Origin of the sequence: Streptomyces sp. SA15 (assembly GCF_002291145.1) — a bacterium.
Lineage (GTDB): Bacteria > Actinomycetota > Actinomycetes > Streptomycetales > Streptomycetaceae > Streptomyces.
In genome coordinates this window covers 1-56,891 of record NZ_NTGE01000096.1, presented here as the reverse complement: position 1 = coordinate 56,891, position 56,891 = coordinate 1, and the positions used below count along the sequence as shown (strand labels likewise).

49 protein-coding genes and 5 pseudogenes (1 of these 54 running past the window's edge) are annotated in these 56,891 nt (G+C 70.9%); 22 read left to right on the top strand and 32 right to left on the bottom strand.

What is annotated here, in order from left to right; translation table 11 throughout:
• From CLM62_RS19415 to CLM62_RS19385, 7 genes are all read right to left on the bottom strand, one after another.
• Window positions 1-886: the 5' portion of a glycoside hydrolase family 2 TIM barrel-domain containing protein gene (locus CLM62_RS19415; RefSeq protein WP_095751158.1), read on the bottom strand. 3,017 nt of this gene lie to the left of the window's left edge; only the first 886 of its 3,903 coding nucleotides appear in the window; the start codon lies at window positions 884-886; the stop codon falls past the left edge of the window.
• Between the two features lie 222 nt (window positions 887-1,108).
• On the bottom strand, window positions 1,109-1,618 hold the full coding sequence (locus tag CLM62_RS19410) for an O-acetyl-ADP-ribose deacetylase (protein WP_095751157.1): 510 nt from the start codon (window positions 1,616-1,618) through the stop codon (window positions 1,109-1,111).
• On the bottom strand, window positions 1,615-3,024 hold the full coding sequence (locus CLM62_RS19405; protein WP_095751156.1) for an NAD(P)/FAD-dependent oxidoreductase: 1,410 nt from the start codon (window positions 3,022-3,024) through the stop codon (window positions 1,615-1,617). Before CLM62_RS19405 ends, CLM62_RS19410 begins: the two co-directional genes overlap by 4 nt.
• Window positions 3,025-3,154: 130 nt before the next feature.
• The gene (locus CLM62_RS19400) at window positions 3,155-3,997 is read right to left on the bottom strand and encodes an inositol monophosphatase family protein (protein ID WP_095751155.1); all 843 of its coding nucleotides are present in this window, start codon (window positions 3,995-3,997) and stop codon (window positions 3,155-3,157) included.
• A 176-nt stretch (window positions 3,998-4,173) separates the two neighbouring features.
• Window positions 4,174-5,985 carry a gamma-glutamyltransferase family protein gene (locus tag CLM62_RS19395; protein WP_095751154.1) on the bottom strand — a complete coding sequence of 604 codons (1,812 nt, stop codon included), beginning with the start codon at window positions 5,983-5,985 and terminating at the stop codon, window positions 4,174-4,176.
• 49 nt (window positions 5,986-6,034) lie between these two features.
• Window positions 6,035-6,262: a tyrosine-type recombinase/integrase gene (locus CLM62_RS19390; protein ID WP_095751153.1), complete on the bottom strand. Its 228-nt coding sequence runs from the start codon at window positions 6,260-6,262 to the stop codon at window positions 6,035-6,037.
• Between the two features lie 66 nt (window positions 6,263-6,328).
• Complete coding sequence (locus tag CLM62_RS19385) at window positions 6,329-6,520, bottom strand: hypothetical protein (RefSeq protein ID WP_143659117.1); 192 nt, start codon at window positions 6,518-6,520, stop codon at window positions 6,329-6,331.
• Window positions 6,521-7,354: 834 nt separating this feature from the next.
• Between CLM62_RS19385 and CLM62_RS51600 the strand changes: the two genes are divergently transcribed.
• Together CLM62_RS51600 and CLM62_RS51595 are read left to right on the top strand one after the other, a co-directional pair.
• Window positions 7,355-7,642 (top strand): alcohol dehydrogenase catalytic domain-containing protein, encoded by a 288-nt coding sequence (locus CLM62_RS51600; protein ID WP_257003925.1) that lies wholly within the window; start codon window positions 7,355-7,357, stop codon window positions 7,640-7,642.
• 102 nt (window positions 7,643-7,744) lie between these two features.
• Window positions 7,745-7,984, top strand: a pseudogene (locus tag CLM62_RS51595) (zinc-binding dehydrogenase); the annotation flags it as partial.
• A 222-nt stretch (window positions 7,985-8,206) separates the two neighbouring features.
• Here CLM62_RS51595 and CLM62_RS19375 read toward each other — a convergent pair.
• The 4 genes from CLM62_RS19375 to CLM62_RS19360 all read right to left on the bottom strand — a co-directional run bounded on the left by CLM62_RS19375 (window position 8,207) and on the right by CLM62_RS19360 (window position 13,105).
• Window positions 8,207-9,226, bottom strand: coding sequence for a hemolysin family protein (locus CLM62_RS19375; protein ID WP_095751151.1), 1,020 nt, complete (start codon window positions 9,224-9,226; stop codon window positions 8,207-8,209).
• On the bottom strand, window positions 9,223-10,554 hold the full coding sequence (locus CLM62_RS19370; protein ID WP_095751150.1) for a hemolysin family protein: 1,332 nt from the start codon (window positions 10,552-10,554) through the stop codon (window positions 9,223-9,225). Before CLM62_RS19370 ends, CLM62_RS19375 begins: the two co-directional genes overlap by 4 nt.
• 194 nt (window positions 10,555-10,748) lie before the next feature.
• Window positions 10,749-11,771 (bottom strand): hemolysin family protein, encoded by a 1,023-nt coding sequence (locus tag CLM62_RS19365; RefSeq protein ID WP_095751149.1) that lies wholly within the window; start codon window positions 11,769-11,771, stop codon window positions 10,749-10,751.
• Window positions 11,768-13,105: a hemolysin family protein gene (locus CLM62_RS19360; protein ID WP_095751148.1), complete on the bottom strand. Its 1,338-nt coding sequence runs from the start codon at window positions 13,103-13,105 to the stop codon at window positions 11,768-11,770. Before CLM62_RS19360 ends, CLM62_RS19365 begins: the two co-directional genes overlap by 4 nt.
• A 341-nt stretch (window positions 13,106-13,446) precedes the next feature.
• Between CLM62_RS19360 and CLM62_RS19355 the strand changes: the two genes are divergently transcribed.
• On the top strand, window positions 13,447-14,409 hold the full coding sequence (locus tag CLM62_RS19355; RefSeq protein WP_179382149.1) for a sporulation protein: 963 nt from the start codon (window positions 13,447-13,449) through the stop codon (window positions 14,407-14,409).
• Between the two features lie 114 nt (window positions 14,410-14,523).
• Complete coding sequence (locus CLM62_RS19350) at window positions 14,524-14,979, top strand: tellurite resistance TerB family protein (RefSeq protein WP_095751146.1); 456 nt, start codon at window positions 14,524-14,526, stop codon at window positions 14,977-14,979.
• Between the two features lie 339 nt (window positions 14,980-15,318).
• Here CLM62_RS19350 and CLM62_RS19345 read toward each other — a convergent pair whose 3' ends face one another.
• Window positions 15,319-16,251: a M56 family metallopeptidase gene (locus CLM62_RS19345; RefSeq protein WP_095751145.1), complete on the bottom strand. Its 933-nt coding sequence runs from the start codon at window positions 16,249-16,251 to the stop codon at window positions 15,319-15,321.
• Between the two features lie 6 nt (window positions 16,252-16,257).
• Window positions 16,258-16,647 carry a BlaI/MecI/CopY family transcriptional regulator gene (locus CLM62_RS19340; RefSeq protein WP_095751144.1) on the bottom strand — a complete coding sequence of 130 codons (390 nt, stop codon included), beginning with the start codon at window positions 16,645-16,647 and terminating at the stop codon, window positions 16,258-16,260.
• A 353-nt stretch (window positions 16,648-17,000) separates the two neighbouring features.
• Here CLM62_RS19340 and CLM62_RS19335 point away from each other — a divergent pair, with 353 nt between their 5' ends.
• The 3 genes from CLM62_RS19335 to CLM62_RS19325 are packed head-to-tail and all read left to right on the top strand — an operon-like array spanning window position 17,001 to window position 18,503.
• Entirely contained in the window at window positions 17,001-17,576 is a 576-nt protein-coding gene (locus CLM62_RS19335) for a TerD family protein (RefSeq protein WP_095751143.1), read from the top strand.
• 16 nt (window positions 17,577-17,592) lie between these two features.
• Window positions 17,593-18,213 carry a hypothetical protein gene (locus CLM62_RS19330; protein WP_095751142.1) on the top strand — a complete coding sequence of 207 codons (621 nt, stop codon included), beginning with the start codon at window positions 17,593-17,595 and terminating at the stop codon, window positions 18,211-18,213.
• An 11-nt stretch (window positions 18,214-18,224) separates the two neighbouring features.
• The gene (locus CLM62_RS19325; protein WP_095751141.1) at window positions 18,225-18,503 is read left to right on the top strand and encodes a twin-arginine translocase TatA/TatE family subunit; all 279 of its coding nucleotides are present in this window, start codon (window positions 18,225-18,227) and stop codon (window positions 18,501-18,503) included.
• Between the two features lie 843 nt (window positions 18,504-19,346).
• Here the strand turns inward: CLM62_RS19325 and CLM62_RS19320 are convergent.
• Window positions 19,347-19,991 (bottom strand): dihydrofolate reductase family protein, encoded by a 645-nt coding sequence (locus CLM62_RS19320; RefSeq protein ID WP_095751140.1) that lies wholly within the window; start codon window positions 19,989-19,991, stop codon window positions 19,347-19,349.
• 300 nt (window positions 19,992-20,291) lie between these two features.
• On the bottom strand, window positions 20,292-21,755 hold the full coding sequence (locus tag CLM62_RS19315) for an FAD-binding oxidoreductase (RefSeq protein WP_257003924.1): 1,464 nt from the start codon (window positions 21,753-21,755) through the stop codon (window positions 20,292-20,294).
• 175 nt (window positions 21,756-21,930) lie between these two features.
• Between CLM62_RS19315 and CLM62_RS19310 the strand changes: the two genes are divergently transcribed.
• Window positions 21,931-22,740, top strand: coding sequence for an alpha/beta fold hydrolase (locus tag CLM62_RS19310; RefSeq protein ID WP_095751139.1), 810 nt, complete (start codon window positions 21,931-21,933; stop codon window positions 22,738-22,740).
• 155 nt (window positions 22,741-22,895) lie between these two features.
• Here the strand turns inward: CLM62_RS19310 and CLM62_RS19305 are convergent.
• Window positions 22,896-23,634: pseudogene (locus CLM62_RS19305) on the bottom strand (flavodoxin family protein).
• Window positions 23,635-23,862: 228 nt separating this feature from the next.
• Here CLM62_RS19305 and CLM62_RS19300 point away from each other — a divergent pair.
• A pseudogene (locus CLM62_RS19300) lies at window positions 23,863-24,290 on the top strand (SRPBCC family protein).
• Between the two features lie 11 nt (window positions 24,291-24,301).
• Window positions 24,302-24,631 (top strand): TfoX/Sxy family protein, encoded by a 330-nt coding sequence (locus CLM62_RS19295; RefSeq protein WP_095751138.1) that lies wholly within the window; start codon window positions 24,302-24,304, stop codon window positions 24,629-24,631.
• A gap of 135 nt (window positions 24,632-24,766) precedes the next feature.
• Here CLM62_RS19295 and CLM62_RS19290 read toward each other — a convergent pair.
• Window positions 24,767-25,096 (bottom strand): annotated as a pseudogene (locus CLM62_RS19290) (hypothetical protein); the annotation flags it as partial.
• Between the two features lie 165 nt (window positions 25,097-25,261).
• Between CLM62_RS19290 and CLM62_RS50100 the strand changes: the two are divergent.
• On the top strand, window positions 25,262-25,438 hold the full coding sequence (locus CLM62_RS50100; protein ID WP_179382148.1) for a hypothetical protein: 177 nt from the start codon (window positions 25,262-25,264) through the stop codon (window positions 25,436-25,438).
• A 49-nt stretch (window positions 25,439-25,487) separates the two neighbouring features.
• On the opposite strand, the gene tal is transcribed toward CLM62_RS50100, so the two are convergent.
• The 5 genes from tal to CLM62_RS19265 form a co-directional block, all read right to left on the bottom strand.
• Entirely contained in the window at window positions 25,488-26,633 is a 1,146-nt protein-coding gene (gene tal, locus CLM62_RS19285) for a transaldolase (protein ID WP_095751137.1), read from the bottom strand.
• Window positions 26,634-26,661: 28 nt separating this feature from the next.
• Window positions 26,662-27,816: a substrate-binding domain-containing protein gene (locus CLM62_RS19280; protein ID WP_179382147.1), complete on the bottom strand. Its 1,155-nt coding sequence runs from the start codon at window positions 27,814-27,816 to the stop codon at window positions 26,662-26,664.
• Between the two features lie 198 nt (window positions 27,817-28,014).
• A complete protein-coding gene (locus CLM62_RS19275) occupies window positions 28,015-29,163 on the bottom strand; it encodes an ABC transporter permease (RefSeq protein WP_373559161.1) in 1,149 nt (382 codons plus the stop codon).
• Window positions 29,164-29,231: 68 nt separating this feature from the next.
• A complete protein-coding gene (locus CLM62_RS19270; protein ID WP_095751134.1) occupies window positions 29,232-30,800 on the bottom strand; it encodes a sugar ABC transporter ATP-binding protein in 1,569 nt (522 codons plus the stop codon).
• Window positions 30,801-31,005: 205 nt separating this feature from the next.
• A complete protein-coding gene (locus CLM62_RS19265; protein WP_257003922.1) occupies window positions 31,006-31,800 on the bottom strand; it encodes an IclR family transcriptional regulator in 795 nt (264 codons plus the stop codon).
• Window positions 31,801-31,981: 181 nt separating this feature from the next.
• Between CLM62_RS19265 and CLM62_RS19260 the strand changes: the two genes are divergently transcribed.
• The 6 genes from CLM62_RS19260 (at window position 31,982) to CLM62_RS19235 (ending at window position 39,460) form a co-directional block, all read left to right on the top strand.
• Window positions 31,982-32,947 carry a cyclase family protein gene (locus CLM62_RS19260; protein WP_095751132.1) on the top strand — a complete coding sequence of 322 codons (966 nt, stop codon included), beginning with the start codon at window positions 31,982-31,984 and terminating at the stop codon, window positions 32,945-32,947.
• The gene (locus tag CLM62_RS19255) at window positions 32,947-34,023 is read left to right on the top strand and encodes an NAD(P)-dependent oxidoreductase (protein ID WP_095751131.1); all 1,077 of its coding nucleotides are present in this window, start codon (window positions 32,947-32,949) and stop codon (window positions 34,021-34,023) included. Before CLM62_RS19260 ends, CLM62_RS19255 begins: the two co-directional genes overlap by 1 nt.
• Window positions 34,020-34,952, top strand: coding sequence for an NAD(P)-dependent oxidoreductase (locus CLM62_RS19250; protein ID WP_095751130.1), 933 nt, complete (start codon window positions 34,020-34,022; stop codon window positions 34,950-34,952). The genes CLM62_RS19255 and CLM62_RS19250 overlap by 4 nt, the downstream gene beginning before the upstream one ends.
• A 3-nt stretch (window positions 34,953-34,955) precedes the next feature.
• Window positions 34,956-35,852, top strand: coding sequence for a phosphogluconate dehydrogenase (NAD(+)-dependent, decarboxylating) (gene gnd / locus CLM62_RS19245; RefSeq protein WP_095751129.1), 897 nt, complete (start codon window positions 34,956-34,958; stop codon window positions 35,850-35,852).
• Window positions 35,853-35,975: 123 nt separating this feature from the next.
• On the top strand, window positions 35,976-38,003 hold the full coding sequence (locus CLM62_RS19240) for a multicopper oxidase family protein (protein WP_257003921.1): 2,028 nt from the start codon (window positions 35,976-35,978) through the stop codon (window positions 38,001-38,003).
• Entirely contained in the window at window positions 38,000-39,460 is a 1,461-nt protein-coding gene (locus CLM62_RS19235; RefSeq protein ID WP_218835608.1) for an MFS transporter, read from the top strand. Before CLM62_RS19240 ends, CLM62_RS19235 begins: the two co-directional genes overlap by 4 nt.
• Before the next feature lie 120 nt (window positions 39,461-39,580).
• Here CLM62_RS19235 and CLM62_RS19230 read toward each other — a convergent pair whose 3' ends face one another.
• Window positions 39,581-41,062 (bottom strand): gluconokinase, encoded by a 1,482-nt coding sequence (locus CLM62_RS19230; RefSeq protein WP_095751193.1) that lies wholly within the window; start codon window positions 41,060-41,062, stop codon window positions 39,581-39,583.
• A gap of 94 nt (window positions 41,063-41,156) precedes the next feature.
• Complete coding sequence (locus tag CLM62_RS19225) at window positions 41,157-42,500, bottom strand: MFS transporter (RefSeq protein ID WP_095751128.1); 1,344 nt, start codon at window positions 42,498-42,500, stop codon at window positions 41,157-41,159.
• Window positions 42,501-42,678: 178 nt separating this feature from the next.
• Between CLM62_RS19225 and CLM62_RS19220 the strand changes: the two genes are divergently transcribed.
• The 5 genes from CLM62_RS19220 (at window position 42,679) to CLM62_RS19200 (ending at window position 47,507) form a co-directional block, all read left to right on the top strand.
• Window positions 42,679-43,563, top strand: a complete 885-nt coding sequence (locus CLM62_RS19220; RefSeq protein WP_257003920.1) for an NAD(P)-dependent oxidoreductase — start codon at window positions 42,679-42,681, stop codon at window positions 43,561-43,563.
• A complete protein-coding gene (locus CLM62_RS19215) occupies window positions 43,560-44,333 on the top strand; it encodes an SDR family oxidoreductase (protein ID WP_095751126.1) in 774 nt (257 codons plus the stop codon). The genes CLM62_RS19220 and CLM62_RS19215 overlap by 4 nt, the downstream gene beginning before the upstream one ends.
• A gap of 69 nt (window positions 44,334-44,402) precedes the next feature.
• On the top strand, window positions 44,403-45,467 hold the full coding sequence (locus CLM62_RS19210; protein WP_257003919.1) for an L-idonate 5-dehydrogenase: 1,065 nt from the start codon (window positions 44,403-44,405) through the stop codon (window positions 45,465-45,467).
• 102 nt (window positions 45,468-45,569) lie between these two features.
• Window positions 45,570-46,619, top strand: a complete 1,050-nt coding sequence (locus CLM62_RS19205) for a D-glycerate dehydrogenase (protein WP_095751125.1) — start codon at window positions 45,570-45,572, stop codon at window positions 46,617-46,619.
• A gap of 240 nt (window positions 46,620-46,859) precedes the next feature.
• Window positions 46,860-47,507, top strand: a complete 648-nt coding sequence (locus CLM62_RS19200) for a hypothetical protein (protein ID WP_257003918.1) — start codon at window positions 46,860-46,862, stop codon at window positions 47,505-47,507.
• 66 nt (window positions 47,508-47,573) lie between these two features.
• Here CLM62_RS19200 and CLM62_RS19195 read toward each other — a convergent pair whose 3' ends face one another.
• The 8 genes and pseudogenes from CLM62_RS19195 to CLM62_RS19160 form a co-directional block, all read right to left on the bottom strand.
• A complete protein-coding gene (locus CLM62_RS19195; protein WP_179382146.1) occupies window positions 47,574-49,100 on the bottom strand; it encodes an NCS1 family nucleobase:cation symporter-1 in 1,527 nt (508 codons plus the stop codon).
• 130 nt (window positions 49,101-49,230) lie between these two features.
• Entirely contained in the window at window positions 49,231-50,250 is a 1,020-nt protein-coding gene (locus CLM62_RS19190; protein WP_095751122.1) for a TIGR03842 family LLM class F420-dependent oxidoreductase, read from the bottom strand.
• A gap of 11 nt (window positions 50,251-50,261) precedes the next feature.
• Window positions 50,262-51,665, bottom strand: coding sequence for a dihydropyrimidinase (gene hydA, locus CLM62_RS19185; RefSeq protein ID WP_095751121.1), 1,404 nt, complete (start codon window positions 51,663-51,665; stop codon window positions 50,262-50,264).
• Window positions 51,666-51,762: 97 nt separating this feature from the next.
• Window positions 51,763-52,605: a nitrilase-related carbon-nitrogen hydrolase gene (locus tag CLM62_RS19180; protein ID WP_095751120.1), complete on the bottom strand. Its 843-nt coding sequence runs from the start codon at window positions 52,603-52,605 to the stop codon at window positions 51,763-51,765.
• Between the two features lie 155 nt (window positions 52,606-52,760).
• A complete protein-coding gene (locus tag CLM62_RS19175; protein ID WP_095751119.1) occupies window positions 52,761-54,329 on the bottom strand; it encodes a PucR family transcriptional regulator in 1,569 nt (522 codons plus the stop codon).
• 28 nt (window positions 54,330-54,357) lie between these two features.
• The gene (locus CLM62_RS19170) at window positions 54,358-55,644 is read right to left on the bottom strand and encodes an aspartate aminotransferase family protein (protein WP_095751118.1); all 1,287 of its coding nucleotides are present in this window, start codon (window positions 55,642-55,644) and stop codon (window positions 54,358-54,360) included.
• Window positions 55,641-56,483 carry a nitrilase-related carbon-nitrogen hydrolase gene (locus CLM62_RS19165; protein ID WP_095751117.1) on the bottom strand — a complete coding sequence of 281 codons (843 nt, stop codon included), beginning with the start codon at window positions 56,481-56,483 and terminating at the stop codon, window positions 55,641-55,643. The genes CLM62_RS19170 and CLM62_RS19165 overlap by 4 nt, the downstream gene beginning before the upstream one ends.
• Window positions 56,484-56,678: 195 nt before the next feature.
• Window positions 56,679-56,891, bottom strand: a pseudogene (locus tag CLM62_RS19160) (hypothetical protein); the annotation flags it as partial.

The following is a 56,891-nucleotide window of genomic DNA, read 5'->3' as shown; positions in this document are numbered from 1 at the left end:
CGGTGACCGACAGCTCGGCGGCCGTGTAGTCGTCGCTCAGCGGGGTGTCCAGCTTGAAGTCGCGCAGGTGCACGGCCGGGGTGGAATACAGGTAGACCGAGCGGAAGATGCCGCTCAGCCGGATCATGTCCTGGTCCTCCAGCCAGTCGCCGTCGGAGTAGCGGTACACCTCCACCGCGATCCGGTTGGTGCCGGGCTTGAGGTACTTGGTGATGTCGTACTCGGCGGGGGTGAAGGAGTCCTCGTGGTAACCGACCAACTCCCCGTTGATCCACACGTAGTGGGCCGACTTGACGCCCTCGAAGTGCAGGAACGTCCGCCGTCCCGACCAGTCCCTCGGCACGGTGAACGTACGGCGGTACTGGCCGACGGGGTTGTAGCGGGTCGGCGCGGCGGGCGGCTGCGGCTCCTCCCCCAGGCCGTTGGGGCCCCACCAGGGGTAGGTGATGTTGACGTAGATCGGGAAGTCGTAGCCGTGCATCTGCCAGACGGACGGCACGGGGATGGTGTCCCAGGAGCTGTCGTCGAGGTCGGGGTGGTAGAAGTCGGTGTCGCGGTCGTCGGGGCGGTCGACGTAGGCGAACTTCCACTTCCCGTCGAGGCTCAGCCGGTACGGGGAGCGCGTACGGTCGCCGGCCAGGGCCTGTCTGACGTCCTGGTACGGCATGAGGGTGGTGTGCGGGGGCTCGGTGCCCAGCCGGAAGACGGCGATGTTGCCGTTCCACTCGGGCGAGCCGTCCGCCGCCGCCTCGCGCCGCCCGGCCGCGTGCGCGGCGACGGGCGACGCGGACAGGGCGAGCGCGCCGAGGACGGCGGCCGAGCCCTCCAGGAGACGGCGACGGCTGACGACGGGACGGTCGTGGGGGAACGCGTGCGGGTGCGGCATGCCGGGGCCCTTCCTCGGTACGACAGTGCGCTGAGCGGCTGAGCGTGCGTCAGGTCTTGTCGATTGCTGTTGGGGTTCCGCAAGTTGATGTCGGGTCAGAACACACCTGCTGGTGACAAAAACAACTGCCGAGTAGTCAGGGGAACCCTAGGACCCGAACACAATCGAAGCAATGATCCTGTCGGACTTTGTGCGGTCCTGTTGGCGAGACGCTCGGTGCCGTCAGCGGACCTGCGCGGCGAACGCCTCGTACGCCCGCTCGTCGAAGAGGACGAACCGGATCTCCTCGACCGCCGTCCCGGTCGCCTTCACCGTCTCCACGGCGATCCGGGCGGCGTCCTCGATCGGCCAGCCGTAGATGCCGGCCGAGACGGCCGGGAACGCGACCGTGCGGGCGCCGAGTTCGTCGGCGACCCGCAGCGACTCGCGGTAGCAGGACGCCAGCAGCGCCGACCGGTCCTCGTCCTGGCTGAAGCGCGGCCCCACCGTGTGGATCACCCAGCGCGCGTCCAGTTCGCCCGCCGTCGTCGCGACCGCCTGGCCGGTGGGGAGGCCCTTCCCGTACTGGGAGGCGCGGAGTTTGCGGCAGTCCTTGAGGATCGCGGGGCCGCCGCGGCGGTGGATGGCGCCGTCGACGCCGCCACCGCCGAGCAGGGAGGAGTTGGCCGCGTTGACGATCGCGTCGACGGTCTGCCGGGTGATGTCCCCCTGCGCGAGGGTGATCGTGGTCATGTCTGCCGCAGCCTCCTCCAGACGGCCTTCGCCGCGTTGTGTCCCGACATTCCGTGCACGCCGGGTCCCGGCGGGGTGGCCGAGGAGCAGATGAAGACGGCCGGGTGCGGGGTGTCGTACGGGGACAGGGACAGTCTGGGGCGCAGCAGGGTCTGGAGCCCGGTGAACGCGCCGGTGCCGATGTCGCCGCCGACGTAGTTGGCGTTGCGGGCGGCGAGTTCTGGCGGGCCGGCGGTCGCGCGGGCGAGGACGCGGTCGCTGAAGCCCGGGGCGAAGCGCTCCAGTTGGCGTTCCATGGCTTCGGTGAGGTCGCCGGTCCAGCCGCTGGGGACGTGGCCGTACGCCCAGAAGACCTGCTTGCCCGCCGGGGCCCGGGTGGGGTCGACGACACTGGGCTGCACGGTGATCATGAACGGCCTGTCGGGCGCCCGGCCCTCTCGGGACGCCGCGCGCAGGGCGGTGCCGATCTCGGCGCTGTCGGCGCCGATCTGCACGGTGGTGGTCCTGCGCGCCTCCTGAGCGGTCCACGGCACGGGGCCGTCCAGCGCGTAGTCGATCTTGAAGACTCCGGGGCCGTACCGGTAGCCCTCGTAGGAGCGGCCGAAGCCGGCGATGCGGGCCAGGGCGGTGGGCGAGGTGTCGAAGACGTACGCGCGGGCGGGCGGCAGGTCGTCGAGGCGCTTGACCTCGTAGTCGGTGTGGACGGTGCCGCCGAGGTCCTTCAGGTAGGCGGTGAGCGCGTCGGAGATGGACTGGGAGCCGCCGCGGGCCACGGGCCAGCCGCGGGCGTGCGCGGCGAGGGCGAAGACGAGGCCGATGGCGCCGGTGGCGAGGCCGCCGAGCGGGGCCATGACGTGCGCGACGAGGCCGGCGAACAGGGCCTTCGCCCGCTCGTCGCGGAAGCGGCGCATCAGCCAGGTCGACGGGGGCAGGCCGACCAGGCCGAAGCGGGCGAGGGTGACCGGGTCCCGGGGCAAGGCGGTGAGCGGCAGGGACATGAAGTCGCGGATCAGGGTGTCCCACTGGTGCAGGAAGGGCTCGACCAGTCTGCGGTACGTCCCCGCGTCGCGCGGTCCCAAGGAGGCGGCCGTCTCGCCGACCGACCGGGACAGCACGGCGGCGGTGCCGTCGGTGAAGGGGTGCGCCATGGGCAGCTCGGCGTGCAGCCACTCGAGGCCGTAACGCTCCAGGGGCAGGGCGCGGAACGCCGGGGAGTTGATGCCCAGGGGGTGGGCCGCGGAGCACGGGTCGTGGTGGAAGCCCGGGAGGGTGAGTTCCTCGGTGCGGGCTCCCCCGCCGACGGTGTCGCGGGCCTCGAAGACGGCCACGGAGAAGCCTCGGCGGGCCAGCTCCACGGCAGCGGTCAGCCCGTTCGGCCCCGCACCCACCACGACCGCATCGAGCATCGACGGCACCTTCGGACCCCTTCGTCAGCCGATGGCCAGTGAGGTCAGGATATGACGGAGGACTGACAGCCTCAGCCCACGGGGCAGTACCCCGGGTTACGACGCTCTGAGCAGCCCCCATCGCACTCGGTCACGCCCCTCCCAGCAGCCCCACCACCCGGCGGGCCGTGGCCGCGTCCCGGGCGGCGGTGAACGGCAGGACGTTGTGCCCCGTGATCCGGAACGGCTCGCCCGCGCGGGTCAGGTGGGTGCCGCCCGCCTCCTCGACCAGGAGCAGGCCCGCGGCGTGATCCCAGGCGGCTTCCCACGAGAACGCGGTGGCGTCCGACTCGCCCCGGGCGACGGCGAGATACTCCAGTCCTGCCGAACCGCAGGCGCGCGGTGCCACGCCCTCGGTCCACAGGCCGAGCAGGGCCCGCTTCTCTTCCTCGGTCGTGTAGTCCGGGTGGGACGTGGCCACGCGCAGGTCACGGCCGGGCTCCGGGACTCCGGCGAACAGCCGCTCGCCGTCGAGGAAGGCGCCCCCGCCGCGCACGGCCGTGGCCATCCGGTCGGGCACGGGCATGTACGTCCACGAGGCGAGCAGGGTTCCGCCCTGCGCGAGCGCGACCAGCGTGCAGAAGCCCGGGTCGCCATGCACGAACTGCCGTGTCCCGTCCACGGGATCGACGATCCAGACCGGGGCGCCGTCCTGTATCGCCTCATAGGTCGTCGGGTTGGCGTGCACCGCCTCCTCGCCGACCACGACGGAGCCGGGCAGGAGGGCGCCGAGCGCCTCGGTGAGGTACTGCTCCGCCCTGCGGTCGGCGTCCGTCACCAGGTCGTGCGGGCCGCTCTTCTCGTCGACCTCGTGCGCGGCGAGCCGGCGGAAGCGCGGCATGATCTCGGCCGCGGCCGCCTTGCGCACCGCTTCCTCCACGTCGGCCGCGTGCCGGGCGAGAAACTCGTCGATGGTTTCCGTGTCTTCGATCATGGCTCCATGAGAGCACGCGCCACTGACAATCCCTACCGGGCTGGGGTACAAGGGGTGGAATCGCCATGAATACCGGGGCCTGGGATCCGGGGTCGGTGGCTGGGGCCGGCTGTCGGCTGTCGGCGTCGACGGTCGGGTGTCGACGGTCAGCTGTCGGCTGTCGGCTGTCGGCTAGGTCAGCGGCCCACCGCGTACCCCTGCATGCCCCGTGGATTCGCGGCCGCCGACAGGATTCCCGTCTCCGGGTCCCGTGCGACCGCGCACAGCCGCCCCTCCGACCAGGGGTCACCGACGGTGACGTCGTGACCGCGTCGCCGCAGCTCCTCGACGACGCCCGCGTCCGTGCGGGCCTCCACGGTGACGCTGCCCGGTCGCATGCCGCGCGGGTAGAAGGAGCCCGGGAAGCTGTCGTTGTGCCAGTTCGGGGCGTCGATCGCGCCCTGGAGGTCGAGCCCGCCGCGCACCGGGGAGCGCAGGGCGACGGCGAGGAAGAAGTGCAGCTGCCACTGGTCCTGCTGGTCCCCGCCGGGCGTGCCGAACGCCATCACCGGCACGCCGTCACGCAGCGCGATGGAGGGCGTGAGGGTGGTGCGGGGGCGCCGGCCCGGGGTGAGGGTGTTCGGCAGGCCCTCCTCCAGCCAGGTCATCTGCAGGCGGGTACCGAGCGGGAAGCCCAGTTCGGGCACGACGGGGTTGGACTGCAGCCAGCCGCCGCTGGGGGTGGCGGCGACCATGTTGCCCCAGCGGTCGACGACGTCGAGGTGGCAGGTGTCGCCCCGGGTACGGCCGTCGGCGGCGACGCCGGGCTCGCCCGGCACGGGGGACGTCGGGTACTTGGCGACGGTGGGCTCACCGGCACCCGGCAGGGGCGACGGGGCGTGCTGGGCAACGGTGGGCAGCCGCGGCGTGCGCCCGCCGGGGTTCCCGGGCCGCAGCTCGTACGAGGCCTTGTCGTCGACGAGCCCCCGCCGGGCCGCGTTGTACTCCTCCGACAGCAGCTCGCCGAGCGGCACCTCGGCCGCGTCCCCGTACCAGGCCTCCCGGTCGGCCATGGCCAGCTTGCAGCCCTCGATCAGCAGGTGGACGTACTCGGCGGACCCGTAGCGGGGCAGTTCGGGCGGGAGCAGCGCGAGCTGCTGGAGGAGCACCGGGCCCTGGCTCCAGGGCCCGGCCTTGCACACGGTCCAGCCGTTCCAGTCGTACGTCGCCGGCGCCTCGTACGTCGCGGACCAGCCGGCGAGGTCGGCGGCCGTCAGCGTGCCGGTGTGCCGTTCGCCGCTGGTGTCCATGGTGGGCCGCCGCGCCTGCCGTACGAGTGCCTCGGCGATGAACCCGGTGCGCCACACCTCCCGCGCGGCCTCGATCTGCGCCTCCCGGTCCCCCGCGCCCGCGACCTCGGCGAGCAGCCGCGTCCAGGTGGCGGCGAGAGCGGGGTTGCGCAACAGCGCGCCGGGCCGGGGAGCCTTCCCGCCCGGCAGGTACACCTGAGCCGACGAGGTCCACTCCGTCTCGAACAGCTCCCGTACGGTCTCGACGGTCGCGCCGACGTTCTCCACGGGCGCGTGCCCGTGTTCGGCGTAGCCGATGGCGTACCCCAGGACCTCGGCGAGGGACTTGGTGCCGTGGTCCCGCAGCAGCAGCATCCAGGCGTCGAACGCGCCGGGCACGGCGGCGGCGAGGGGCCCCGTACCGGGTACGAGATCCAAACCGAGTCCCCTGTAGTGCGCGACCGTCGCCCCGCCCGGTGCGACACCCTGCCCGCACAGCACCCGCACCTCACCGCCCGCCGGGGCGAGCAGGATCGGCACCTCACCGGCGGGCCCGTTGAGATGCGGCTCGACGACATGCAGCACGAACGCCCCCGCCACGGCCGCGTCGTACGCGTTCCCACCCCCCTCCAGCACAGCCATCGCCGACTGCGAGGCCAGCCAGTGCGTGGAGGACACCATGCCGAAGGTGCCCTGGAGGGTGGGGCGGGTGGTGAACATTCGGCCTCTCACCTCGCTGTTTCCGCGCCTCGGCCAGTCCACTCGGCGCTCAGGATCGGTCCTGGGGAGAATCTTTGGAGTTCGGGCTGGAATTCCCCTCCGCGACCTCCCCCAGCAGGCTATCGATCGCCCTGCGCCCCTTCTTCCCCGCCTCCGGCATGAAGTGGGCGTAGTGGTCGAGGGTGATGGTCGGCGATGAATGCCCCAGCCACTTGGTGAGGGTTACGACCGACTCGCCTGCCTCGAGGACGAGGGATGCATACGTGTGCCTGAGCACATGGAACCCGTCCTTCGGTGCCGCTTGCCACTGCCAAGGTTTCGCCCCCCTTGACGCGTGGTGGGATCACGCCGCCCTGGCCAGCGCAGGCTTCCAGATCTCGGTGTTCCAGGTGTTGGCCGCGATCGCGTTCCCGTACTTCGTCGTCAGCACGAGGCCGAACTTCTTCCGCTCCCTGTCAGGCTCGGGACCGCCCCATGGAAACTCGACCTTGTTACCCGGGTAGGACCTGGCGTGCTTCACCAGCTCGTCAGCCACGGAGCGCGGCATGTCTACGACGCGTGTTCTCCCAGCCCTTTGGAAGCGTGAAGTACTTGCGGCTATTGAGTATCTGCACCTGCCGCCAGATGTGAAGGACTCCGCGCCCGTAGTCGATGTCCTCCAGGCCGAGCCCGAAAACTTCTCCTTGGCGCAGACCACACCCAAGCCCCAACTTGGCTGCACCACGCACACCCGGCATCCAGTACTGCTCGACGTATTCAGCGAGCGTGATGGAGCCGTCACGTGGATCGACAAACTCCCCAGGCTCCTGGTCGGTACTGGATCGCCGGAGCCACGCCTTCGCATCCTCCAGCGTGTCGAAGGACCTGTCCCGGACTCCGGGGATCCCGGCTACCCGGTATCTCTTACCTTTTCCGTAGCGATCGGTGCGCTCTCGTTTCCCGGTGATGGGATCTTTCAGAAGCGGCGGACGGAAGACGACTTCCCTGTCAAGTTCCGCATGCTGAGCCGCGGCGGCAGCGGACGGTGTGACCGGCTGTCATCGCGGTGGGCTGCGTACGCGCCGTCCCGTGGAGCGGGGGCTCACGGCCTGGGTGGAGCAGAAGGATGCGGCGGTGGGGCATCGGCTTCGTTTCGCCAGGTTCACGATATCGAGGTGCTGGCTAGGTTGGTGTCGGCATCGCCGCGGCAGCAATCTGGCAGTAGGGCGTCCGCCGTAGGGAAACTCATCGTGCCCGGCCCCAAGACCGTACTCAGGAAGCTGGTCAGGCGTTCGAGCCGCCGGGATGCTCGGAACACGCTCGACGCGACCAAGACGCTCAGCGCAACCGGGACATTCGGTGTAGGGGGTCGAAAAAAGGGGGCCATGTCATGAAGGCGATCGTTCAGGATGCATACGGGTCGGAGGATCTGCTGGAACTGCGTGACATCGAGCGGCCCGTACCCCGCGACGACGAGGTGCTCGTCGAGATGCGTGCCGCGGGGGTGGGGCCCGAAGTGTGGCACCTGATGACCGGGCGGCCGTACGTGGCCCGGGTCGCGCTCGGACTTCGTAAGCCCAAGAACCCCGTCCGCGGCTGGGACGGGGCCGGGCGCATCGAGGCGGTCGGGGCGAAGGTGACCGACTTCAAGCCGGGGGACGAGGTGTTCGGCAACTGAGAGGGGGCCTTCGCCGAGTATGCGCGTGCCAAGGCCGACAAGATCGTGCTCAAGCCCGCCACCCTCACATTCGAGCAGGCCGCCGCCCTCCCCGTCTCCGGCATGACCGCCCTCCAGGCCCTCAGCGGCAAGTCCCGCCCCCAGCCCGGTCAACGGGTCCTCGTCATCGGCGCGTCCGGCGGCGTGGGAACGTACGCCGTCCAGCTCGCCACGATGTACGGCGCCGAGGTCACCGGCGTCTGCGGCCCCGCCGGCGCGGCCCTCGTCCGGTCCCTCGGCGCCACCCACGTCATCGACTACACGCGCGAGGACATCACCGACAGCCCACACCGCTACGACGTCATCGTCGACAACGCGAGGCTTGGGGCAGCCTGCGCAGCCCAGACGCGAACAGGAAGCCCGCCGGCACTAGGGCAGCGAACATCGTCCAGCACGTACTCGTCGACTGCCGCGCGCAGGCCCTGCTTGGAGCCGACGTGCCGGGTCACCCAGGCTGGCGAGAGGTCGGCTGACCCTGCAAGCGAGCGCCCCGGGAAGCCGGGGCGCTCGGGTCAGTGGCTGCCGTTATGCCGTCTGTGGCTGCAAGAAGCGGGCCAGCAGGTCGTCCAGGCTCACCATGCCGGTGAGCCGGCCGGAGTCGTCGCGGACGACGGCGAGCGAGGCCCGGCGGCGGCGCAGCAGGTCGATCGCGTCAGCGACCGTGGCGTCCCCGGTCAGCTCGGGCACCGGGCGGGCCAGAGCACGGGCGCTGGTGGCCCGTCCCTGGGCGCGGGCGACCAGGGCGTCACGTGCGTGCACCGAGCCGAGGACGGTGCCGTGCTCGCGGACCAGGAGCCGGGTGCGGTCGTTGCCGACGGACAGGCGCAGGATCTCGTCGGCGTCCGCGTCGGCGGCCACCGAGGTGATCTCGGTGGCCGGGACCAGAAGGTCCCGTACCGGGGTCTCGGGTTCGGTGAGGGAACGCGTCAGCAGGTCCGAGTCCGTCTCGCTGATCAGGCCGAGCCGCTCTGACTCCTCCACCAGGTGCGTGAGCTGCTCCCGGTTGTTGACCGAGGTCAGCTCGTCGCGCGGGGTGACCCGACAGAGACGTACCAGGCCGTTGCTCATCTTGTTGAGCGCCCAGATCAGCGGGCGTACGGCCTTGACCACGCCCCGGAAGGGCGGGGAGAGCAGCATCGCCGAGCGCTCGGGATGGGCGATGGCCCAGGACTTGGGCGCCATCTCGCCGATCACCATGTGCAGGAAGACCACCACGACCATGGCCAGGGCGAACGCGACGCCGTAGCTGAGGGTGCTGGGCAGACCCAGCTTGTGCAGCAGCGGGTCGAGTTCGTGGGAGATCGCGGGCTTGGACACCGAGCCCAGCCCCAGCGTGCACACGGTGATGCCCAGCTGCGCGCCGGCCAGCATCAGCGACAGCTCCCGCATGCCGGCCAGAGCCGCCTTGGCGCCGCGCGCGCCCTCGGCCGCGGCTTTCTCCATGCGGTGCCGTTTGGCGGCGACGAGCGCGAACTCGGCGGCGACGAAAAACCCGCTGCCGATCAGCAGCAGCACCGTGACGAAGAGCGCCATCGGGAAACTCATGCCGACTCCTCCGCCATCTCGGCCACCAGCCGCTGGATCCGAACCCGCTCCGGTACGTGCCGGTCCAGGGTGCGCACGTCGATCACCGCGCGGCCGCCGTCCGGCAGATCGACGGTGAGGCGGTCGCCGATGGCCGGGAAGCGACCCAGCTGGTCGACGATCAGGCCGGCCACGGTGTCGTAGTCCTCCTCCTCGGGCAGCTCGATGCCGGTGGCCTCGGCCACCTCGTCCAGACGGCGCCCGGCGTCCACCAGCCAGCCCTCCCCGTCCGCGACCGCAGTCTCGGTGACGGTGTCGGACTCGTCGGCGATGTCGCCCACCAGTTCCTCGGCGATGTCTTCGTAGGTGACGATGCCGGCCACGCCGCCGTGCTCGTCCAGGACCACGGCGAACTCGTCGTCCCGCTCACGCATCTGTTCCACCGCGTCCGGCAGCGGCAGGGTGTCGGGCAGCAGTAGCGGCCGACGGGCCACCGCGCCCGCCGTCGTCCCCACGAGCCGGTCGGCGGGCAGCGCCATCAACTCGCGCACGCCGAGCACACCCGCGATGTCGTCCGGGTGATCGCCGAGTACGGGGTAGTTGGAGTGGCCGTGCTTGCCGATGAGGTCGATGGCTTCGACCGCGGTGGCGTCCTTGCGGACGAAGACGGCGTCGGCACGCGGCACCATCACCTCGTCCAGCGTCCGCTCGGAGAACTCCAGGGCGTGGTCGAGCAGCGCGGCGGTGTCCTTGGGCAGCTGTCCCTGCGCGTGGGACTCGCCGATCAGATGGCCCAGTTCCTCGAGGGTGGCGCCGTGGTGCAGCTCCTCCACGGGCTCGATGCCGGCCTTGCGCAGCAGTCTGTTCGCCGCGCCGTCGAAGATGTGCACGACGGGTCCGACGACCCTCAGGTACACCACGGTGGATGCGGCCAGGGACTTCGCCAGCCGTTCGGGCACGGCGATGGCGAGGTTCTTGGGGGCCAGCTCGCCGATCACCATCTGCACCACCGTGGCCAGCACGAAAGCGAGCACGACGGAGATGCCGGTGACGGCGCCCCCGGGGATACCGAGGCCGGACAGCGCGGGCCTGAGCAGCGCGGACACGGACGGCTCGGCGATGAATCCGACGACCAGGCCGGTCACGGTGATGCCGAGCTGGGCGCCCGACAGCATGAACGACAGCCGCTCCAGCACCTTGAGGGCGCGGGCGGCCTTCCGGTCACCGGCTTCGGCCTCACGGGCGAGGGCGAGCCGGTCGGCGGAGACGTAAGCGAACTCCTGGGCGACGAAGTAGCCGGTGCCCAGGGTCAGCACCAGGACGGCCAGCAGGCCGAGTGCGGCACTCATCCAACACCACCCCGCCGCATGCCGTGCTCAGGAATGACCTGGCGGGATGGTCGGGGACTGTGCCCCGGAGAGTCCGTCGATCTGGCGGACAAGTTGGTGCTCCTTCACTGGAATGTTCACCTTGGCAACGATTCTGACGACATCCGTGTTCCCGGGCGCAGCTAGGCTGGGCCGGTGACGAGGCGAGAGGCCGCTCACGCCCTGCCTGGCGCCGGTCCCACCAGCTCGGACAGCACGTCCTCCATCGTCACGAACCCGATCACCTTTCCGTGCTCCCCGAGGACCCCAGCGAGATGGCTCCGCTCGGCGCGCAGGGTGGTGAGGGCGTCGTCCAGCGGGGTGTCGATATGGACCCGCGTGACCGGGTGCAGGGCTGTGCGCGGGAAGGGCCGGTCGCGGTCGGTGAGTCCGAGGGTGTCCTTGATGTGCAGGTAGCCCAGGAGGGCGCCGTCGGGGCCGGTGACCGGGAAGCGGGAGTATCCGGCCTCGGCGGCCACCCGCTCCAGCCGCGCCGGGGTGATGGTGTGGTCGACGGTGCGCATCCGCTGCGCCGGAACCAGGATCTCCCCGACCGGGCGGGCGCCCAGCTCCAGCGCGTCCCGCAGACGCTCGCCGTCGGCCGGGCTGAGCAGTCCGGCCTCGCTGGAGTCCACCACCATGCGGGCCAGCTGGTCGTCGGTGAAGACCGACTCGACCTCGTCCTTCGGCTCGACGCGCAGCAGCTTCAGCAGGGCGTTGGCGAAGGCGTTGATCCCGAACACGAACGGCCGCATCGCCCGGGTGAGCGCCACCAGCGGCGGGCCGAGCAGCAGGGCGCTGGGCACGGGGGCGGCGAGCGCGATGTTCTTGGGCACCATCTCGCCGATCAGCATGTGCAGATATGTGGCGAGCGTCAGCGCGATGACGAAGGCGACCGGATGCACCAGGCCGTGGGGGGTGTGCACCGCCTCGAAGGCGGGTTCGAGCAGGTGGGCGACGGCCGGTTCGGCGACCGCGCCGAGCACCAGGGAGGAGACGGTGATGCCGAGCTGGGCGGTGGCCATCATCGCGGAGAGGTGCTCCAGCGCCCACAGCGTCATCTTCGCCCGCCGGTCACCCGCCTGGGCGCGGGGTTCGATCTGGCTGCGGCGGACGGAGACCAGGGCGAACTCGGCGCCGACGAAGAACGCGTTGGTCAGCAGCGTCAGGGCGCCGATGGCCAGCTGCAGGGCGGTCATCGGGCCTCCCCCGCGAGCTGGGCCGGAAGTACCACGGCCGGTTCGGTGATACGTATCCGGTCGGCACGGTGGTGCTCGACCACCACTACCTCCAGCCGCCAGCCGTCGAGGTCGAGGGTGTCGCCCTTGACGGGGATGCGGGCCAGGCGGGTCGCGACCAGTCCTGCCACGGTCTCGTACGGCCCCTCCGGCGCGGTCAGTCCTATGTCCGCGAGCTGGTCGATGCGGACACTGCCGTCCGCCTCCCACACCGCGCGGCCGTCCTCGCCCGCCGGAGCAGGCACCAGGTCGGGCGTCTCGACGGGGTCGTGCTCGTCGCGGACCTCGCCGACGACCTCCTCGACGATGTCCTCCACCGTGGCGACACCCGCCGTACCGCCGTACTCGTCGATGACCACCGCCATGGTGCGACTGGCGCGCAGCCGCTCCAGCAGCCGGTCGGCGGTCAGGCTGTCCGGCACCAGCAGGGGGTCGGTGGTCAGCTCCGTGATGGGCGTGACCGCCCGCTTCTTCGGCTCCAGGGCGAGCACGTCCCGGATGTGCACGGTGCCGACGACCTCGTCGAGGCTGTCGCGGTAGACCGGGAAACGGGACAGGCCGGTGGCGTGGGAGAGGTTGGCCGCGTCGGCGGCCGTCGCGTGTATTTCGAGCGCCTTCACGTCGACCCGCGGGGTCATGACGTTCTCGGCGGTCAGCTCGCTCAGGTGCAGGGTCCGTACGAACAGCTCGGCGGAGTCGGCTTCCAAGGCCCCTTCGGCGGCCGAGTGCCGGGCCAGCGCGCCCAGTTCCTCGGCCGTGCGCGCGGAGGCCAGCTCCTCGGCCGGCTCCAGGCCGAAGCGGCGCACGAACCTGTTCGCGGTGCTGTTCAGATGCCCGATGAACGGGCCGAACGCGGCCGTGAACCCGCGCTGCGGCCCGGCGACCACCTTGGCCACCGCCAACGGCCGGGAGATCGCCCAGTTCTTGGGCACCAGCTCACCGACCACCATCAGCACGACGGTCGAGACCGCCACGCCCAGCACGGTCGCCACTAACGACGCGGCACCGCCCAGGCCGATCGCCTCCAGCGGGCCGCGCAGCAGCGCGGCGAGGGACGGCTCGGCCAGCATGCCGATCAGCAGGGAGGTGACGGTGATGCCGAGCTGAGCGCCGGAGAGCTGGAGGGTCAGGCGCCGTACGGCCTTCAGCGCGCCGTCCGCGCCGCGCTCGCCAGCCTCGGCGGCACGCTCCAGCTCGCCGCGCTCCACGGTGGTCAGTGAGAACTCAGCCGCGACGAACACCGCGCAGGCCAAGGTGAGGAGGAGGGCCAGCAGGAGCAGCAGGACCTCGGTCACTGTGCCACCCCCGCTCCATCACTCTCATGAGTCGGACGGGGTACGGCACGGCTGGTACTGGGAGGCTCACCCATCGGGGGAACGTCGCTCCTTCTGATCACGCACACAACAGACGGAAAACAGGGGACGGCAACAGAATCACCTGCTTCTACACCCACTGTAAAGGAGTCACAAAGTGTCACCTTCGCCGACTTCCGGGAGCCGGTTTTCAGCCGTTGCCGCAACGCGGGCGCGTGCGAGGCCCTTCCCCCCGCGCCGACCGCCCTATGCTTCTACTCGCCTGTAGAAGGGCCTACTTCGGCCCGGAACACATAGACACGCGTGAAGGAGTGGACGCCACGATGGTGTTCAAACGACTGCTCGGCTCGCTCGGTGTGGGCGGCCCCACGGTCGACACGGTCCTCGACCCGGCTCCCGTCCGGCCCGGCGGCACGCTCACCGGCCAGGTCCATCTCAAGGGCGGCACCGCCGGCTTCGACATCGAGAGCATCACCCTGGAGCTGGTGGCACGGGTCGAGGCCGAGCACGCGAAGGGCGAGAGCGAAGGCGCCGTCACCTTCGAGCGGTTCACCGTCGGAGGCGGCTTCCGGCTCGCCGAGGGCGAGGAGCGCAGCGTGCCGTTCAGCGTAACGCTGCCGTGGGAGACGCCGATCACCGAACTGTACGGACAGGCGCTCGGCATCGCGCTCGGCGTGCGCACCGAGCTGTCCGTGGCCGGCGCGAAGGACAAGGGCGACCTCGACCAGCTCAACATCGCCCCGCTGCCCGCCCAGGAGGCCATCCTGGAGGCGCTCGGGCAGCTCGGGTTCGGCTTCCGGTCCGCCGACCTGGAGTACGGCCGCATCGGCGGCACCGGCCAGCAGCTGCCCTTCTACCAGGAGCTCGAACTCACCCCGGCCCCGCCGTACGCCCACCAGGTCAACGAGATCGAGCTGACCTTCCTGGCCAATCCGGGCGGCCTGGAGGTAGTCCTGGAGGCCGACAGGCGAGGCGGCCTCTTCTCCTCCGGGCACGACGCACTCACCCGCTTCACCGTCGGCCATCACGAGGCCCGCGACTGGAACACGGAAGTCGACGGCTGGATCCGACAGTTGGTCGAGCACCGGGCGTCCTGCGGCGCTCACGCCGGACACGGACACGACGACCACCACCACGACGGCCATCGCTCCGGCCCCGGCATGGGCACCGCCGTCGCCGCGGGCGCGGCCGGGCTCGCGGTCGGCGTCGTCGGCGGCATGGTCGCGGCCGAAGTCGTCGACGAGGTCGGGGACTTCTTCGAGGGCGACGAGGAAGACGAAGGCTGAGCCGGAGCGAGGACGGGGGCGAACCGTAGACAGGCAGGAGAAAGGACTCGCTGCCACTCCCCTCCTGGTAACTTCTACAGTGTTGTAGAAAATCTTCGACCGTATGGAGCTCTCATGGCCCTGTGGGACCGCATCAAGGAGTCCGCATCGACGATGCAGACCCAGCTGGTGGGAAAGAAGAACGACCTGAAGAGCGGCGCCTTCCGCGACGCCAGCATGGCGATGTGCGCCCTGGTCGCCGCCGCCGACGGCACGGTCGACCCGTCCGAACGGCAGCGGGTGGCCCAGCTCATCGCCACCAACGAGGTGCTTCAGAACTTCCCCGCCGACGATCTGCGCCGCCGCTTCGAGGACAACCTCGACAAGCTCACCGCCGACTTCGACTTCGGCAAGGTGAGCGTGATGCAGGAGATCGCCAAGGCGAAGAAGAAGCCCGCCGAGGCCCGTGCCGTCATCCAGATCGGCATCGTCATCGGCGGCGCCGACGGGGACTTCGACAAGGACGAGCAGGCGGTGGTCCGCGAGGCGTGCTACGCGCTCGACCTGCCGCCGCACGAGTTCGACCTCTGACCGATCAACACCCGGCGTGCCGGGCGGACGCGAGAGGCGTCTGCCCGGCACGGCTGGTCAGCGGATGTCGGGATGCCGTCGGGGCGCAGATTCGTCCTGGACGACCCGAGTCACCGGGTCGGCCACGACACCAGCCTCCTGCATCGCCCCGACTCCGAGCACCCCGGCCGGCGTGCTTCTCCCAGCCCGCCGGACAGGTGACCCTCGTGGTACTGGTGCAGTGACGGGCGATGCCCGCTCCCACGACGGTGAGGCCGCGCCTCGCGCAGCTTCGCCTTGTGAGACTCATCACCGGGCTCGGCATGCTGGTCGATCACGCCCAACCGCGCCCGGCCGGGCTCACAGAGGCGTCGCCGCGTGCAGGATGAGGACCATCGTCACCGCCGAGTTCGCCGACGACATCGCCGATACGGCCGTCCCCGCGGCCGCGCCCCACACCGCCAGGCCCACCGACGTGAACACCGGCGGCCAGCTGCGCACCACGGGAGCCGGCCCCAGCAGGGCCGCCACGCGGCGCGGCACCGGACCGGGCGCCGCGAAACCGGCGAGCGTGGCCACCGGGGTCCCGCGCGACACGAGGGCCGCTTTGCCGATCGCGCATGCCACCGTCCGGCGGCTGCCGATGACCTGTGCCGCGTCCTCGTCCGCCCACCGCTCGGCCGTGTACGACACCGCCGTCCGCAGCGGTCGCAGGAACGGATTGGCTCGCGCGGCCAGTTGGACGGCGAGCAGGAAGCGGTCGTGGCGGGCGGCCAGGTGCGCGCGCTCGTGGGCGAACAGTGCCCGGCGCTCGGCGGGTTCGAGGCAGTCCAGCAGGGCCGTGGTCACGACCACGCGATCCCGGCGTCCGCCCGGCAGGGCATAGGCGTAGGGGAGTTCGTCAGGGAGTACGGCGACCTCCGTGTCCGGCAGCCCGGACAGCGCGCGGTGGGCACCGCGGCGTACCCGGCCGTGCCGCCACAGCATCCGGCCGCAGGCCACCACCACCGCACACAGCGCGGGGATCGCCGCCTTGCCGACGACCTCGTCGTAGGGGACCGCCGCCCGCACCTCGGGGTCCGACCATCCGTCCGGCAGCGGGTTGCCGGGCAGTTGGGCGGTGCCGACCACCATCACGAGCCCCAGGCAGACCGTGCTGCAGGTCGCCATCACCGCGGCCACCCCGGTCAGCAGCCTCGTCGCGGTCCGCGGATGCAGGTGCTGCTCGGCCAGCCGTGCGATCGGCCATGCGGTGAGCGGCAGGACCAGCGGAAGAAAGACGAAGACCCCCATGAGGTGTCAGCCTTCCCCGTCGCCCCGGGACTGATCCAACAGGTGGCGCAGAAGCTGTTCGTCGTTGGGATCGAGTCCGGTGACGAAGCTGGCCAACACCGCCTGCCGGTCGCTCTCGGCGTCCAGCACCTTGCGCATCTTCCGGGCGGCCAGGCCCGCCTGGTCCGAGGCGGGCGTCCAGGCAAACGAGCGCCCCGCCCGCTCCCGGGCGACCGCACCCTTGGCCAGCAGCCGGGTCAGGATCGTGATCACCGTCGTGTAAGCAAGGTCCCCGCCGAGCCGCTCCTGCACCCAGCCGGCCGTCGCCGGACCGTCCGCCTCCCGCAGCGCAGACAGGACCAGCGCCTCCAGTTCGCCCTGCCCCCGCCGCCGGGGACGCTGCTGCTGATCCGCCACGCCCTGTCTCCCTTCCGCCGCCGTCCGTTTCCCGACCGGACATCGTATAGATGCCGGTCGCGATCCATCGCCGTCCGAGCCGCACCGGCCCCCGCCAAGGCATCTACAAAATTGTAGAAGATATGCTGCCGACTGGCGCCGGCAGGGCTTCCTTCGACGCCGCGATCGGAAGCTCGGCCCCCGCGGAAGCACGCGTGCCGCTCACCACCTATCGCATCCCGTTCGACAACCCCCGTGACGGACAAGGCACTTCGAGTCGACCCTCTGCCTCATTTTTTTCTACAGTGCTGTAGATTCTAAATCCCGGGTCCGCACCACGGGCCCGGACCGCACCTGCCAAGGAGGAGTACGCAGTGGGAGTTTCCCTGTCCAAGGGCGGCAACGTCTCGCTCAGCAAGGAGGCGCCGGGCCTGACCGCGGTCCTGGTCGGACTGGGCTGGGACGTGCGGATCACGACCGGCACCGACTACGACCTCGACGCCTCAGCTCTGCTGCTGGACGCTGCGGGCAAGGTCCTCTCCGACCGGCACTTCGTCTTCTACAACAACCTCTCCAGCCCGGACGGTTCGGTCGAGCACACCGGTGACAACCTCACCGGTGAGGGGGAGGGCGACGACGAGTCGATCAAGGTGAACCTGGCCGCCGTACCGGCCGAGGCCGAAAAGATCGTGTTCCCGGTCTCCATCCACGACGCCGACAACCGCGGCCAGAGCTTCGGGCAGGTCCGCAACGCGTTCATCCGGATCGTGAACCAGGCGGGCGGGGCCGAGATCGCCCGCTACGACCTGTCCGAGGACGCCTCCACCGAGACCGCCATGGTCTTCGGTGAGCTCTACCGCCACGGCGCCGAGTGGAAGTTCCGCGCCGTGGGCCAGGGATACGCGTCCGGGCTGGCCGGGATCGCGTCCGACTTCGGCGTCAACGTCTGACCGAACAGGAGACCACGTGGCCGGCCCGCCCCGCCTCCGCCCGGAGGACCACACGGACTTCGAAGCCGTACTTGATGTTGCGCTGAACACCGGGGACGTCTGCAGCGTCCTTCGCACCGACCCCACCGGCCGGGCGGGCGCACAGCTGCGCATCCAGGCGCTCGGAGCAGCGGACGAGATCACGGCGGCGGCCGCAGACGCGTACGCCGTGTACCTCACCACGCGGGACTCCGCCAGGCCGCCCGACCTGAAGCGCTCAACGGGCGAGGGAACCGTGCTGCCCGCCCTCATGGTCCTCACCCCGCTGCTGGCCGCCGCGTCGGCCGCGGTCCTGCTCCTGCTCGGCTACGTCCTTCAAGTCGCCGACGCCTCGGGCAGCTTCCCGGCCTCACTCGTCACCGCAGGCTGGGTGCTGGCGCTCATCGCCGTGGTGAGCACGCTCGTCGCCCTCACCGCCCTGGTGCGCACGGCTCTGCACCAGCGCGGCGGACGACCGTCCGCCGACCGCGTAGAGCAGGCCCGGCTGGCTTGGCAACAGGCGCTGCTCGATCGCGGGATGCTGCCCTACCTGCGAGGATGCGTGCGCCGGGATCCACTCCCCGGCTCCGCGATCACACAACCCCCGGTCCACGAGTAGACAGGACCCGCATGTTCGGACTGAGTGAGCTCGCCGTCATCCTCATCGTCGTCATAGCCGTGCTGGCCGCCAAGAAGCTGCCCGACCTGGCCCGCTCGGCAGGCAAGTCGGCTCGCATCCTGAAGGCGGAGTCCAGAGCCATGAAGGACGAACAGGAGCCGACCACGCCCCGTGTGATCCAAGGTGAGACCGCCAGCCCCGGTCATGGGCCCGGCACGGCCCCGGACCGGCCCCAGCCGTCCGAGCCGCGCAATGCCCGGGACACCGGACCGCAGCGGCCCCAGGACTGACCCAACCGCCCTCGCCGCCGAGCCGCCGCATCCGGGCCAGGGACTGGGGCCAGGTCGCGGATGATGGCCTCCCCCGGGTCGTACGCGCTGCCTGAAGGATCGAACGGCCCGGGCGTGCCGTTCCCGGTCGAGAGGTGGACGGGGGGTTGCCGCGCTGCGTACGTCCCGCACCGCCGTCGGTGTTCTTCTCACGGGCTGGGCTCAAGCCGTGAGAATCCGGGCGGCTCCGAAGCCGACCGGGCGGGCGGCAGCGCCAGGGCGCGGGCTTCTGACCGTTGCTCTTTCCGGGACCTGCGGGGCCTCCACACCAGGGCTGAGCCCTTGGGATCGCGGATTTATGCGGTCAGCGCCCCTTGCAGAGGTCGCCCCGTGACCTCGTTTGCCGTCAGAATTCACTCGTGCCGCGCGGCGGAGATCCCACACACCGCTGCTCTGCGGAAACACCATGTGGCCTGCTGTGATGGCGTCGGCTGGTGACGCAAGAACAGACGGTTTGGTGGGTCGTCACCGTTTTTGGCCCTGCCGTGCCCTGCCTGGCGCTTCTCAAGAGTGTTTTGCCCATCAACACCCTTCCCTGGAAGGGCAGGGAAGTGATTACCACGCTGAGTAGCTGCCTTCACTCAGGCCCGCTGCCACCGCCCACCACCGCAGCCGCGAAACCGCAGACCACAGCCCCCGTCTCCGACGGTAGTGCTGGGCGAGGGGCTGCCAGACCATTGCGTGACGGCGGCACCCCTCTGGCGAGGCACTTCGTCACGGCGTCGGCATGCTGACGCCGTGACGGAATGCCGACCTGGCGGATTCACCGCCGACGACAGGGACCCACCTGGCGCCAGGGCGGCTTCAGCCGTCGCGCCCGGCACCGCGATCGGGTGCGCTCATGTCCCCCGTCCCGGGCGTGCCATCGGCGAGCCCGTAGCGCAGGTACACGGTGCCCTTCGGACCGGCTACAGGCGGTTCAAGGAGTGTGACGTTCGTGGGCACCGCGCCACCGTCGAACACCTTCTTACCGACGCCGAGCATGATCGGGTGCACCCAGAGGTCGAGACGGTCGAAGAGCTTCTCGCGCAGGAGGCTCTGCACCAGGTTCAGGCTCCCGACGACCTTCACGTGCTCGTGCCGGTCACGGATCTCGCGCACCGCGCCGGCCAGATCCGGGCCGAGCTGCGTGGACCCGGCCCACGAGAGGTCGGGCCTGCCGCGGGAGGCCACGTACTTCGGGACGCTGTTGAAGAGCGTGGCGATCTCGTTGTCCTGGCCGCCCTCCTGGTACGGCCAGTAGGCGGCGAAGATGTCATACGTCCGGCGGCCGAGCAGGAGGGCGTCCGTGCCCTCGTACGCGGCACCGACCTGCGCCCCTGTGACCTCGTCCAGCAGGGGCGCCTGCCAGCCGCCGAACGGGAACCCCACCGGGTCCTCGTCGGGGCCGCCGGGCGACTGCCCGACGAGGTCAAGGGTTGCGAACAGCTCGATGTGGATGAGGCCCATGCCTTACTCCGGATGAGTTGGTTGTCTCGGTGGGAAGGGAGACCTGTGGGCGCCGGCAGACTCATCGCTGCGACGGCACCCGGCTTCGGGCCACCACCCCGTCCCGCGATGAGCGTCATTGCGACACTCGGCAGCAGGGCTCGGCAGGTATGCCGTGCGCCTTGATCCAGGCCCGCCCGTCCCATTCCTCGAACAGCACATGCCGACCGCTCTTGAAGCGCGCAGCACGGTGCCCTGCAGGTGTACCGGGCCAAGAGGACCTCAGCGCTGTTGGCGGCACGCTGGCGGGTGGTGCGGCGCTCAGCCCTTCGGTGTGATGTTCGCGTTGAAGCGGAGTAGGTTGCCGGGGTCGTACTTCGCCTTGATCTCCGACAGCCGGTCGTAGTTGCTGCCGTAGCCCTCCCGTAGGAGTTGCTCCCCCTCTTCCAGGAAGCCGGGGAAATTGAGGTAGACGCCCCCGGTGGAGAAGTGGCGCAGGTCGGCGAAGGTGTCGCGGACCCAGGCAACATTCCGCTCCGAGTCGGCCTCGCGGTCCCAGTTCCCTTCGATGCCGAACAGGTAGGGCACGCCGCGGTTGGCGAAGGCCGTCTCCTGCTCGTCTACCCGCGCCATCGCGCCACCCTGGTACCAGACGTCGATGGTCGAGTCGGGCGAGGGTGCCGCGGCGGCGTGTTCGGTGAGGCGCGCGATCAGCTTGTCGCTGAGCTCGGGCGCGTTCACGGACTTCCAGTAGTAGAGCCTGCCGTCCGGGTAGTCGTCGTCCAGGAACTTCTGCCCCTCGGTGTAGGGGACGGCTTCGCTGAGGTCGCAGAGGGGCTCGGCGATTTTCCGCAGCGGCCGCAGCGCGCGCTCCCCCTCCTCGGCTGCCGTCTCACCGGCGCCGGGGGACACCGCGAGGACCGCCGCGAAGGGTTCTCCGTGCGCCGCCGCCGGGAACTCCTCGGCCTGCGGTATCCGGCCTAGGACGACGAGCGGTGCTGCCTCCTCCGGCGACTCGGCGACGTACCGCTCACAGGCCCGGAGCACCTCCTCGACCCGCTCCAACGGGTAGTACACAGTGCAGAGGAACACACGCGGCCCCACGGGATACAGCCGGTACTCGAAGGAGGTCACGACGCCGAAGTTGCCGCCGCCCCCGCGGATCGCCCAGAACAAGTCCTGGTTCACACTCCCGCTCGCGGTGAGCAGCGCCCCCTCAGCCGTGACCACACTGGCCGATACAAGGTTGTCGCAGCTCAGACCGTACTTGCGGCGGAGCCAGCCCATTCCGCCCGACAGGGTGAGCCCGGCGATCCCGGTCGCCGACACCACTCCCACGGGTGCGGCGAGCCCATGCCGCTGGGTTGCGCGGTCGAGGTCTCCCAGGGTGCAGCCGCCCTGCGCACGGGCCGTGAGCCCCTCGGGGCGGACGTCGAGGTCCGTCATCTCCGACAGGTCGACGACCAGTCCGCCGTCGCAGACCGCCTGGCCCCCCACCCCGTGACCGCCCCCGCGCACCGCGAGCGGCAGCGAGTTGTCCCGGGCGAAATTCACGGAGGCGACCACATCGTCCTCACCGCGGCAGCGTGCCACGAGCGCCGGCCGCCGGTCGATCATGCCGTTCCACACTGCTCGCGCCGTCTCGTAATCTGGGTCCTCGGGGCGGATGAGACGCCCGCGCAGCCCTGAGGCGAAGCGGTCCAGGACGGCGCGGGGAAGACCGTTATCCGGGGTGGTCCGGCCGCCAGGGCCGGCCTGATGTCCACGGTTGGGCGTCTCGCTCATGGTGGTCACCTCCCATTTCCAGCATCACGGCGGACGGAGGGGGCCGCCATCCGCAACTGCGGTACGGCCTCTGCGGTCGCCGCGACACAAGCAGATCTCCAGGGCCTGTGGGACGGTGTGGGTACGGGTGCGCGGGCGTGGGCTCTCCACGAAGATCCGTTCCAGGAGGCCGGGCATGGGCGAAATGATCAAAGCCGGCACGGGAGAGATCTGGGTCGAGCGCCGCGGCCAGGGACCGGACGTCCTGCTCATCGCCGGGCTCAGCGACCCCGCCGAAGCCTGGCAGGCACAGCTCGACGGGCTTGCCGACCGCTATCGGCTCACCGCCTACGACAACCGCGGAACCGGGCGTACGCCGCTGCCCGAGGGCCCCCTGTCGGTACCCGGAATGGCCGAGGACGCCGCCGCGGTACTGCGCGCACTCGACATCCCGGCCGCCCATGTCATGGGGTTCTCGGGAGGCAGCCGCATCGCACAGGAACTCGCGCTCAGCCAGCCCCGGCTCGTCCGCAGCCTCGTCCTCATGAGCACGTGGGGCCGCTCCGATGCCTACTTCCGGACGATGACGGGCTTCTGGCACTGGATGGCCGAGCGTGCCCCCAGCGAACGCGCCATGCTGGAGGCGTTCCTGCTGTGGATCTACACCCCGCGGGCGCACGCCGACGGCACTGTCGACCGGATCATCGAGGAAACCCTGGCCTTCCCGCATCCGCAGTCCGTCGAAGCCTTCCAGCGCCAGCTCGCCCCGTTCCGGACCCATGACACGCTCGACCGCCTGGCGCAGATCACCGCGCCGACCCTGGTGCTGGCCGGCGAACTGGACATCGCCACACCGCCGCGCCTCGGCCGAGCCGTTGCCGACAGGATCCCGGGCGCCAGGTTCGAGGTACTGCCCGGCGAAGCCCACCAGCCCTTCCAGGAGGTCCCCGACATGTTCAACGCACGGGTCGACGCCTTCTGGCGGGAGGTGGAGTCCCAGGACTGAGTTGAACGGCAGCGAACCGTTCGCCCACGAGGTCCATCGGCCGGGCCTGTCGTTGCCGGATCTACCGCCACGCCGACGGCACCACCAATGGCAACAGGAATCCTTACGTCGCACCGTCGGCCACGGGGATCGAAAGCAGTGGGCTCCCGGTCCTGCTAGCGGTGCTCGGGGTTGTCCGCCCCCGGTCGGCAGCCGGCATCCCACTCCGTGCGCTGGTTGCCGTGGGGTGGAACGCCTCCGGCCCGTTTTGAGCATGGCGGCCAGGTGCATCAGGTTCCAGGTCATGAAGTTGGTGTTGCGGTTGGTGAAGTCGTTCTCCGGGCCGCCCGAATCGGGGTCCAGGTAGGAGGGGCCGGGACCCGCGGCGCCGATCCAGCCGGCGTCCGCCTGCGGCGGGATGGTGTAGCCGAGGTGCTGCAGGCTGTAGAGGACGTTCATGGCGCAGTGCTTGACGCCGTCCTCGTTGCCGGTGATCAGACACCCTCCGACCCGTCCGTAGTAGGCGTACTGTCCCTCGGGGTTGAGCAGGCTGGAGCAGCTGTAGAGGCGCTCGATGACCTGCTTGGTGACGGAGCTGTTGTCGCCCAGCCAGATGGGCCCGGCCAGGACCAGGATGTCCGCGGCCAGCACCTGCTCGTACAGCGCGGGCCAGGCGTCCGTGGCGAAACCGTGTTCGGTCATGTCGGGGTACACACCCGGCGCGATGTCCTGGTCGACCGCGCGGACGAGCTCCGTGGTCACCCCCTGCGCGTCCATGATCGCCCGGCTCTTGTCGATGAGTCCCTGGGTGTGGCTGAGCTGGGGGGACGGCTTGAGCGTGCAGTTGATGAAGAGCGCGCGCAGGTCGTCGAAGCGGTATCCGTCCTCGGTGGACGGGGTCGGCGGTGCTGCCATGGCGGACTCCGGGGAGCAGAGCGGACAGGGGCGAGGGGCGGTGCCAGCGGCAGCGTCTCGCGGAAATCGCGCGCTGTCCCGTTACGACGCACTGGCACAGGGTGGGTTCCAGGAGTGCCCGACCGCTCGTCGTGCGCCGGTATCCCGCCTCCCGGATCCTGGAGGCACCCGCCGGGCCCCGGATCCCGGCCCGCCGAGGACAAGGCAGCAGCGCCATGACGATCGGATGTGTCCGCGGATAGCGTGATCCCACTCCCGCCCGAACGGGTGGCCGAGTACGCCATGGACTGGCGCCAAGACGCCAAGTGGACCCAGGGCATCCGCACCGCGGAACTGACCCGGGAGGCGGACGTAGGCGGCTTCGGCGTGGGCGCCGAGATCAACCGGACGGCGTACTTCCCCGGCCGGCGCTTCGACTACGTCCTGCGCGTGGCCGCGTACGAGCCGCCCCGCCTGGACATGATCTTCGTGGCCGGCTCGATGCCCATGCACGTCACGTACACCTTCGAGCCGGACGCGCGGGGCACCCTCGCCCGCATTCGTGTCCGGGGCGGAAGGCGGCTTCTACCGGCTGGCCGCACCTCCTGGCCCGTCGGGTCCGCTCCTCCCTCGGCAAGGACCTGCGCGACCTCGAGCAGAGACTCACCGGACGCTAGGAGGAACCGGCATGGCGTACGACGAAGGCTTGGCCGAACGGATCAGACAACGGCTGGGCGCTGAGCCGGACATCACGGAGAAGCGCATGTTCGGCGGGATCGCCTTCCTGCACCGCGGCAACATGGCCGTGGGCGTGAGCGGCGACGATCTCATGGTGCGGGTCGGCCCCGACGACGCCGACGCGGCTCTGGCCCGGCCCGGCGCACGCGTCTTCGACATGACCGGCCGCCCGATGCGCGGCTGGATCCTCGTCGCCGGGACCGCGCTCAAGGAGGACGACGTCCTCGACGAGTGGATCGACAAGGGACGCACTTTCGCATCGAGCCTGCCGCCCAAATGACCTCGGCACGCGCCCGTATGACAGATCACCTGGGCGGCCACCCGCCACCCCGCGCGGCCAGAAGATGTGGCTGTCGACGAAGGACCAGCCGGAGGCGAGGAGGACGGCCGTGCCGGGGTTGACCCGGATGCCGTCCGTTCCGTTGGTGAACGCCTTGGCGTCTCCGGTGATGATCCGCAGGAACTTGGGCATCGCCACGACCTTGCTGCTCGGGTTGCCCACGCATTCCAGGGTCACCTGCGAGGCCGTGAGGATCTTGCCCACATCGCCCTCGGCACCACCGCCCGGCTGGTCGGCGTCGAACGACGATTTGTCCCCCTTGCTCTGGCAGGTCGTCTCGCCGGCCGCGAAGTCCTCATTGTCGGCGAAGGCGTCGTTGGCCTGATTGCCGACATAGTCGTGCGTGTGGCGCGCCCCGTTGTCCACACCGGGCGCGACGATGATGTTGTCGCTGTTGTGCAGCTCGGCTCAGCGCCCCGGTCCCGGGGCCTCCATGCCGAAGGTGCCCTGGAGGGTGGGGCGGGTGGTGAACATTCGGGCTCTCAACGCAAGCCCCTGGACGTCGACTGCTCTGGCCGCGGCCGCGGTCGCGGGGGAGCATAGGAGCTGAGCGACCGAGGGAGGCCCGCCATGAAGACCCAAGCCTCGGAATTCGACCCCTGGCTGTACTCTCACACGCCCTCCCAGGCCGAGGGCGAGCGTGATGAACCGGCGGAGCTTGCCGCCGAGGAGCAGCACGCAGAGGTCCCCAGGACCGAGCCGTCCCAGGCGGAGGGCGAGCGGGTGGACGACAGCGGGACCGCATGACCGCCGACGAATGATCATGAGCCGCGGACGGCGGAGGCCGGGTTGCCCCTCACACCCGCGACCCGCCATGGCGTGCCCGCGCGCCGCGGACGGCGCTCAGCAGGCCGTCCCAGGAGTGCTGGAACTTCTGGATGCCCTCGGTCTCCAGGACCTGGACCACACCGGCATACGAGATGCCCGACTTCTTGATCGCATCGAGGTCGGCGCGGGCCTGCTCGTGAGTGCCCGCGACGGTGTTGCCGGTGATCCGACCGTGATCGGCGGTGGCCTGCAGGGTGGCCTCGGGCATGGTGTTGACGGTGCCGGGTGCGACCAGCTCGGTGACGTAAAAGGTGTCCGGGTAGGCCGGGTCCTTCACACCCGTGGAGGCCCACAGGGGGCGCTGCTTGTCGGCACCCGCCTTCTCCAGGGCGTTCCAGCGGTCGGAAGGTGCCGTCGCCCCGTCGGCCGAGCCGAAGACCTCCTCGTACGCCCGGTAGGCGAGGCGGGCGTTGGCGACGGCGGCCTTGCCGCGAAGTGCCCTGGCCTGCGGGGTGCCCAGGGCGTCGAGTCGCTTGTCGATCTCGGTGTCCACACGGGAGATGAAGAAGGACGCGACCGAGTGGATACGCGAGAGGTCGAGGCCCTTGTCGCGCGCTTTCTCCAGGCCGCACAGGTACGCGTCCATGACCTCGCGGTAGCGCTCCAGCGAGAAGATCAGCGTGACGTTGACGCTGATGCCGGTGGCGATCGTCTCGGTGATGGCCACAAGGCCCGCCTTGGTGGCCGGGATCTTGATCAGGGTGTTGGGACGGTCGATCAGCCAGGCGAGATGTCCGGCCTCGGCGATCGTCGCGTCTGTGCCGTGCGCGAGCCGGGGGTCGACCTCGATGGAGACCCATCCGTCCTTGCCCCCGGTGGTCTCGAAGACCGGCCGCAGGAGATCGGCCGCGTCCCGCACGTCCGCGGCGGTGATCATGCGTACGGCCTCGGACACCGTGACCCCGCGCAGGGCCATGTCGTGGAAGCGGTCCAGGTAGTCGTCGCCGTCGCCGATCGCCTGTTGGAAGATCGTCGGGTTCGTGGTGACTCCTGTGACGTGCCGATGGTCGATGAGCTCGGCGAGGTTGCCGGACGTGATCCGCTTGCGGGAGAGGTCGTCCAGCCAGATCGCGACGCCTTCCTCGGAGAGGCGCTTGAGCGCGTTGTCAGTCATGGTGCGTCTCCTGCTTCCCGGGCGCCGGTCACTTGCCCCAGAGCTTCCGGTATGCCTCGCGGTATCCGTTGGGGTCCCAGGAGGACTTGCCGCCGCTGTTGTCGGCCGTGGTGATGTGGACCGGAGCGACGTAACCGCTGGCGGGCTTGCCGGCGAAGGCGCGGTTGAACTCGTCGACGATCTGCCAGCCCTGCTCGGACAGCGGCTCAGGAACCGTCGCCGCCTGGAACTGCTTGCTGTTGATGCGCTGGAAGGCGGACGGGTCGCCGTCACCGGCGCCGATGTTGAACGGGGCTCCGTTGCCCTGCTTGCCCGCCGCCCGCAGCGACGGGGCGGCGTCGGCGAAGTAGAGATCGTTGATCGCGATGGAGTTCGTCCACTTGGTGCCGTAGCGGGAGACGAGGGCGGACACCTCCTGCGGGGTGCGGTTGCTGGCGTCGGCGATGGGGATGTTGGACGTCGTCAGGACCTTGACGTCGGAGCAGGCGGCGAGTTCCTTCTCGATCAGGTCCGACTTGCCCTTGGCGAACGGGATGGAGGCGTCGGTGAAGACCACCACGCCCGCCCGGCCGTTGGACTGGCTGATGACCCAGTCGGCGCTGATCTTGGCGACGTCCTGGACCCGTGTGGTGACGTTGCTGAAGAGCTTCGGGTTCGTGCTGGGGCCGGGGGCGTCCACGGCGTGCCAGCCGATGAGCGGGATGCCAGCGGTGTTGGCCTGTGCGACCTGCTGCGCGGTCGACTTGGGGTCGAAGCCGGACAGCACGATGCCGGCGGGCTTGACGGCGACGGCCTGACCGAGCGCGGCCTGGATGCCGGCCGGGGTGCCCTGGCCGTCGATGATCCGCACCTTCCAGCCGATGGCCTTGGCGGCCTCCTTGACCCCCTCGGCGGCGCCGGCGACTCCCGGGTTGGTCATGCTCTGGGCGACGTAGACGAGGGTCTTGCCGGGGACCGCCTTGGGGCCCGTGGTCGGGCCGTTCCAAGGGGCGTTGACGTCCTCGGCCGCCTTGACCGCTTTCTTGGCCTTGGCGAGGACGGCGGGGCAGCCGGCCTTCGAGGACGTGACGGTGCCGGCGGAGCCGGCCTCCGAGCCACGGGTGCAGCCCGCGGCGAAGGCGGTGACCAGGGCGAGGGCCGCTACGGCTCTCAGGGGCGCCTTGCGGGTGAGGTGGTACGACACGAGCGTGCTCCTTGCTGACGTACGGGGAAGGCGGTACGGGGAAGGCGGTACGGGGAAGGCGTGGGGTGAGGCGAATGCCCTTCGGGACTGTGCTGACGGGACGGGCGGCATCGTGGGCATCCGGACCGGCAGGCTGCCCGCACCGGCGGCGGGGGCGAGGGCTGGTCGCCGGCGAACGAGGTCGATGACCGGCGGTTCTCAGACCTGGTCCGCTGTCGTGGACGGCGGCCGGGGTTCGGATTCCCCGTCGGATGCGGATGCGGATGCGGGCGCCGACGCGGCAGACGCCGGCGGCTCGGACAGCGACCTGCGCGTGGCGGTGGCACCGGCGCGCAGGCGGCGGCGGGCGGAGTAGCCGGCCAGGCCGACCGCGAGGAGGAGGGTGCCGCCGTTGAACAGGGAGGTGGCCCAGAACTCGGCTCCGAGCTGCTGGATGCCGGCGAGACCGATCGCGAGGATCGCTACGGCCACGACGGTGCCGGCGGCGTTGGCGCGGCCGGGCTTGATGGCGGTGGAGCCGAGCAGCGCGCCGACGAAGGCGGGCAGCAGGTAGTCCATACCGACGCTGGGGTTGCCGATCTGCTGCTGGGCGGCGAGCAGGACTCCGGCGCAGCCGACCACGAGCCCGGACCCGGCGAAGGCGTAGATGCCGTAGCGGCGGGTGGGGATGCCGACCAGGTCGGCGGCTCGCGCGTTGGAGCCGATGACATACAGGTAGCGCCCCAGGGGCAGGCGTTCCAGCAGCAGCCACAGGACGACGGCGAGGCCGAGGACGTAGAAGGCGGGCACCGGCAGGCCCAGGAACTTGGAGTCGTACAGGTCCGTGAAGGCCGGGGGCAGTCCCTGCGGGCCGGGGACGATGCGGGCGCCGTCGGTGATCCAGCCGGTGAAGGCGTAGAGCACGCTGCCGGTGCCGAGGGTGGCGATGAACGAGTCGATCCGGGCGAACTCGACCAGCAGCCCGTTGAACACGCCGACGAGGCCGCCGCCGGCGATGACGACCAGGCAGGCCACCGGCCAGGGCCAGCCGCTGTGGACGATGAGTTGCATCGCCAGCACGTGGGCGAAACCGAGGCCGTAGCCGACGGACAGGTCGAACTTGCCGGTGACGATGGGAATCATCGCGCCGAGCGCGAGCATCGCCGGAATCGACTGGTTGGACAGGATCGAGGAGGCGTTGTCCAGGGTGGGGAAGGTGTCCGGCAGGGCGAGGGAGAAGATCAGGAACAGTAGGACGGTGAGGGTGAGCAGGCCGTAGGTGCCGATCAGGTGGCCGCGGAGCCGACCACCGGTGCCTGTGCTGCGGGGAGTGTCGGCGGGGGCGGTGCCGTTCGTGCCGGGACTCATGGGTGCGTTCTTGCCGCCGCCGGTCGTGGACCGCCGCGCGCGGCGAGAGGATTCGGTGTCGGTGGCCATCAGTGGGTGCCCGTTCCGGTCAGCGCCGGCATGGCCGACGCGGCATGGGTGAGTTCGGTGACGGTGAGGGCTTCGCCGGACAGTTCCGCCGTCACGCCGCCCCGTACGAAGACCAGGGCGCGGTGGCACACGTCGGCGACCTCCTCGAAGTCGGTGGAGATGAGCAGGACGGCGAGTCCTTCGGCGAGGGCGTCGTCGAGGAGCCGGTAGATCTCGGCCTTGGCGCCGACGTCGACTCCCGCGGTCGGCTCCTCGAGGATCACCACGCGGCGGCTCAGGCGCAGCCAGCGGCCGATCATGACCTTCTGCTGGTTGCCTCCGGACAGGGTCGCTATCGGCGCCTCTGGGTCGGCGGGGCGTACTCCGAAGCGCTCGACGAGTGACGTGGCCTCGACGCGTTCGCGCGCCGGGCTGATCCAGCGCCATGGTGAGCGGGCGTCGGCGCGGGGGTTGGCCAGGAAGTTCTCCCGCACGGTGAGTTCGAGGGCGCAGCCCTCCTCCTGGCGGTTGCTGGTGACGAAGCCGACTCCCGCGTCGACTGCGGCGGCGACCGATCCGGGGCGGTACGGGCTGCCGTCGAGCAGGACCTCGCCGCCGGTGAGGGGCCGGGCTCCGGCAAGGGCACGGCCGAGATCCATGTGGCCGGCTCCGGTGAGGCCGACCATGCCGAGGACCTCCCCGGCGCGCAGTTCCAGGTCGACGGGGCCGATGCCCTCGGTGGTGGCGCCGGTCAGGCGCAGCACGGTGGAGGCGGGAGCGCCCGTGGTGCGGGGGGAGGGCGGCCGGTGGCTCTCCGGCTCGTGGCCGACGATGTCGTGGACGATCCGGTCGGGGCCGTGGTCCGCGAGGAGGCCCTGGCTGATCAGGTGGCCGTCGCGCAGGACGGCGAAGCGGTCGGCGACCTGGTAGACCTCGTCGAGGCGGTGGCTGACGTAGACGATGGCGTGGCCGCGGTCGCGCAGGGTGTGCAGGACGTCGAAGAGCCGGGCGCAGTCCGCGGCGGGCAGGCTGGCGGTGGGTTCGTCGAGGACGATGAGGCGGGCGCGGGTGGACAGCGCGCGGGCGATGGCGACGAGGGAGCGTTCGGCGCGGGTGAGGTCGGCGACGGCCGCGTCGGGGTCGAGGTGGCCGGCGACGATCCGCAGGGCCTCGGTGCAGCGCCGGCGTACCTGCCGCCAGGAGACGAGTCCGGCGCGGCGGGGGTAGCCGGTGCCCAGGGCGACGTTCTCGGCCACCGTCATCCATTCGACCAGGCCCAGGTCCTGGTGGATGAAGGACATCTCGATGGACGCGGCGTCGCTGCCCAGGGGATGGTCGGCCACGGTGACCTGGCCTTCGTCGGCGCGGTAGACCCCGGCAAGGATCTTGATGAGGGTGGATTTTCCGGCGCCGTTGTGCCCCAACAGGGCGAGGACACTGCCTGGGTGGATGTCGAGGTCGACGTCGGCGAGGGCGAGGGTGCCGCCGAACCGCTTGCGCAGTCCGCGGATCGTCACCAGCGGGCGGGAGACCGCGAGGCCGTCAGGCGTCGGAGGGCTGGGGGCTGTGTCGTCGGGAGTGTCGTTCACGGACTTCTCCGGGGAATCTGCAGGCCGAGGACCACTCCATCGGCTCGACCAGAATCCTGAACTCCTCACAGCATGCTGGTCAATACTCCCGCTGGCATTTATTGCCCCAAAGTTACGGCGGCCGTACGGAAAGGTTCCGTACGGCCGACGTCACGCCACGATCGCCCGCCGGGCCCCGTCCACGCGGAACGGGCCCGGCTCAAACTCATCCGCTGCCCGTGGACACCCCCTGCGGGAGCATGGGGTTCTCCAATCCCGCCGCGATGGCGCGCAGGTCTTTCAGCAGCGCCTCGCGGAACTCGTCGTCGAGCCGCGCCTTGAGCACGGTGACGCTGATCGCGAAGGGCGACGAGTCGGTGCGGAACCCCCTGACCGGTACGGCCAGGCAGACGATGCCGGCCCCTGCCTCTTCGTCGTCGACGGCGTAGCCCCGCTCCCGGCTCGCCGCCAGGTCCTGAAGCAGCGCGGGCACCGAGGTGATGGACCGGTCGCTGAGCGCGGGCAGGGTGCGCCCGCGCAGGCGGTCCTCGGCCACCGCCGGGTCCAGGGTGGACAGGATGGCCTTCCCGGTCGCCGTGCAGTTCGCGGGGAAACGGTCGCCGATGTTGGCGGTGAGCCGCAGCGGCTGGGTGCCGTCGTACCTGGCCAGGTACAGCACGTCCAGGCCGTCCAGGACGGCGACCCGGGCGGTCTCCCGGGAGATGTGCGCGCTGCGCCGGCACAGCTCGTAGAAGTCGCGCAGCTGGTCCACCGTGGACAGGTAGCGGCCACCCAGCTCCACCAGCTTGCGCCCCAGGCTGAAGCCCGTTCCGTTGCGGGTGATCATGCCCGCCGCCTCCAGGGAGGCACAGAGGTTCCCCGTCGAGGACTTCGGCAGGCCCAGGGCTCGCGCGATCTCACTGACCGACAGCGGGCGGCCCTCCGCCTCACCGAGCGTGTCCAGGATCGCCACGGCCCGCGTCACCGCCGGGACAAGACTTCCCGGGTCGCTTGCGCTCACCGTCAACTCCACCCATCATTCTGTTCGTCGTTCAGCATGTTGTTATTGTCCATCGTGTGTCCCCGAACGACAATGCCGTCGGCGCACGCTTTGCCGTCGAGTCTCGCCGAGATTCCCGACCGTAGCGCGCCTTCCGGGCCGGCCGACGACACCCTCCGAGCCTTGGAGCGCTGAGCAGCACATGACCAGCAGCCCGACCGATTCCCCGCCTCCCCCTCCGGTTCCGGATAACGGACCCCGTCTGTCACGCGAGGAGTTCGACTCCCTCTTCGACACCGTACGGACCTGGGGCCGTTGGACCCCCGCCGACCGCGGCGCGTGGAACCGGGTCACCCCGGCCCACGTCCAGCGTGCCACCGCCCTGGTCCGCAGCGGCACCACCGTCCCGATGGCCCTGCCCTGGAACACGGTGCCCGGCCCGGACAACGGCAAGCCCGCCCTGCACTACATGTCCGACCTCGGCGACGTCGAGGCCCCCGAGCCGTCCTGTCACAAGGACTTCATCGCCGTCGACTACCACGGCAAGGGCGTCAGCCACCTCGACGCGCTCTCCCACATCGCCTACCGCGGGCAGCTCTACGACGGCCGCACCGCTCGCGAGGTCGTCGACGCGGCCGGCGCCCACTTCGGCGCCGTCTCCGCCCTGGGCCCCCTCGTCACCAGGGGCGTTCTGATCGACCTGCCCATCGTCCTCGGCACCGACTGGCTGGAGCCCGGCACCGCCGTGCACGCCGACGACGTACTCGCCGCCGAGAAGGCGCTCGGGGTGAGCATCGGCGAGGGCGACGCGGTCCTGCTGCGCTCCGGTCACTTCCGGCGCCGTGCCGAACTCGGCGCGTGGAACCCCGACAACGCCAGCGCCGGCTTCCACGTCGACGCCGTACCCCTGCTGGCCGAGCGGGGGATCGCCCTGCTCGGCGGCGACGGCGACAGCGACGTACGGCCCTCCCCGGTCGAGGGGCTGCACTCCCCCGTGCACGCCCTCGCCCTCACGGCCATGGGCGTACCCCTGCTCGACAACCTCGACCTGGAGGCGCTGTCCACCGCCTGCGCGGCTCAGGGCCGCTACGAGTTCCTGCTCGTCGTGGCGCCGCTGAACGTCCCCGGCGGCACGGGCTCGCCCGTCAACCCGGTGGCGGTGCTGTGATGGCGGGCCCCGGGCCGGTCGACGGCCGGTTCACCGTCGGTGTCAGCCGCGACTTCCTCGACACGGACGGACGCAACGTGTGGGGCGACATCCGGCTGAGTGAGCTGGACGCCGCCGGGATCGACTGGCACTACCTTCCGCGCGACACCGACGAACTCCTCGCCACGGACATCGACGGTCTGGACGCCGTCCTGTTCGCCGCCCCCGCCGTCACCGCCCGCACGTTCACGGGCCTCACCAGACCCCCGCTGCTCTTCGCCCGCTTCGGAGTCGGTTACGACAGCGTCGACCTCGACGCCTGCACGCGGCACGGCGCCCTGGTGACCATCACCCCGGACGGCGCCCGGCGACCCGTCGCCACCGCCGCCCTCACGATGTTGCTGGCCGTCCTGCACAACGTCCCCGCCAAGGACCGGCTGGTACGTGAGGGACGCTGGTCCGAGAGGGAGCAGTGGATGGGGCTCGGGCTCACCGGCCGCCGCGTCGGCCTGCTCGGACTCGGCAACACCGCCCGCGATCTGGTCGGGCTGCTGCGGCCGTTCGAGGTCGAGGTCATCGCCTACGACCCCTACTGCCCGGCGGAGACCGCCCGGGAACTCGGCGTACGTCTCGTCGACGCCGACGCCGTGATGGCCGAAGCCGACGCGGTGATCGTGATGTGCGTGCTGACCGATGAGACCCGCCATCTGGTCGACGCCCGGCGGCTGTCCCTGATGAAGCCTTCGGCCGTGCTGCTCAACGTCGCCCGCGGTCCCATCGTCGACGAGACGGCGCTGATCGAGGCGCTGCGCGCCGGGCGCGTCCGCGGGGCGGGACTGGACGTGTTCGAGAGCGAGCCGCCCGGCCTCGACAACCCGTTGCTGGGCATGGACAACGTCGTCCTCAGCCCGCACAGCCTGGCGTGGACGGACGAGATGTCCGCCGGGAACGGAGGCAGCGCGGTGCGGGCCATCCTCGACGTGGCGACAGGCAGGCTGCCGCGCTTCGTCGTCAACCGGGACGTGCTCGGCCATCCGGGCCTCTCCGAGCGGCTGGGCGTGCCGACGCGGTACGGACGCGCGGAGGTCCGCACATGACCGTCCCATCCACCCGGCCCGGAACGGTCGGCTTCATGGGGCTCGGCGCCATGGGCCTGCCGATGGCGGCCAACCTCGCCGAGGCAGGTTTCGACGTCCTCGCCTGGAACCGCGGCCGTCCGGCGCTCGACGCGGCCGTCGCCGCCGGCTGCCGTGCCGCGGAGCGTCCCGCCCAGGTGGCGGCCACGGCCCCGGTCGTCCTCACCATGCTTCCCGACCTGCCACAGGTCAGGGAGGTCCTGGACGGACTGCTGGAGGACACGGACCCGGTCATGGACACCCTCGTCGTGATGGGCACCGTCTCCCCGGTCGCCGTCCGAGCCCTGAGCGACGAGCTGCGCCCCCGCGGAATCGCGGTCGTCGACGCGCCTGTGAGCGGTGGGGTGACCGGCGCCCGCGACGCCACCTTGTCGATCATGGCGGGCGGGGCGGAGGACACCGTCGCACGCGTCCGCCCGTACCTGGCCGCGATGGCCTCGACCGTCCGCCGCATGGGCGACGCCGGAGCCGGATCGCTCGCCAAGGCGTGCAACCAGCTCGTAGTCGCCGGAACCCTGGTCGCCCTCGCCGAGGCCGTCGTGCTCGGCGAACGCGGCGGACTCGAACCGGCCGCGCTGCTGGAGGTGCTGGCAGGCGGCCTCGCCTCCTCGGAGGTGCTCGCGCAGAAGCACCACCACCTCGCCGACGGCGACTTCACGCCCTCCGGACCCGCGCGCTACCTCCACAAGGACCTCGGCTTCGTCCTGCACAGCGCCGCCGACGCGCGGATCTCGCTGCCGCTGTCCGCCACCGTCGCCCGGCTCTACGCGGCGGTCGACGCCCGGGGCCTCGGCGACCTGGACAACAGCGTCGTCCTCCAACTGCTCCGCGACGGCCACGGGTTCGACGGCCACCGCCCTCACCCGCACCACACCACCACGAAGGACTGAACCATGCAGGCAGGAATCGTCGGACTCGGACGCATGGGCGGCAACATGGCTGCCCGCTGGCGCGACCACGGCCACCAGGTGGTCGGCTACAGCCGCACCTCCCCCGACCGTGACGTCAGCTCCCTGGAGGAACTGGTCGGCAAGCTGGCCGCCCCGCGCGTGGTGTGGTTGATGCTGCCCGCCGGCGACCCGACCCGCGAGGCGCTGCGTCACCTGTCCGGCCTGCTCTCCCGGGGCGATGTGATCGTCGAGGGCGGCAACTCCCGCTTCAGCGACGACACCGAGCATGCCCGGATGCTCGCCGAGCACGGCGTCGGATACGTGGACTGCGGTGTCAGCGGCGGCGTCTGGGGCCGGGAGAACGGATACGCCGTGATGTGCGGCGGCGCGGACGAGCACGTCCGGCGGGTGTGGCCGCTGCTGGAGTCGCTCGCCCCGGAACAGGACGGCATCTGCCACGCCGGCCCGGTGGGCGCCGGCCACTACGCCAAGATGGTCCACAACGGCATCGAGTACGGCATGATGCAGGCCCTCGCCGAGGGCTACGAGCTGCTGGAGGCCAGCGAGTACGTTCCGGACGTGCCGAAGGTGCTCGCCTCCTGGCGGCACGGCACGGTCGTACGCTCCTGGCTGCTCGACCTCCTCGTACGCGCACTGGAGCAGGACTCCGGGCTGGCCGGTCTCTCCGGCCGGGTCGACGACTCCGGCGAGGGCCGCTGGACGGTCGAGGAGGCGGTACGCCTGGCGGTTTCCGCCCCGGCCATGACCGCCGCGCTCTTCGCCCGCTTCGCCTCCCGCAAGCCGGACGCCGCCCAACTGAAGGCATTGGCCGCGATGCGGCAGCAGTTCGGCGGGCACGCCGTGCACGCAGCCCCGGTCTCCTCCGGCGGCAACGGCTGAGCCCGGTCCGGCCGCACGGCCGGACCACGCCGCCGGGGCAGACCACCGCGGCCCGTCGGGTGACCGCCCGACGGGCCGCGGGCCCCACGCCGATGGACACCGGCCGCCGACGACGCGAAGGACATGACTGACGAGATGTACGGCAACCAGGCGGACAGCGGACACGGCACCGGTGAGGTACCTGACGAGGGCTCGTCGCTGAGCCGCCGCAGCTTCCTCGCCACCACGACGGCGGTGGTCACGGCGGGCGGCGCGGTGACGGTCGCCGCCGCATCCCCCGGGCACCCGGCTCCGGACAGCGGGCCTGCGAATCCCCCGAGCCGGTCCGCCCCGGGCCTGCACGGCCCTGACACCCCCACCCACCGGACCCTCACCCCCTTCCTGGACCCGCTGCCCGTCCCCCCAACCGCCCGGAAAACCCGCGTCGACGGCATCTCGCACGTCACCGTCCGGATGCGCGCGACGACAACGCGGCTGCACTCCCAGCTGCCGCCCACCCCCGTCTGGGCGTACGACGGCCTGGTGCCGGGCCCCACGATCGAGGTGCGCCGGGGCGAGAGGCTCCACGTCACTTGGGTCAGCGATCTCTCCGGGGACTTGCCCGTGACGGTGGTCGAGGTGCCCGCCACCACGACGACACCGGCGGTCTGGGACCAGCCGGGCCGGAGCGGTGGCACGCCCCGTGCGGATGTCGCGGAGCTCCGGCCGTGGACCGTGGTGCATCTGCACGGTGCGCTCACCGGCAGCGGCAACGACGGGTGGCCCGAGAACGGGATCGCGCCGGGAAGGTCACAACTGTCCGAGTACGCCAACGACCAGCCGGCGACCGCCCTCTTCTACCACGACCACGCCATGAACATCACCCGGTGGAACGTGATGGCCGGCCTGTCCGGGCTGTACCTGATACGGGACGAGGAGGAGGACGCCCTCGGCCTGCCCAGCGGCCCGTACGAGGTGCCGCTGCTCATCGCGGACCGCAATCTGGACACCGACGCCGACGGCCGGCTCACCGGGCACCTGCTGCACAAGACGGCCGTCGTCCATCGCGAACCGCTCCTTCAGATGCGCGCCTTCACCGGACCGTTCACACAGGTCAACGGAGTCATCTGGCCGCATCTGCGGGTGGCGCCCCGCTGGTACCGGTTCCGCGTCGTCAACGGCGCCAACACCCGCCAGTTCCGGCTGCGGCTGACCGACGAGGACGGGCGGCCCGTGCCGGCCGGCACCGTCCACCAGATCGGCACGGACCACGGGCTACTGACCGAGCCGGTGGCGCTGGAGGACGACGGGCTCACGCTGGGCGCCGCCGAACGCGCCGACCTGCTGGTCGACTTCTCGGCGTTCCGCGGGAAGCGGCTGCGGCTGGTGAACACCAACGCCAACCCCGACCCGGGCCCATGGCCCCAGGTGATGGAGTTCCGGGTGGACGGCCGTCCCGCGCACGCCCCGTTCACCCTGCCCCGGACACTGAGTGGCACCCCGGGCGCCGCGCCCGACCGTCCCGCGCAGGACCGGCTCGTGGTGCTCACCCCCATGGGCCCCGGCCAGGCCCTGTGCTGGGAGATGGAGCGCACCGAGGCACCCTCCGGCCGGCTTCCCGTCGACGGCATCGTGCAGATCCGGGAGGACGACGGCAGCGTGACGACGTACCGCCGCGCGGCCGCGGACTTCTACGACCCGGTGCGCTTCTTCGTCCGGACCCGGAGCTGGGAACGCTGGCGGTTCCTGCACGCGGCCCCCTCGGGCTGGCCGCACCCCATGCACCTCCACGCCACCAGCTTCCGGGTGAGGAGCCGGGAGACCTACGACGTCGGCGGCTTCACCTCGTTCGCCCTGCCCGGTGGCGGCATCGGCTGCGGCACCGCCACCCCGCTTCGCCGGACCGGAGCGGCCGGGGTTCCGCCGGGCGAGCGCGGCTGGAAGGACACCGTACGGGTCGGGGCCGGGGAACTCGTCACGGTCGACGGGTACTTCGGTGACTCGGCCGGGAAGTTCGTCTACCACTGCCACATGTTCGAACACGAGGACATGGGCATGATGCGGCAGTTCGTGGTCCTCCCCGACCAGATCACGCGGTGGGGAGCATCCATGGACATGCCGTCCGCCCCCGGCGACGGTGGCATGGGGACGCAGGCGGAGACGCACAGGTGACCGGGCGGGACCGGGGGCCGGCACTGCTGGTGGCCGGGGCGTTCTTCATGGAGAACCTGGACGCCACCATCATCTCCACGGCCGCCCCCGACATGGCCGCGTCCTTCGGAACGAAGCCGGAGGCCATCGGCGTCACCATGACGGCGTATGTCGTGGCGCTGGCCGTGTTCATCCCCGTGAGCGGCTGGGCCGCCGACCGCTGGGGCACCCGCCGGGTCTTCGCCTGGGCGATCGGAGTGTTCACCGTCGCCTCGGCGCTGTGCGCGGCGGCCGACGGCCTGACCGGACTGGTCCTGACGCGGGTGCTGCAGGGCATCGGCGGGGCCATGATGGTGCCCGTCGGGCGGCTGGCCGTCCTGCGCACCACCAGCAAGCCGGACCTGCTGCGGGCGATCGCCTGGCTCACCTGGCCGGGCTTGCTCGCGCCGGTGCTCGCGCCCGCGCTCGGCGGCCTGTTCACCACGTACGCCTCCTGGCGCTGGATCTTCCTGGTGAACGTGCCGCTGGGCGTGGTGGCGCTGCCCGCCGCGCTGTGGCTGATCCCCGATCTGCGGCGGGAGGAGCCGCGCAGGCTCGACTGGGCGGGGTTCGTCCTCGCGGGGGCCGGGCTGGCCGCTCTGGTACTCGGCCTGGAGCTGCTCGGCGGCCCGCCGGCCGGCTGGGGAACGGCGGTCCTCTGGCTCGGCGCCGGGCTGCTGGCCTCCGGGCTGACGGTCCGTCACCTGCTGCGGTCCCGCCGCCCTCTGCTGGATCTGGCCACGTTCCAGGTGGTCACCTTCCGGGTGTCGAACGCGGGCGGCGCCCTGTTCCGTGCCGCGATCAGCGCCGCGCCCTTCCTGCTGCCGCTGATGTTCCAGCAGGCCCTGGGCTGGAGCGCGGCACGGGCCGGGCTCGTACTCACCGCGGTGTTCGCGGGAAACATCGCCGTCAAACCGTTCACGACTCCGCTGCTGCGCCGCTTCGGCTTCCGCACGGTGCTCGTGGTCAACGGCGCGGCGACGGCCGTGACGTTCCTGCTGTGCGGCCTGCTCGGCCCCGGTACGCCCCTGGCTCTGGTGGTGGCCGTGCTGTTCGTCAGCGGCGTGTGCCGGTCCGTCTCGCTCAGCGCGTACGCCACGGTCGGCTTCGCGGACATCGAGCCGGAGCGGACGGCGGACGCCAACGCCCTGTCGAGCGCCGTGCAGCAGTTGGCCACCGGGCTGGGCATCGCCCTGGCCGCGCTGGGCATGCGCGCGTCCGGTCCCCTCGCCTCGCTGCTCGGCCTGGACGGCCCTACGGCGGCCTACGCGGTGGCGTTCGGGCTCCTCGCCGTGCTGCCGCTGGCCTGCGTCGCCGAAGCGTTGCGGCTGCCACGGGATGCGGGGGCGCTGGTCACCGGGCCGGTTCCGGCCCGCGCGGGGCGTCCTTCCGCTCCGTCGTCCCGGTCCGGGCAGTCTGTGGACCGAAGCGGAACGTGACCGTCGTGCCGGCTCTCTCAGGCATGGGGGACGGACGGCAAGTTCCTCTGTCCGGTCGGCCGGTTGGCCCCGCTGGATGCGCTGGATGCGCTGGATACGCTGGATGCGCCGGCACGGGCGCTACGCGGAGAACTCCCGCAGCGCCACGTGCAGCCCTTCGACCCGGGGCCGGGCATCCGCCATCCGCCGGACGGCCACCGGATCCGGCAGGACGGTGCGGTGTGGCCGGGACCAGACGTCGGCGGGCAGGGCGGACAGGTCGGACACGGCGCCGAGCGCACGCCAGCCGAGGAGCGCGGCGCCGAATCCGGAGCCGGCGGTGTCGTCCGTGATCCCGAGCGGCATGTCGAGCGCCGCCGCGACGATCTCCGCCCAGAGCGACGACCGCAGCGCTCCGCCGGTGGCCCGCACCGAGGCGACCGGCGCCCCGGCAGCGACCACCGAGTCCCTGACCAGCGCCAGTTGCTGCCCGACGCCCTCGATCATGGCCCGTGTCATATGGGCTCTGCCGTGCGCGCGCCGCAGCCCGATCAGGGCGCCCCGGGCATCGGGGTCCCACCAGGGGGCGCGTTCGCCGAGGAGATGAGGCAGCGCGATGAGGCCCTCGGAGCCGGGCTCGACTTCGGCCGCCTCCTTCAGGAGGTCGGCCACGTCGATGCCACCGAAGGATTCGGCAGCCCACTGGGCGACGACTCCGGCGTTGCTGACCGCTCCGCCGAGCACCCACAGCCCGTCGGCGAGGTGGTAGCAGAAGACACGGCACCTGTCGTCCACGCCCGGCCGGTCGCGCACGACGCGGAGCGCGCCGCTGGTGCCCAGCGACAGCGCGGCCGTACCGGGGGTGGTGGCGCCGACCGCGAGGTTGGCGAGCGGCCCGTCTCCGGCGCCCGCGACCACGGGCAGCCCGGTGGGCAGGCCCAGCGCGGCGGCCGGCTCGGGCAGCAGCGGGAAGGTGGCGGTCGGCGGTACGAGGTCGGGCAGCCGTTCGCCGGACACCCTGGCGGCCTCCAGTGCGGGTCCGTGCCAGGCAGTGGTGCGGAGGTCCATCAACCCGGTGGCGGAGGCACAGGAGTGGTCGGTGATCAGTCGGCCGGTGAACCGGGACAGCACGTAGTCCTTCATCCCGCACCACACGGCCGTACGCCGGAAGAGTCCCGGTTCGTGTGCGGCGAACCAGGCCAGCTTGGTCACCGGCGCCATGGGGTGCACCGGGGTGCCGGTCGCACGGTGGAGCGCGTCCCCGCCCTCGGCCCGCAAGCGGCGGGCGATGTCGGCCGAGCGGGTGTCGGCCCAGCTCAGGGCGGGAGTCAGCGGTGCGCCGGAGGAGTCGAGGGCGAGCAGGGTGTGCAGGGCCGCGCTGAAGGACAGCCCCCGGACGGCCAATCCCAGGTGCGCGCAGTGTTCGGCACTCTCCCGCACCGCGTCGACCACCCCGGCCAGCACGGTCGCGGGGTCGTGGACGGCTTCGCCGTCCCGCCCGGTGCGCAGGGGGGCGGGACGTTCGACGGTCGACACCGGGCGGTACGCGGCATCCACCGCGACCACCTTGGTGGCGGTGGTGCCCAGGTCGATGCCGAGCACCGCCTCGCCGGCGTCGTTCATCACGGTCTCCGTTTCGGCTTGGTTCGGGGTCGGTTCGGTTCCGGGCATGCCCGTCGGAGGGCCCGCCCAGCGCCGGCGGCTCGTGTCCGGAGAGTCAGCGGGCGTCGGCGGGGTCGGTGAGGTCCCGGCCGCGTGTCTCCGGTGTGGCGAAGGTCGTCAGGAAGGTGATGAGGGACAGCACGATCACGTAGCCGGCGAGGGGCCACCAGGAGTCGTTGAAGGCGAGCAGCAGGGTGGCTCCCAGCAGCGGAGCGACACCGCCGGCGATGATCGCGCTGAACTCCCGGCCGATCGCCACGCCCGTGTACCGGTGCCGCGCGCCGAACAGCTCGGCCAGCAGGGCGCACTGGGAGCCGAGCATGCCGTTCACGCCGACGCCGATGCCGACGGTGATCACGGCGCAGATCAGCACCGTGTTGCCGGTGCTCATCAACGCGAAGGCGGGAATGGCGAACAGGGCCTGGAAAAGCGCGGCCCAGCGGTACAGCGGGACGCGGCCGATCCGGTCGGACAGCATGCCGAACAGCGGGATGGTGACGACACCGGCGAGCGAGGCGCAGGCCACCGCGAGCGGGCCGACCGAGGAGGAGACGCCGACCACGGCGGTCACGTAGCTGATGCTGAAGGTGGAGTACAGGTAGGAGGTGCCGTTCTCGGCCATCCGCAGGCCGAAGGTGACGAACAGGTTCCGGCGGCTGTTGACCATGAGGTCGCGCAGCGGACGCTTGCTGACCTCTCCGGTTTCTTCCAACTGGGCGAAGGCGGGGCTCTCCTCCAGCTTCAGCCGGATGTAGACCGCGACCAGGATGAGCACCGCGCTCAGCAGGAACGGCACCCGCCACACCCAGCCGAACAGGACGTCTTCGTCCAACTGCGCCAGCGGTACGAACAGCGCGGTGGCGAGCAGCATGCCCACCTGGATCCCGACGAACGGGAGGGCGGCGTAGTAGCCGCGTCTGGCGGGCGGGGCGTACTCGGCCATCAGGGTGGAGGCGCCCGCCTGTTCGGCTCCGGCGCCGAAGCCCTGCAGCAGCCGCAGCAGCATCAGCAGGACGGGGCTCCATATGCCCGCGGTGTGGTAGGTGGGCAGCAGCCCGATGGCGAAGGACGACCCGCCCATCAGCGCGACGGTGACGACCAGCACTGTCTTGCGGCCGTGCCGGTCGCCGAGCGAGCCGAAGAACAGACCGCCGAGGGGACGGGCGACGAACCCGACCGCGTAGGTGGCGAAGATGGCCACGAGCCCGACCGCGTCGCCGAGCCCAGGGAAGAACAGGTGCTTGAACACCAGCGCCGAGGCGATGCCGTAGATGGCGAAGTCGTAGTACTCGAGGGCGCTGCCCACCGAGCTCGTGAAGAGCGCGCGGCGCAGTCCCGGGTCTTTGTGGGTGCTGTCACCTGCGGCGGGCCCGGAGGATGTCGTCGTTGGCACCGTCATGGATGCCGCCCTTCCGTCTCACGGACGTGTCACACGCCGTTCATCTGGGGACGTCGGGGACCGTAACAGCATGTGGCATCGATGCCAATATGCTGAACACAACTGACACCCCCTCGACATTCCAGCCCGAAGCGTTCAGTATGCTGTTCACAGCACAGCATTTGGTTCAGGAGGTCAGGTGTCAGCACATACAGAGGTGGGCGTCGCCGGGCTCGGGGTCATGGGCTCCGCGATCGCCCGCCGGCTGCTCGGGCGCGAACGCACGGTGCGCGTCTACGACATCCGGCCGCAGGCCGGCGCCGAACTCGCCCGGAACGGGGCCGCCATGGCGGAATCGCCCGCCCGGCTCGCCGCGTCGCGCGTGGTGATCCTCTCCCTCAACACGGCCGGCATCGTGGAGCAAGTGGTCTTCGGCCCGGACGGGGTGCTGAGTGAGGCACCGGACGACGTACTGGTCATCGACATGTCGAGCATCGACCCGGGACGCACCCGCGAGTTCGCCGAACGCGCCGCCAAGCTGGGCGCCGGCTGGGTCGACGCCCCGCTGTCGGGAGGCGCACCGGCCGCCGCGCGCGGCGAGCTGACCCTGATGCTGGGTGGCGAGGAGGAGCACGTCGAACGCGCGCTGCCCGTACTCGGCGCCCTGGCCTCCCGGCTGACGCATCTCGGCCCACCCGGTTCCGGTCAGCTGGTGAAGTCCGTCAACCAGGTGCTGGTCGGCTGCGGATTCGCCGCGCTGGCCGAGGCGGCCGCGCTGGTGCGGGCGGCGGGCCTGCCACCCCGGAAGGTGCTCACCGCGCTCAGCGGGGGCCGCGCCGACTCGGCGCTGCTGCGGGAGTTCTTCGTCAAGTTCGCCGACGCCGACCTCTCCCCCACCGGCCGGGTCAGCAACATGGTCAAGGACCTGGAGGCCGCCCGCGACTACGCGCGCTCGGCCGGCGTACCGCTGCCCGTCACGACAGCCGTCGCCGAACTTCACCGCTGGCTCACCGCGGCCGGGCACGGCGACGCCGACAACGCCGCGCTGATGCGCTACTACGCTCCCCTGGAGGTACGGCCGTGAAGGTTCCCGCCCTGTTCGACCTCGCCGGCCGCCGGGCCCTGGTGACCGGCTCCAGCAAGGGCATCGGTGCCGCCCTCGCCGCCGGCCTTGCCGAGGCGGGCGCCGAACTCGTCCTCAACGGCCGCGACGACGCGGCACTGGAGCGCGCCCGGGAGGAGCTGGCCGAGCGCACCGGGGCCAAGGTGCACGCGGCGGTCTTCGACGTCACCGACGAGAGCGCCGTACGACGAGCGGTCCGGGAGATCGAGGACGGCATCGGCCCGCTGGACATCCTCGTCAACAACACCGGCGTGCAACACCGCGAGCCGATGCTGGAGGTCTCGGCGGAGACCTTCGAGCGGGTGCTGCACACCAACCTCACCAGCGCCTTCCTCGTGGGCCGCACGGTCGCGGCCGGAATGGTCGAGCGCGGCCACGGAAAGATCGTCAACATCTGCTCCGTACAGACCTGGCTGGCCCGGCCCGGCATCGCCGCGTACGCGGCGTCCAAGGGCGGCCTGGCGATGCTGACGCGCAGTATGTGCGCGGAGTGGGCCGGATCGGGACTCACCGTCAACGCGCTCGCCCCCGGCTATGTGGTCACCGAGCTGACCCGCCCGTTGGTGGAGGACCCCGCCTTCGACTCGTGGATCCGGGGCCGCACCCCGGCCGGCCGCTGGGCCTCGGTCGAGGACCTCGTCGGCACGCTGGTGTGGCTCGCGGCACCCGCGTCGGACTTCGTCAACGGCCAGGTGATCGCGGTCGACGGCGGACTGACCGCGGTCGTCTGACGCACCACCCTCCAATGCACTCAACCAACCGAAGCAGCCGAGCCGTTCGGCAGAGAGCGGGACGAGGACATGAACGACAGGGACCCAGCGAAGATGCGGGCCGTGGTGGCGCACGGCGCGGGCGACCTGCGCCTGGAGGAACGCCCGGTGCCGACACCGGGCCCGGGTGAGATCGCGGTCGACATCCGGTACGGCGGCATCTGCGGCTCCGACCTGCACTACTGGCGCCACGGCGCGGTCGGGGAGTTCCGGCTGCGCGAACCGCTCGTGCTGGGACACGAGATCGTGGGCCGGGTACGCGAGGCGGGCCCCGGCACCCAGGCACCGCCGCCGGGCACGCCGGTGGCCGTGCACCCGCTGGCGTCCTGCGGCAGCTGCCGGCAGTGCCTCGCCGGGCGGCGCAACACGTGCCTCGACACCGGCTACCTCGGCAGCGCGGCCCGCGACCCCCATGTGCAGGGCGGCTTCGCCGACGTCCTCGTCGTCCCCGCCGAGCGGGTGCTCGCACTCCCCGACGGCCTGGACCTGCGGCTGGCCGCGGTGGCCGAACCGGCCGCGGTCGCCTGGCACGCCGTACGGCAGGCCGGCGACGTCCGCGGCAGGCGGGTACTGGTCACCGGCGCGGGCCCCATCGGCTGCCTGGTGGTCGCGGCGCTGCGGGCCGCCGGCGCGGCCGAGATCACCGTGACCGACGTGCACGAGGCTCCGCTGGCCGTCGCCAAGCAGGTGGGCGCCACGTCGACCGTACGGGTCGGCGCCGGTACCGACGGGCTGGACGAACTCGCCGCAGACCTCGCGATCGAGTCCTCGGGCAACCCGGCCGGACTGCGTACCTGCGTGTACGGAGTCGACCGGGGCGGCCTGGTGGTGGGCCTCGGACTGCTGCCGCCCGGGGACACGCCGGTGGCGGCCAACGCGCTGATCACACGGGAACTGCGGCTCGTCGGCTCCTTCCGCTTCGACGACGAACTCACCGAGGTGCTCCCGGCATTGGCCGACGGCCGCCTCCCGGTCGAGCCGGTCGTCACCTCCGTCCTACCGGTGGCGCACGTGCGGGAGGGGTTCGAGATCGCGGCCGACCCCGCCCGCTCCTGCAAGGTGCTGCTCGACTTCGGCGAGCCGGGGGTGGCCTGACGCGGTGTCCGGCCCGGCCCTGGCCGCCACCTGCCTGCCCCCGCATCACGATCCACAGACCGCCTCCCGCACTTACATCCCCCTCGCCGCAAGGAGTTCAGCATGTCCGGCAGCCCCACCCGCCGCCCCCGCGTCGCGGTCAGCCGCACCGCTCTGCCGGGAGACGGCGTCGAGCGCCTCGCCGACCGCTGCGACATCACCGCCTGGACGGGCGCGCGGCCGCCGACCCCCTCCGAGCTGGCCGGGCTCGTCCGGGGCTGCGAGGGACTGCTGGTCCTCGGCAGCGACCGCGTCGACGCCGCACTGCTCGACGCGGCAGGACCGGATCTTCGGGTCGTGGCCCTCGCGTCGATGGGCTACGACGGCGTGGACGTCGAGGCCGCCGCCGAACGCGGCGTCGTCGTCACCCACACGCCCGACGTGCTGGCCGACACCACCGCCGATGTGGCGATGGCGCTGATCCTGATGGCACGGCGCCGCCTGCCCGCCGCCATGGACGCGCTGCGCCGCGGCGCATGGGGCGCCTTCCGCATGGACGCCTTCCTCGGCCTCGACGTGCACGGCGCCACCCTCGGGCTGATCGGCTACGGGCAGATCGCCCGCGCACTCGCCCGCAGAGCCGCCGGATTCGGCATGCGCGTACAGCACCACCACCCCCGGCGCAGGGAGGACGACGAGCTGTCCCGATGGGTGCCGTTCGACGAACTGCTGCGGACCAGCGACGTGGTGTCCGTGCACACGCCGCTGACGGAGGAGACCAAGGACATGATCGGCGCGGCCGAACTCGCCCTGATGAAACCGACCGCGACCCTGGTCAACACCGGTCGCGGAGGGATCGTCGACGAGGAGGCCCTCCTGACGGCGCTGCGCCGCGGGGAGATCCACTCGGCAGGGCTGGACGTCATGACCGGCGAGCCGCGCACGGACCCCTCCGACCCCCTGCTCACCGAGCCGCACCTGGTGGTGCTGCCACATGTGGGCTCGGCGACCGAGGCGACCCGCGCGGCCATGGTCGAACTCGCCGCCCGCAACGTCGAAGCCGTTCTGGAGGGCCACCCCGCCCCCACCCCACTCCCCGGCACCCCGAGCCTGCCCGGCCGACGCGCCCAGCGTGCGGGGCAGAACGCGTCCGTCATCAGCGCTCAGCCGTAGTCGCTCACCACGGCGATCCGGACGCGGAGACGGTGGGGACGGGGTCTGGCTGGTGACCGCCGTCAGGCCGTGACCGGCACACGATCCCCCTCGACAGGACACAGTGATCGCACGGCCACGGAGCGAGTTGGCACTTCCGCCCCACAGGCAGTCATGTGACACTGGCGTCCCGTCCGCAGTGCGGACTCCCTCCGCACCGTCCCCCACGAAAAGTGCGCCGTGCGTTCTAGTTCGCTTCCCTTGCCGCTCGCCCTCACCGCGCGTCTGTCCCCCGTCGCCGTGCTCGCTGTGGCGGGCTGGGCCCTGGCGTCCGGCCCGTTCGCCGCGACGCCCGCCGAGAGCCACGACGAGCGGCAGCAGACCGGGACCCAGTCCGCCTCCGCCCCGTCGACGTCGGCGGCGTCGAAGACGTACGCCGCCGCTCCCGCGCCGTGCGCCAGTCTTGCCGGGAAGACGATCACGTCGCTCGTGCCGGGCGCCAAGAAGGCCGGCAAGGAGATTCGGTCGACGGACTCGAAAGTGCGCCGCACCTGCTCCTGGAACGCCCTCAAGGGGTACGACTACCGCTGGCTCGACGTGTCCTTCGAGATCACCGAGTCGGACGAGGTGGCTCAGAAGTCGTACAAGGAGAACGTCACGGAGAAGAGCGGCGGCGGGGCCGTGCCCGGGCTCGGCGACTCGGCGTACTCGGTGGTGAACCTCACCACCGAGGACAAGCAGCAGACGCGTGAGGGCACGGTGGTGGTACGCGCGTCCAACGCGCTGGTGGTCGTCACGTACAACGGCAGCGACTTCGAGTCGAAGAAGGCGCCCAGTACGGACGAGATCAACAAGGGAGCCATCAAGGCCGCCAAGGAGGCGGTCGCCGCGCTGGAGGACGGCCAGTAGGGCTGACCGTCCTCCAACAGCGGTTCTACGAAGCGGTTCTACGACAGAAGAGTTCCGACAGATGGGTCAGGCCTCGAGACGGTCCCGTCCGCGCGCCAGCATGAGCAGCACGTACAGCACCATCGAGGTGCCCAGGCCCACCGCCCAGCCGTAGTCGGCCAGCGGCTCCAGCGCCGGGATCGGCCGGCCGTCGATCAGCGGCTTGAAGCTGGCGCCGCCGATGGCGAGGACACCGCCGACGGCGAAGGCGACGACGGCCCGCCAGTTCCAGCCGCCCTCGTACCAGTAGCGGCCGCCCGTGCGGTACAGGTCGGTCAGGTCCAGCTTGCCGCGGCGCAGGATCCAGTAGTCGGCGATGAGGATGCCGGCGACCGTGCCGAGCAGACCGCCGACCAGGCCGAGCCAGGTGAAGATGTAGCCCTGCGGGTCGGAGTACAGCTTCCACGGGAAGATCAGCACGCCGAGGACGCAGGTGGCGAGCGCGCCGGCCCGGAAACTGATCTTCCGGGGCGCGATGTTGGAGAAGTCGAAGGCCGGGGAGACCAGGTTGGCCGCGATGTTCACGGACAGGGTCGCCACCAGCACGGTGACCAGCGCGAACAGCAGGCCCACGACGTTGTCCGTCTTGGCGGCGAGCTGTACCGGGTCCCAGATCGTCTCGCCGTAGACGGCCTGCGAACCGGAGGTGACCATCACCGACAGCAGGGCGAAGAGAGTCATGGTCGTCGGCAGGCCCAGCGCCTGACCCCACGTCTGCGCCTTCTGGCTCTTTCCATAGCGCGTGAAGTCCGGAATATTCAAGGACAAAGTGGACCAGAAGCCGATCATGCCCATGAGGGACGGCCAGAACAGCTTCCAGAAGTCCGCGCCCCAGCCCAGCTTGGAGGGCTGGTCGAAGAGCGGGCCGAAGCCGCCGGCCTTGTCGCTCATCCACCACAGCATCACGAAGGCGCCGACGAGCACGAAGGGCGCCGCCCAGTTCTCGAAGCGGCGGATCGTCTCCATGCCCCGGTAGATGATCGCCACCTGGATCGCCCAGAAGATCGCGAACGACAGCCACATCGTCCAGGCGTAGCCGCCGATCTTGCCGACATCGGTCCAGCCGTTGCCGATGAGCTTCCCGGCGAGGAAGTAGATCGCCTCGCCGCCGATCCAGGTCTGGATGCCGAACCAGCCGCACGCCACCAACGCCCTGACGACGGCCGGCAGGTTGGCGCCGCGGATGCCGAAGGAGGCACGGGCGAAGACCGGGAAGGGGATGCCGTACTTCGGTCCCGCGTGCCCGGTGAGCAGCATCGGGACCAGCACGATCACATTGGCCAGGGCGATGGTGAGCACCGCCTGCTTCCAGTCCATGCCGACGGCGATCAGACCGGAGGCCAGGGTCCAGGAGGCGGTGTTGTGGGCCATGCCGACCCACAGCGCGGAGAAGTTGTACGTGGTCCAGGTGCGCTTCTCCACCGGGACCGGCAGCAGATCCTCGTTGGCGTAGCGGCCGCTCGGGGCGGGGGCGCCCGGGGCGAGCTCCACCCGGCCGTCGGCGAGGGTGACTTGGGTGGACGGCGGTATGGCCGTGGGAGCGGTGTCGGTCATGGGCAGGCCAATCAATGAAGGGTGGTCCGGAAAGGCCGTGCGGGCTCCGGCCCCCTCCCCGGGGGGTGGGGAGGGGAGTACAGGAGTGGGGGGCGGGGGTTGGGGAGGTGAGCAGTGGGGCGGATCCGGATCAGGCGTTGACAGCCGGGATCACCCGCGTGCCGTACGCGTCGATGACGGCTTCCTGGGCGTCGTGCATGTCGTAGACGGCGAACTGGTCGACGCCCAGCTCACGCAGCGCGTTCAGCTTCTCGATGTGCTTCTCGACCGGCCCGATCAGGCAGAACCGGTCGACGATCTCGTCGGGCACGAACTGGGTGTCGGGGTTGCCGCTGCGCCCGTGATGGGAGTAGTCGTAGCCCTCGCGGGCCTTGATGTAGTCGGTGAGTTCGTCGGGTACGGCGGCGGAGTGCTCGCCGTACTTCGACACCAGGTCGGCCACGTGGTTGCCGACCATCCCGCCGAACCAACGGCACTGCTCGCGCGCGTGGGCGAGCGCCTCGGGCGAGTCGTCCTCGGTGACGTACGCCGGGGCGGCGACACAGATCTTCACCTCGGAGGGGTCACGGCCGGCGGCGACAGCCGCGTCCTTGACCGCCTTCACCATGTACTCGGTCAGATAGAGGTCGGCGAGCTGGAGGATGAACCCGTCGGCCTCCTCGCCCGTCATCTTCAGCGCCTTGGGACCGTACGCCGCCATCCATACGGGGAGTTCGGCGCCCGGCTTGATCCACGGGAACTTGATCACCGTACCGCCGAGGTCGGCCTCGTCACCCCGGCCGAGCGCCCGGATGACCTTCATGGCCTCACTGATGCGGGCCAGCGTGTTCGGCTTGCGGCCCGCGACCCGCATCGCGGAGTCGCCGCGGCCGATGCCGCAGACCGTGCGGTTGCCGAACATGTCGTTGAGGGTGGCGAAGGTGGAGGCGGTGACCTCCCAGGTGCGGGTGCCCGGGTTGGTGACCATCGGGCCGACCTTCAGCTTGGACGTGTTCGACAGGATCTGGCTGTAGATCACGAACGGCTCCTGCCAGAGCACGGCGGAGTCGAAGGTCCAGCCGTAGGTGAAGCCGTTGCGCTCGGCGCGCTTCATCAGGCTGATGACCTTCGAGGCCGGCGGGTCGGTCTGCAGGACGAGTCCGAAGTCCATGGGCTCCGCTCCTAGTTGAGGTACTGACAGGTGGAGCGGGGGGTGTACGTGCCGTGTCCGGCGTGCCCGGTGTACTCCCGCTCGGTGATGACCAGTTCGCCGCGCGAGAGGACCGTCTCGACGCGGCCGGTGAGGCGCTTGCCCTCGTACGCCGAGTAGTCGACGTTCATGTGGTGCGTCTCGGCGGAGACGGTCTGCTCGGCGTCCGGGTCGTAGATGACGACGTCCGCGTCGGCGCCGGGGGCGATGGTGCCCTTCTTCGGGTACATGCCGAACATCCGGGCCGGGGTGGCGCAGGCGATCTCGATCCAGCGGCGGCGGGAGATGTGCCCGTCGACGACGGCCTGGTGGAGCAGGTCCATGCGGTTCTCGACGCCCGGGAGGCCGTTGGGGATCTTGGAGAAGTCGCCCCGGCCGAGTTCCTTCTGGCCCACGAAGCAGAAGGGGCAGTGGTCGGTGGAGACGACCTGGAGGTCGTTGGTGCGCAGGCCCTTCCAGAGGTGGGCCTGGTGCTCCTTCGGCCTGAGCGGCGTCGAGCACACGTACTTCGCGCCCTCGAAGTCGGGCTCGGCGAGGTTGTCCGTCGACAGGAACAGGTACTGCGGGCAGGTCTCCCCGAAGACGTTCAGCCCCTCGTCGCGTGCCTTGGCCAGCTCGGCGACTGCCTCCATCGCCGAGACGTGCACGACGTACAGGGGCGCCCCGGCGACCTGTGCCAGCTTGATGGCGCGGTGGGTGGCCTCGGCCTCCAGCAGGGCCTTGCGCACCTCCCCGTGATAGCGCGGGTCGGTCTCACCCCGGGCCAGCGCCTGCTCCACCAGCACGTCGATCGCGATGCCGTTCTCGGCGTGCATCATGATCAGGCCGCCGTTCTCGGCGGAGCGCTGCATGGCGCGCAGGATCTGGCCGTCGTCGCTGTAGAAGACGCCCGGGTAGGCCATGAACTGCTTGAAGGAGGTGACGCCCTCTCCCACCAGCAGGTCCATCTCCTTGAGCGTCTCCTGGTTCACGTCGGAGACGATCATGTGGAAGGCGTAGTCGATGGCGCAGTTGCCCTCGGCCTTGGCGTGCCAGGTGTCCAGGCCCTCGCGCAGGGTGTGGCCGACGCTCTGCACGGCGAAGTCGACGATGGTCGTCGTACCGCCCCAGGCGGCGGCCCGGGTGCCGGTCTCGAAGGTGTCGGCGGCGAAGGTGCCGCCGAACGGCAGCTCCATGTGGGTGTGGGCGTCGACCCCGCCCGGGATGACGTACTTCCCGGTGGCGTCGATGATCCGCTCGGCCGTCCAGGCCTCGGCGGCCGGGGTGCCGCTCGCGGCGAGGGCGGCGATACGGCCGTCCTCGATCAGGACGTCGGCGTGCATCTCGTCGGACGCGGTGATGACGAGACCACCACGGATGACGGTACGGCTGCTCATACTCCCTCTCCTACCGTGGTCAACACTGGTGTCGTGCAGGTCGGTCCGTGCCGCCGGTCCGGCCCCCCGTGCGCCGGACCGGCGGCGTTCCGGTCGGCTACGGAGCGGTCAGCGGGTCGTACGCCTCGGGACGGCGGTCCCGGTAGAACTGCCAGCGGTCGCGGACCTCGCGCAGCTTGGCCAGGTCCAGGTCGCGGACGACCAGTTCGGTCTCCTTGTCGGAGGCCACCTCGCCGACGAACTGGGCTTCCGGGTCCACGAAGTACGACGTCCCGTAGAAGTCGTTGTCGCCGTACTCCTCGACCCCCACCCGGTTGATCGCGCCGACGAAGTACTCGTTGGCGACGGCCGCCGCCGGCTGCTCCAGCTGCCACAGGTAGCCGGACAGGCCGCGCGAGGTGGCCGACGGGTTGAAGACGATCTCGGCGCCCTCCAGGCCCAGCGCCCGCCAGCCCTCCGGGAAGTGGCGGTCGTAGCAGATGTACACGCCGATCCTCCCGACGGCCGTGTCGAAGATCGGCCAGCCCAGGTTGCCCGGGCGGAAGTAGAACTTCTCCCAGAAACCGGGCACCTGCGGGATGTGGTGCTTGCGGTACTTGCCGAGGTAGGAGCCGTCCGCGTCGATCACGGCGGCCGTGTTGTAGAGGACGCCGGGCTGCTCCTCCTCGTACATCGGCAGGATCAGGACGAGGCCCAGTTCCTTGGCGAGCGCCTGGAAGCGCTTGACGATGGGTCCGTCCGGGACCTGCTCGGCGTACTCGTAGAACGCCTTGTCCTGGACCTGGCAGAAGTAGGGCCCGTAGAACAGCTCCTGGAAGCACAGCACCTGAGCACCCTGCGCGGCCGCGTCGCGGGCCGCCTGCTCGTGTACCTGGATCATCGATTCCTTGTCGCCGGTCCAGGCGGTCTGGAAGAGGGCGGCACGGATCAATCTGCTCATCGGGACCTCCGGTCGCTCGGTGTGCGGCGAGCCTAGAAAGTCCGGAAGGCCTGTTTGAGTTGCACGGTGTCACGTCTGCGGGCCTGCGGCGTGCCACCGTGTCACCCTGTCGTAGGCCCATGTTTCACCGCCGTTTTCCCAGGTCGTCGCATGTTTCAGCCCTGTTGCGCGTCGTGCGCGAGGAGCGCGATGTGCACCGAGGCGGCCTGCTCGAAGTCGTCGAGGTCGACGCCGAGCCGGCCCTGTATCGCTTCCAGCCGGCGGTAGAGCGCGGGCCGGGAGACGTGGTGGAGCTGCGCGGTGCGGGACTTGTTGCGGCCGGTGGCGAGATAGGTGCGCAGTACGGCGAGCAGGTCCTCGCCGGCCCCGCACAGCAGCCCGTCCAGCTCTCGCTCCGCGAAGGACTGCACGTGCGGGTCGTCGCGCAGCAACCGGATCAGGCCGCGCAGATGGACGTCCTTGAGGCGGACGACGGCCGGGAGGTCGAGGACGGCCGAGGAGTCGGCCACGGCATCGGCGACGTGCTGGGCCTCGCGCAGGCCGGCGGGGACGTCGTCCCAGGCGATGCGCGGATCGGCGGCGGCCACGACCGTCCGGGCGGCCTCCGAGCGCACCCGGGCCGCGAAGTTCGCCACGAGCACCGAGGCGTCCTGGTCCCGGGCCAGGCTCAGCAGAACGGCGGTGGCGCCGTCGGTGAGCTCGGCGACGATCCCGGAAAGCCCCAACAGGCGAAGAATCCGCTCGAGTTGGGCCGGATCGCCGTCGCGGATGACCAGCGGGACGAAGGCGCGCCGGTTGACCGGCAGTCCGGCCGCCCGCGCCCGGGGCAGCAGCTGCCGCGCCGGTACGACCCCGCTGACCAGGTCGGTCAGCAGGCTCTGCGCGGACTGCTCCTCCCAGGTGTGCGCGGAGTTGCCGCCGAGCATGCGGTGCAGGACGAGCGCCTCGGCGGCCCGGTCGGCGAGCAGCCGCCCGGTGGCGGTGTCGCCCCGGTAGCCGCACAGCACGATCCGGCCCCAGCGCTCCCCGCGTCCGGTCAGCTCGGCGCGGATCCAGCCGTCGCCCTCGCTGCCGCCGGCCTGGCGGGCGATGCGCTCCCAGTCGCGCAGCACGTCGTCGACGGCCGGCCGCTCCCCCGCCGTGGCGAGGACGCGGTGGGCGAGGTTGGTGACGACGACGGGGCAGGCGCTGTGGTGGGCGATCTCGTCGAGCAGACGCTGGAGCGGGGCGCCGGCGGTGATGAGTCCGGTGAGCGCGGTCCGTACGGACTCGGAGAGGCTGACGGCGGCGAACTTCCGCCGTACGAGGCGGGCCTGGACCTCCTCGGTCAGCTCGGCGAAGGGGAAGGGCCGGTGGAGGACGACCATCGGCAGCCCGCACCGCTCGGCCGCCCGGCGCATCACGTCCGGCGGGGCCGGAAACGCCCGTCCCAGGCCCAGGACGACGGCCGCCGCCTCCGCGCGGTGCAGCGACTGGATGTACTCGGCCTGCGCGCTCTCGTCGCCGGCGAGCAGCACCCCGGTGGTGAGCACCATCTCGCCGCCGCTGAGCATCACGCCCACGTCGGCGGCCTCGGCGACGTGCACCCAGCGCACGGCCCGGTCGAGCTGGCTCGCGCCGGCCACCACCTCGGGTTCCCCGGCGAGGACCCGTTCCAGTGTGAGGACCTTCCGGACCGACAGGGTCGGTTCCAGGGGCTCCCAGGTCTCCAAGGTGGTGGTCATGGCGGTCTTTCCCTTGCTCAGAATGGTGCTACTGGATGCTCCTCAGAGCGTCTTCGAGGATCGCGGCGCCTTCCTCGGCCTCCGCGACGGTCAGGGACAGGGGTGGGGCGACCCGCAGGGCGCTGGTGTTGTGGCCGCCGCCCTTGCCGATGAGCAGCCCGCCCGCGCGGGCCGCTTCGAGGACGGCGGACGCGGCCTCGGGGTCCGCCTGGTCGGTGCCGGGTTTCACCAGCTCGACGCCGATCATCAGCCCGCGCCCGCGCACCTCCCGTACACCCGGAAGCTGCGCCCCGACCGCCCGCAGCCGCTCGATGAGCAGTCCGCCGACGCGCCGGGCGTTGCCCTGGAGGTCGTGCTCCAGCAGGTAGGTGAGGTTGGCGAGGCCCGCCGCCATGGTGATCTGGGTGCCGCCGAACGTGGAAATGCTGTTGGCGTCCAGGCAGTTCATGATCTCTCCGCGGGCGACGACTCCGCCGATGGACATGCCGTTGCCGATGCCCTTGGCGAAGGTGAGGATGTCGGGAGGGCCGTTCTGGCCGTGTGCCTGCCAGCCCCAGAAGTGGTCGCCGGTGCGGCCCCAGCCGGTCTGCACCTCGTCAGCGATCCACAGGATCCCGTATGCAGTCAGCACCTCACGGAATGCCGCATACAGTCCGTCGGGCGGAGACGTGAAACCACCGACGCCCTGGACGGGCTCGGCGATCAGTGCGGCGGGCGGGCGGGTGTGGCCGAGCAGGTCCTTCAGGTCGTCGACGCAGGCCGCGATGAAGTCGTCGTCGGTCAGGGAGGCGTACGGGCCGCGCGTCCGCACGCCTCCGTGGACGTACAGCGTCTGGAGCGGGGACAGCGAGGTCGGCGACCAGCCGCGGTTGCCGGTGATGCCGACCGCGCTGAAGGAGCGCCCGTGGTAGCTGTTGCGCATCGCCAGCATCGTGTTGCTGCGGCGGTACGCCGTGGCGAGCAGCAGGGCGGTGTCGTTGGCCTCGGTGCCGGAGGTGGTGAAGAAGACGCGGGCGTCCGGGATGCCGCTCAACTGGGCGACGCGCTCGGCGAGATCGACCATCGGCCGGTTGAGGTAGAGCGTGGACGAGTGGATGATCCGCCCGGCCTGCTCGCTCACCGCCTTCGTCACCTCGGGCAGCGCGTGCGCGGTCATCGTCGTGAGGATGCCGCCGAAGAAGTCGAGGTACTTGTTGCCCTCGGCGTCCCAGACGTACCGGCCCTCGCCGTGGGTGATCTCGAGGGGGTCCTCGTAGTAGAGGGCGAGCCAGTCGGGGAGGACGGCCCGGTGGCGACCCAGCAGGTCCTTGGTCACGGCTTCACCAGCCCTTCGTACGCGTCGGGCCGCCGGTCGCGGTAGAACGCCCACAGCTGCCGGACTTCATCGATCAGGTCGAAGTCGAGGTCACGGACGACGAGTTCCTCTTCCTTGTCGCTGGCGGTCTCCCCCACGAACTGCCCGCGCGGGTCGACGAAGTACGACGTGCCGTAGAAGTCGTTGTCGCCGTACTCCTCGACGCCCACCCGGTTGATCGCGGCGACGAAGTACTCGTTGGCGACGGCCGCCGCGGGCTGTTCCAGCCGCCAGAGGTGGGAGGAGAGTCCGCGGTGGGTGGCGGACGGGTTGTAGACCAACTGGGCGCCGTTCAGGCCGAGTTGGCGCCAGCCCTCCGGGAAGTGGCGGTCGTAGCAGATGTATACGCCGACCTTGCCTACGGCCGTGTCGAAGACGGGCCAGCCGATGTTGCCCGGTTTGAAGTAGTACTTCTCCCAGAAGCCCTTGACCTGCGGGATGTGGTGCTTGCGGTACTTGCCGAGGACGGTGCCATCGGCGTCGATCACGGCCGCGGTGTTGTAGTAGAAGCCCGACTGCTCGACCTCGAACACCGGGACGACGACGACCATGCCCGTCTCGCGCGCGAGCTGTTGCATACGACGCGTCGTCGGCCCGTCGGGCACCGGCTCGGCCCAGCGGTAGTGCTCCGGGTCCTGGACCTGACAGAAGTAGGGACTGTTGAAGACTTCCTGGAAGCCGATGATCTTCGCACCCTGGCGGGCCGCCTCGCGGGCGTGCTCCTCGTGTTTCGCCACCATGGACTCGGTGTCGCCGGTCCAGGTGGCCTGGACCAGAGCGGCACGTACGACGTTGGCCATGAGCTGCTCCTTCGACGGTGACGTCAGAGCCTCTACGCCCGTAGACGCAGGTCGTAGAGGCACGAACGTAAGCCTCCCCGGCAGGCTTGCCAAGACCATCGTCGTTAACCCGCGGAGTCGATCACGTTTCACCCTCCTGTGGGTGAAAGCCACGAGCCGGTGAAAGGGGTGGCCGGGCCGGGGCCCGCCCGGCTCTCAGGCCGTGTGTCCGGCGACCCGCAGGGCGTGGACCAGGTCCCAGTGGCGCTCGTCCGAGACGCCCCGGGCGGCCTCCACCAGGAGCGGGACCAGCGTCTGCGGGTCGGGGTCGGCGCTGCGGGCGGCCTCCTCCGGGGTGCGGACGCGGACGTAGGCGTCGAGGAGCGCGCCGATCTCGCGGCGGCGGCCGTCGGCGGCCAGCGCGAGCAC

What these genes read in the sequence shown, in the direction of transcription:
- CLM62_RS19410 (WP_095751157.1), bottom strand. Translation starts at nt 1,618, where the DNA reads ATGACCACGATCACCCTCGCGCAGGGGGACATCACCCGGCAGACCGTC.
- CLM62_RS19405 (WP_095751156.1), bottom strand. Translation starts at nt 3,024, where the DNA reads ATGCTCGATGCGGTCGTGGTGGGTGCGGGGCCGAACGGGCTGACCGCT.
- CLM62_RS19400 (WP_095751155.1), bottom strand. Translation starts at nt 3,997, where the DNA reads ATGATCGAAGACACGGAAACCATCGACGAGTTTCTCGCCCGGCACGCG.
- CLM62_RS19395 (WP_095751154.1), bottom strand. Translation starts at nt 5,985, where the DNA reads ATGTTCACCACCCGCCCCACCCTCCAGGGCACCTTCGGCATGGTGTCC.
- CLM62_RS51600 (WP_257003925.1), top strand. Translation starts at nt 7,355, where the DNA reads ATGAAGGCGATCGTTCAGGATGCATACGGGTCGGAGGATCTGCTGGAA.
- CLM62_RS19375 (WP_095751151.1), bottom strand. Translation starts at nt 9,226, where the DNA reads ATGAGTTTCCCGATGGCGCTCTTCGTCACGGTGCTGCTGCTGATCGGC.
- CLM62_RS19370 (WP_095751150.1), bottom strand. Translation starts at nt 10,554, where the DNA reads ATGAGTGCCGCACTCGGCCTGCTGGCCGTCCTGGTGCTGACCCTGGGC.
- CLM62_RS19365 (WP_095751149.1), bottom strand. Translation starts at nt 11,771, where the DNA reads ATGACCGCCCTGCAGCTGGCCATCGGCGCCCTGACGCTGCTGACCAAC.
- CLM62_RS19355 (WP_179382149.1), top strand. Translation starts at nt 13,447, where the DNA reads ATGGTGTTCAAACGACTGCTCGGCTCGCTCGGTGTGGGCGGCCCCACG.
- CLM62_RS19350 (WP_095751146.1), top strand. Translation starts at nt 14,524, where the DNA reads ATGGCCCTGTGGGACCGCATCAAGGAGTCCGCATCGACGATGCAGACC.
- CLM62_RS19345 (WP_095751145.1), bottom strand. Translation starts at nt 16,251, where the DNA reads ATGGGGGTCTTCGTCTTTCTTCCGCTGGTCCTGCCGCTCACCGCATGG.
- CLM62_RS19325 (WP_095751141.1), top strand. Translation starts at nt 18,225, where the DNA reads ATGTTCGGACTGAGTGAGCTCGCCGTCATCCTCATCGTCGTCATAGCC.
- CLM62_RS19320 (WP_095751140.1), bottom strand. Translation starts at nt 19,991, where the DNA reads ATGGGCCTCATCCACATCGAGCTGTTCGCAACCCTTGACCTCGTCGGG.
- CLM62_RS19315 (WP_257003924.1), bottom strand. Translation starts at nt 21,755, where the DNA reads ATGAGCGAGACGCCCAACCGTGGACATCAGGCCGGCCCTGGCGGCCGG.
- CLM62_RS19310 (WP_095751139.1), top strand. Translation starts at nt 21,931, where the DNA reads ATGGGCGAAATGATCAAAGCCGGCACGGGAGAGATCTGGGTCGAGCGC.
- CLM62_RS19295 (WP_095751138.1), top strand. Translation starts at nt 24,302, where the DNA reads ATGGCGTACGACGAAGGCTTGGCCGAACGGATCAGACAACGGCTGGGC.
- CLM62_RS50100 (WP_179382148.1), top strand. Translation starts at nt 25,262, where the DNA reads ATGAAGACCCAAGCCTCGGAATTCGACCCCTGGCTGTACTCTCACACG.
- tal (WP_095751137.1), bottom strand. Translation starts at nt 26,633, where the DNA reads ATGACTGACAACGCGCTCAAGCGCCTCTCCGAGGAAGGCGTCGCGATC.
- CLM62_RS19275 (WP_373559161.1), bottom strand. Translation starts at nt 29,163, where the DNA reads ATGAGTCCCGGCACGAACGGCACCGCCCCCGCCGACACTCCCCGCAGC.
- CLM62_RS19260 (WP_095751132.1), top strand. Translation starts at nt 31,982, where the DNA reads ATGACCAGCAGCCCGACCGATTCCCCGCCTCCCCCTCCGGTTCCGGAT.
- CLM62_RS19255 (WP_095751131.1), top strand. Translation starts at nt 32,947, where the DNA reads ATGGCGGGCCCCGGGCCGGTCGACGGCCGGTTCACCGTCGGTGTCAGC.
- CLM62_RS19250 (WP_095751130.1), top strand. Translation starts at nt 34,020, where the DNA reads ATGACCGTCCCATCCACCCGGCCCGGAACGGTCGGCTTCATGGGGCTC.
- gnd (WP_095751129.1), top strand. Translation starts at nt 34,956, where the DNA reads ATGCAGGCAGGAATCGTCGGACTCGGACGCATGGGCGGCAACATGGCT.
- CLM62_RS19240 (WP_257003921.1), top strand. Translation starts at nt 35,976, where the DNA reads ATGACTGACGAGATGTACGGCAACCAGGCGGACAGCGGACACGGCACC.
- CLM62_RS19230 (WP_095751193.1), bottom strand. Translation starts at nt 41,062, where the DNA reads ATGAACGACGCCGGCGAGGCGGTGCTCGGCATCGACCTGGGCACCACC.
- CLM62_RS19225 (WP_095751128.1), bottom strand. Translation starts at nt 42,500, where the DNA reads ATGACGGTGCCAACGACGACATCCTCCGGGCCCGCCGCAGGTGACAGC.
- CLM62_RS19210 (WP_257003919.1), top strand. Translation starts at nt 44,403, where the DNA reads ATGAACGACAGGGACCCAGCGAAGATGCGGGCCGTGGTGGCGCACGGC.
- CLM62_RS19205 (WP_095751125.1), top strand. Translation starts at nt 45,570, where the DNA reads ATGTCCGGCAGCCCCACCCGCCGCCCCCGCGTCGCGGTCAGCCGCACC.
- CLM62_RS19195 (WP_179382146.1), bottom strand. Translation starts at nt 49,100, where the DNA reads ATGACCGACACCGCTCCCACGGCCATACCGCCGTCCACCCAAGTCACC.
- CLM62_RS19190 (WP_095751122.1), bottom strand. Translation starts at nt 50,250, where the DNA reads ATGGACTTCGGACTCGTCCTGCAGACCGACCCGCCGGCCTCGAAGGTC.
- hydA (WP_095751121.1), bottom strand. Translation starts at nt 51,665, where the DNA reads ATGAGCAGCCGTACCGTCATCCGTGGTGGTCTCGTCATCACCGCGTCC.
- CLM62_RS19180 (WP_095751120.1), bottom strand. Translation starts at nt 52,605, where the DNA reads ATGAGCAGATTGATCCGTGCCGCCCTCTTCCAGACCGCCTGGACCGGC.
- CLM62_RS19175 (WP_095751119.1), bottom strand. Translation starts at nt 54,329, where the DNA reads ATGACCACCACCTTGGAGACCTGGGAGCCCCTGGAACCGACCCTGTCG.
- CLM62_RS19165 (WP_095751117.1), bottom strand. Translation starts at nt 56,483, where the DNA reads ATGGCCAACGTCGTACGTGCCGCTCTGGTCCAGGCCACCTGGACCGGC.